This window comes from Burkholderia sp. MSMB617WGS (assembly GCF_001532025.2).
GTDB classification, from domain to species: Bacteria; Pseudomonadota; Gammaproteobacteria; order Burkholderiales; family Burkholderiaceae; genus Burkholderia; species Burkholderia savannae.
The window spans coordinates 1-57,671 of the sequence record NZ_CP013458.1; the positions used below are offsets into that span (position 1 = coordinate 1).

The 57,671-nt window shown below is 65.1% G+C and carries 47 protein-coding genes (1 of these 47 running past the window's edge); 24 read left to right on the plus strand and 23 right to left on the minus strand.

What is annotated here, in order from left to right; all coding sequences use genetic code 11:
* Window positions 1-1,383 (minus strand): replication initiation protein, encoded by a 1,383-nt coding sequence (locus WT60_RS20045; protein WP_060355734.1) that lies wholly within the window; start codon window positions 1,381-1,383, stop codon window positions 1-3.
* 3,057 nt (window positions 1,384-4,440) lie between these two features.
* Between WT60_RS20045 and WT60_RS20050 the strand changes: the two genes are divergently transcribed.
* Window positions 4,441-5,628: a DNA-binding protein gene (locus WT60_RS20050; RefSeq protein WP_059642873.1), complete on the plus strand. Its 1,188-nt coding sequence runs from the start codon at window positions 4,441-4,443 to the stop codon at window positions 5,626-5,628.
* Between the two features lie 82 nt (window positions 5,629-5,710).
* On the opposite strand, the gene WT60_RS20055 is transcribed toward WT60_RS20050, so the two are convergent.
* From WT60_RS20055 to WT60_RS20065, 3 genes are all read right to left on the minus strand, one after another.
* On the minus strand, window positions 5,711-6,754 hold the full coding sequence (locus tag WT60_RS20055; RefSeq protein WP_059642876.1) for a tyrosine-type recombinase/integrase: 1,044 nt from the start codon (window positions 6,752-6,754) through the stop codon (window positions 5,711-5,713).
* 165 nt (window positions 6,755-6,919) lie between these two features.
* Entirely contained in the window at window positions 6,920-7,300 is a 381-nt protein-coding gene (locus tag WT60_RS20060) for a DUF2471 family protein (protein WP_038755445.1), read from the minus strand.
* Between the two features lie 67 nt (window positions 7,301-7,367).
* Window positions 7,368-7,982 carry an XRE family transcriptional regulator gene (locus WT60_RS20065; RefSeq protein WP_038755443.1) on the minus strand — a complete coding sequence of 205 codons (615 nt, stop codon included), beginning with the start codon at window positions 7,980-7,982 and terminating at the stop codon, window positions 7,368-7,370.
* A gap of 166 nt (window positions 7,983-8,148) precedes the next feature.
* On the opposite strand from WT60_RS20065, the gene WT60_RS20070 reads away from it, so the two are divergent.
* Both WT60_RS20070 and tdh read left to right on the plus strand, forming a co-directional pair.
* Window positions 8,149-9,348, plus strand: coding sequence for a glycine C-acetyltransferase (locus tag WT60_RS20070; RefSeq protein ID WP_060355735.1), 1,200 nt, complete (start codon window positions 8,149-8,151; stop codon window positions 9,346-9,348).
* A 13-nt stretch (window positions 9,349-9,361) separates the two neighbouring features.
* Window positions 9,362-10,390 (plus strand): L-threonine 3-dehydrogenase, encoded by a 1,029-nt coding sequence (gene tdh, locus WT60_RS20075; RefSeq protein WP_038755439.1) that lies wholly within the window; start codon window positions 9,362-9,364, stop codon window positions 10,388-10,390.
* 316 nt (window positions 10,391-10,706) lie between these two features.
* Here tdh and kdpA read toward each other — a convergent pair whose 3' ends face one another.
* The 4 genes from kdpA to WT60_RS20095 all read right to left on the minus strand — a co-directional run bounded on the left by kdpA (window position 10,707) and on the right by WT60_RS20095 (window position 14,563).
* Complete coding sequence (kdpA, locus tag WT60_RS20080) at window positions 10,707-12,515, minus strand: potassium-transporting ATPase subunit KdpA (protein WP_059642881.1); 1,809 nt, start codon at window positions 12,513-12,515, stop codon at window positions 10,707-10,709.
* Window positions 12,516-12,671: 156 nt separating this feature from the next.
* Window positions 12,672-13,100, minus strand: a complete 429-nt coding sequence (locus WT60_RS20085; protein ID WP_060355736.1) for a hypothetical protein — start codon at window positions 13,098-13,100, stop codon at window positions 12,672-12,674.
* A complete protein-coding gene (locus WT60_RS20090) occupies window positions 13,097-13,744 on the minus strand; it encodes a GNAT family N-acetyltransferase (RefSeq protein ID WP_081990080.1) in 648 nt (215 codons plus the stop codon). The genes WT60_RS20085 and WT60_RS20090 overlap by 4 nt, the downstream gene beginning before the upstream one ends.
* Window positions 13,745-13,912: 168 nt before the next feature.
* Window positions 13,913-14,563 (minus strand): YceI family protein, encoded by a 651-nt coding sequence (locus tag WT60_RS20095; RefSeq protein WP_038754617.1) that lies wholly within the window; start codon window positions 14,561-14,563, stop codon window positions 13,913-13,915.
* An 87-nt stretch (window positions 14,564-14,650) separates the two neighbouring features.
* On the opposite strand from WT60_RS20095, the gene WT60_RS20100 reads away from it, so the two are divergent.
* Both WT60_RS20100 and WT60_RS20105 read left to right on the plus strand, forming a co-directional pair.
* A complete protein-coding gene (locus WT60_RS20100) occupies window positions 14,651-15,271 on the plus strand; it encodes a TetR/AcrR family transcriptional regulator (protein ID WP_038754614.1) in 621 nt (206 codons plus the stop codon).
* Between the two features lie 101 nt (window positions 15,272-15,372).
* Window positions 15,373-15,852: a nuclear transport factor 2 family protein gene (locus WT60_RS20105; protein WP_038754611.1), complete on the plus strand. Its 480-nt coding sequence runs from the start codon at window positions 15,373-15,375 to the stop codon at window positions 15,850-15,852.
* A 444-nt stretch (window positions 15,853-16,296) separates the two neighbouring features.
* Here the strand turns inward: WT60_RS20105 and WT60_RS20115 are convergent, their stop codons facing one another.
* From WT60_RS20115 to WT60_RS20125, 3 genes are all read right to left on the minus strand, one after another.
* Complete coding sequence (locus tag WT60_RS20115; RefSeq protein WP_060355737.1) at window positions 16,297-17,289, minus strand: M14 family metallopeptidase; 993 nt, start codon at window positions 17,287-17,289, stop codon at window positions 16,297-16,299.
* A gap of 141 nt (window positions 17,290-17,430) precedes the next feature.
* Window positions 17,431-18,903: an NAD-dependent succinate-semialdehyde dehydrogenase gene (locus WT60_RS20120; protein ID WP_038754606.1), complete on the minus strand. Its 1,473-nt coding sequence runs from the start codon at window positions 18,901-18,903 to the stop codon at window positions 17,431-17,433.
* A gap of 56 nt (window positions 18,904-18,959) precedes the next feature.
* Window positions 18,960-20,105, minus strand: coding sequence for a tartrate dehydrogenase (locus WT60_RS20125; protein WP_269434505.1), 1,146 nt, complete (start codon window positions 20,103-20,105; stop codon window positions 18,960-18,962).
* A gap of 114 nt (window positions 20,106-20,219) precedes the next feature.
* On the opposite strand from WT60_RS20125, the gene WT60_RS20130 reads away from it, so the two are divergent.
* The 4 genes from WT60_RS20130 (at window position 20,220) to WT60_RS20145 (ending at window position 24,090) form a co-directional block, all read left to right on the plus strand.
* Window positions 20,220-21,137, plus strand: coding sequence for a LysR substrate-binding domain-containing protein (locus tag WT60_RS20130; protein ID WP_038754599.1), 918 nt, complete (start codon window positions 20,220-20,222; stop codon window positions 21,135-21,137).
* Window positions 21,138-21,733: 596 nt separating this feature from the next.
* Window positions 21,734-22,411: an isoprenylcysteine carboxylmethyltransferase family protein gene (locus WT60_RS20135; protein WP_059645641.1), complete on the plus strand. Its 678-nt coding sequence runs from the start codon at window positions 21,734-21,736 to the stop codon at window positions 22,409-22,411.
* Window positions 22,412-22,550: 139 nt separating this feature from the next.
* Entirely contained in the window at window positions 22,551-23,177 is a 627-nt protein-coding gene (locus WT60_RS20140) for a glutathione S-transferase family protein (protein WP_060355738.1), read from the plus strand.
* A 64-nt stretch (window positions 23,178-23,241) separates the two neighbouring features.
* Window positions 23,242-24,090 carry a PhzF family phenazine biosynthesis protein gene (locus WT60_RS20145; protein WP_082745150.1) on the plus strand — a complete coding sequence of 283 codons (849 nt, stop codon included), beginning with the start codon at window positions 23,242-23,244 and terminating at the stop codon, window positions 24,088-24,090.
* A gap of 219 nt (window positions 24,091-24,309) precedes the next feature.
* Here the strand turns inward: WT60_RS20145 and WT60_RS20150 are convergent, their stop codons facing one another.
* From WT60_RS20150 to WT60_RS20185, 8 genes are all read right to left on the minus strand, one after another.
* Entirely contained in the window at window positions 24,310-24,801 is a 492-nt protein-coding gene (locus WT60_RS20150) for a winged helix-turn-helix transcriptional regulator (protein ID WP_038754627.1), read from the minus strand.
* 140 nt (window positions 24,802-24,941) lie between these two features.
* On the minus strand, window positions 24,942-26,342 hold the full coding sequence (locus WT60_RS20155; protein WP_038754590.1) for an aminotransferase class III-fold pyridoxal phosphate-dependent enzyme: 1,401 nt from the start codon (window positions 26,340-26,342) through the stop codon (window positions 24,942-24,944).
* 518 nt (window positions 26,343-26,860) lie between these two features.
* Window positions 26,861-27,787: a glyoxylate/hydroxypyruvate reductase A gene (locus WT60_RS20160; protein ID WP_059645635.1), complete on the minus strand. Its 927-nt coding sequence runs from the start codon at window positions 27,785-27,787 to the stop codon at window positions 26,861-26,863.
* 32 nt (window positions 27,788-27,819) lie between these two features.
* Complete coding sequence (locus WT60_RS20165) at window positions 27,820-28,680, minus strand: GNAT family N-acetyltransferase (RefSeq protein ID WP_060355739.1); 861 nt, start codon at window positions 28,678-28,680, stop codon at window positions 27,820-27,822.
* A 190-nt stretch (window positions 28,681-28,870) separates the two neighbouring features.
* Window positions 28,871-29,335 (minus strand): hypothetical protein, encoded by a 465-nt coding sequence (locus WT60_RS20170; RefSeq protein ID WP_059578409.1) that lies wholly within the window; start codon window positions 29,333-29,335, stop codon window positions 28,871-28,873.
* Window positions 29,336-29,399: 64 nt separating this feature from the next.
* Window positions 29,400-30,650 carry a patatin-like phospholipase family protein gene (locus tag WT60_RS20175; protein ID WP_060355740.1) on the minus strand — a complete coding sequence of 417 codons (1,251 nt, stop codon included), beginning with the start codon at window positions 30,648-30,650 and terminating at the stop codon, window positions 29,400-29,402.
* The gene (locus WT60_RS20180; RefSeq protein ID WP_060820302.1) at window positions 30,647-31,432 is read right to left on the minus strand and encodes a 3-hydroxybutyrate dehydrogenase; all 786 of its coding nucleotides are present in this window, start codon (window positions 31,430-31,432) and stop codon (window positions 30,647-30,649) included. Before WT60_RS20180 ends, WT60_RS20175 begins: the two co-directional genes overlap by 4 nt.
* A gap of 46 nt (window positions 31,433-31,478) precedes the next feature.
* Window positions 31,479-32,219: an acetoacetate decarboxylase gene (locus WT60_RS20185; protein WP_038754918.1), complete on the minus strand. Its 741-nt coding sequence runs from the start codon at window positions 32,217-32,219 to the stop codon at window positions 31,479-31,481.
* Window positions 32,220-32,694: 475 nt separating this feature from the next.
* Here WT60_RS20185 and WT60_RS20190 point away from each other — a divergent pair, with 475 nt between their 5' ends.
* A complete protein-coding gene (locus WT60_RS20190; RefSeq protein ID WP_038754915.1) occupies window positions 32,695-33,291 on the plus strand; it encodes an undecaprenyl-diphosphatase in 597 nt (198 codons plus the stop codon).
* A gap of 22 nt (window positions 33,292-33,313) precedes the next feature.
* On the opposite strand, the gene WT60_RS20195 is transcribed toward WT60_RS20190, so the two are convergent.
* Entirely contained in the window at window positions 33,314-33,550 is a 237-nt protein-coding gene (locus WT60_RS20195) for a hypothetical protein (protein ID WP_038754914.1), read from the minus strand.
* A gap of 362 nt (window positions 33,551-33,912) precedes the next feature.
* Between WT60_RS20195 and WT60_RS33825 the strand changes: the two genes are divergently transcribed.
* Window positions 33,913-34,146, plus strand: coding sequence for a hypothetical protein (locus WT60_RS33825; RefSeq protein ID WP_145986832.1), 234 nt, complete (start codon window positions 33,913-33,915; stop codon window positions 34,144-34,146).
* Window positions 34,147-34,375: 229 nt separating this feature from the next.
* Here WT60_RS33825 and WT60_RS20205 read toward each other — a convergent pair whose 3' ends face one another.
* Together WT60_RS20205 and WT60_RS20210 are read right to left on the minus strand one after the other, a co-directional pair.
* Entirely contained in the window at window positions 34,376-35,203 is an 828-nt protein-coding gene (locus tag WT60_RS20205) for a siderophore-interacting protein (protein ID WP_038754911.1), read from the minus strand.
* 38 nt (window positions 35,204-35,241) lie between these two features.
* Window positions 35,242-35,946, minus strand: a complete 705-nt coding sequence (locus WT60_RS20210) for a PadR family transcriptional regulator (protein WP_038754909.1) — start codon at window positions 35,944-35,946, stop codon at window positions 35,242-35,244.
* A 211-nt stretch (window positions 35,947-36,157) separates the two neighbouring features.
* On the opposite strand from WT60_RS20210, the gene WT60_RS20215 reads away from it, so the two are divergent.
* Window positions 36,158-36,553, plus strand: a complete 396-nt coding sequence (locus WT60_RS20215; protein ID WP_145986833.1) for a hypothetical protein — start codon at window positions 36,158-36,160, stop codon at window positions 36,551-36,553.
* 406 nt (window positions 36,554-36,959) lie between these two features.
* On the opposite strand, the gene WT60_RS20225 is transcribed toward WT60_RS20215, so the two are convergent.
* Entirely contained in the window at window positions 36,960-38,885 is a 1,926-nt protein-coding gene (locus tag WT60_RS20225) for a kelch repeat-containing protein (protein ID WP_145986834.1), read from the minus strand.
* A 695-nt stretch (window positions 38,886-39,580) separates the two neighbouring features.
* Between WT60_RS20225 and WT60_RS20230 the strand changes: the two genes are divergently transcribed.
* From WT60_RS20230 to WT60_RS20290, 12 genes are all read left to right on the plus strand, one after another.
* The gene (locus WT60_RS20230) at window positions 39,581-40,111 is read left to right on the plus strand and encodes a fimbrial protein (protein ID WP_060355422.1); all 531 of its coding nucleotides are present in this window, start codon (window positions 39,581-39,583) and stop codon (window positions 40,109-40,111) included.
* Window positions 40,112-40,212: 101 nt separating this feature from the next.
* Window positions 40,213-40,983, plus strand: a complete 771-nt coding sequence (locus WT60_RS20240) for a molecular chaperone (protein ID WP_038754903.1) — start codon at window positions 40,213-40,215, stop codon at window positions 40,981-40,983.
* 57 nt (window positions 40,984-41,040) lie between these two features.
* Window positions 41,041-43,527, plus strand: coding sequence for a fimbria/pilus outer membrane usher protein (locus tag WT60_RS20245; RefSeq protein ID WP_060355427.1), 2,487 nt, complete (start codon window positions 41,041-41,043; stop codon window positions 43,525-43,527).
* A complete protein-coding gene (locus tag WT60_RS20250) occupies window positions 43,518-44,498 on the plus strand; it encodes a fimbrial protein (protein ID WP_038754897.1) in 981 nt (326 codons plus the stop codon). The genes WT60_RS20245 and WT60_RS20250 overlap by 10 nt, the downstream gene beginning before the upstream one ends.
* A gap of 444 nt (window positions 44,499-44,942) precedes the next feature.
* Entirely contained in the window at window positions 44,943-45,203 is a 261-nt protein-coding gene (locus WT60_RS20255; protein WP_038754894.1) for a hypothetical protein, read from the plus strand.
* 49 nt (window positions 45,204-45,252) lie between these two features.
* Window positions 45,253-45,939: an OmpA family protein gene (locus WT60_RS20260; RefSeq protein ID WP_063889433.1), complete on the plus strand. Its 687-nt coding sequence runs from the start codon at window positions 45,253-45,255 to the stop codon at window positions 45,937-45,939.
* 557 nt (window positions 45,940-46,496) lie between these two features.
* Entirely contained in the window at window positions 46,497-49,967 is a 3,471-nt protein-coding gene (locus WT60_RS20270) for a YadA-like family protein (RefSeq protein WP_100185353.1), read from the plus strand.
* A gap of 185 nt (window positions 49,968-50,152) precedes the next feature.
* A complete protein-coding gene (locus WT60_RS33830) occupies window positions 50,153-51,190 on the plus strand; it encodes a hypothetical protein (protein ID WP_145986835.1) in 1,038 nt (345 codons plus the stop codon).
* 885 nt (window positions 51,191-52,075) lie between these two features.
* Window positions 52,076-52,489, plus strand: a complete 414-nt coding sequence (locus WT60_RS20275; RefSeq protein ID WP_038747557.1) for a hypothetical protein — start codon at window positions 52,076-52,078, stop codon at window positions 52,487-52,489.
* Between the two features lie 198 nt (window positions 52,490-52,687).
* The gene (locus WT60_RS20280; protein ID WP_038747402.1) at window positions 52,688-53,353 is read left to right on the plus strand and encodes a response regulator transcription factor; all 666 of its coding nucleotides are present in this window, start codon (window positions 52,688-52,690) and stop codon (window positions 53,351-53,353) included.
* Window positions 53,353-56,601: a hybrid sensor histidine kinase/response regulator gene (locus tag WT60_RS20285; protein WP_059576968.1), complete on the plus strand. Its 3,249-nt coding sequence runs from the start codon at window positions 53,353-53,355 to the stop codon at window positions 56,599-56,601. Before WT60_RS20280 ends, WT60_RS20285 begins: the two co-directional genes overlap by 1 nt.
* A gap of 374 nt (window positions 56,602-56,975) precedes the next feature.
* Window positions 56,976-57,671, plus strand: partial view of an EAL domain-containing protein gene (locus WT60_RS20290; protein ID WP_052145062.1) — the 5' portion only. 51 nt of this gene lie beyond the right edge of the window; only the first 696 of its 747 coding nucleotides appear in the window; its start codon is at window positions 56,976-56,978; its stop codon lies off the right edge, out of view.

Below are 57,671 nucleotides of genomic sequence, written 5' to 3' on the forward strand. Positions count from 1 at the left end.
TCAAGCCGCGCGAGATTGGCTGAGCGTAAAGGCAAGCAGATCGCCGTCGGTCGGTTCGCCCCAAGTCTTTTGAGCGAGCCAGTCGAAGAAGGCCGTTTCGACGAGCTTCGACTCGAGCCCGCGCCGGCGCCAATCGTCGCGCAGATGCGAGCCCAGCGCGAGCAACACGTCGGATTCGAACGACTCGCGCGCAACCTCCCGCTCCGCGTCGCCTTGCTCCTCGTACAGCTGTTTCGCTTCCTTGCGCCGGTACGCGTCGTACTCGCTGCGCAGACGCGCCTTCGGATCGTCCGCTTGCCCGGCGTTGGCCGCCGCCGCAGCAGCGGCCAGTTTGCCGCTGCCTCCGAGCGGAGGCGTTTCGACCGTATCGACGGGCGGCGCATATCCCTTCTTCAGCGCGTCCTTGAAGAGGGCGGGCGCGCTGCGAATAGGCGGCAACGTCGTGCTGCGCACCCGCTGCTCGGTCAGTTGGAGCGCCGCGCGAATCCGGTTTTCCTCGTTGTCCGCGTAAAGCGTTTGCGCTTCCTTCAGTGGAATGCCGATCTTCACCATGCGGTCGACGAGCGTGCTGTCGAACACGTTCGGATGCTCGTCGAGGGCGAGCATCGGCTGCTTTCGCTCCGACACGCGGAACTGGATCTCGGCGACCCGGCGCCCTTCGCGATGCTCGACCAGTTCGACGAAGATGTTCGTCACGGCGTTCACCTCGGCGATCGCCGGACGCAGGTAGTCCCGCTTGAAATACTTGTATTCGCGCTTCGCCTCGTCGCCCGCTTCGGTATCCGGCGTGCCCGACAGAATCGGCCGCCACCATTCCCAAGGCTCGCGCATCGTCAGATGGCTCGGGTTCGTCAGATAGCGCACGCAGATTTCGTACAACGCAAGCCCCGCGCTGCTGCGCAGTTGGCTCTGGAATTGCAGGCTCAGGCGCGCGTACTGCACCGGGTCGAGCAGCTTTTTCTTGATCTTCGGCGCGAACGAGAATTCAACCCACACGCGCCGCGTCGCCGGATCTTCGAGAATTTCGGCGTCGGCGATCAGCGTGGAGATCCCCCATTTCCGGCCGGGCTTCTGGCTCGATGTGCCGGTACTCCATTCGACCTGCACCGACACCATGCGTCGCAAGTGCTCCTTGACGAGCGCCGTGTCGTTGGAGTCGAACGCGGAGTTGGCGACGATGTCCGACAGCAGCGCGCGATAAGTGTCGCCGGAATCGTCGGCTTGCTGGGCGACCGCAAGCAGCACGTTGAACAGCTTGCGAGTCAGCAGGGTGATCTTGCCGTTCTTCGGCTGAATTGCGATTGCCTCGACGGCCTTACGCAATTCGGCGGAACTAGCACTCACCACATCCACATCGGTTTTCTTGGCGCGCTTGGTGGCCATGCGTCGGGTCGGAGGAGAAGTTTCCGGAAGGATAGCGTCTGTGGTGATGTGCGTCCAGAACGGCTTGCTCACCATATGCGGTGAAGCTCGGCGATTTGCGCTCGCTCACCCGAGCGAGCTCCCGTATAGGCTCACCGGTCCAAAATTCGATCATCCCCGACTCACCTTTGCGCACCGCGGCAGGCACCGAGAATGCCGACTTTTTCTCGCGCACGTTTCGCGGCGCGGCTGTTCCCGTATCGTCTCACCTCAAATCCTGTCGCGAAATTGCTACGACGAATTTTCTGTGCGCGCGCGTTTCCGCGGCCGGCGCGCGGTGCCGAATCGGAAAGCAGCGCACAGGCGGCCGGCTTCGATGTCGGCCGAGTCACCGCCCGGGATGGCGCCGGACCATCCGTCGGGCAAACGGCTACCGAAGAGTTCAGGCGTCATGTATGTGCATATGCGGACTCGCAGGACGTCAGCCTCGGATCTTTGGGCGTTGAGGTCCGACTGACGCCGGCAGACGACGCGGAGCCCGCCCAAGCGACGCGCTTGAGCGGTTTTGCCGAGCCCGCCCGTGCGGAACGGGCATCGGCGCCAGCCCTCGACGTAAATGACTGACGCGTGAGCAGCTGAAGACGATTTGACTCACCGCAATCACGCGAGCGCCCGTGCGATCGGACAAGTGACCGCAGCCGATCGCGCGTGACCTCGAGCATGGCACGTCACCACGCTCAGCCACCGCCGATGCAAACGACGTCCGTCAACGCATGGCGCACATTAGGACGTCGCAGGTCGACAACGTGAGCGTGCACGTCTTCGCTCGCCTCACCCCTCGCAATGCGACATGCACGAAAAAGCGCCATCCAAGAGATATACGAGCCGCCGCCGGCGTCACGAACGCAAGCCTCTTCGTCCGCGCTGCAATCAGCCCGAAGCCGTGAGCGTGAGCGCCTCCAGACCGAATCGACTCACCCGAAATCCCGGCAAACGTGAGCGGATCGGACGTTTCGAACTAACCGAATAGCCCTACGAGGACCAAACGTGAGCCGCAACGGGTTGCTTCGACTAACCGACAGATCAGCAGGACGCAGCCGCCGGCGAATGGGGCGGCGTCCACCGGCAGACGTCGAGACCGGCAATTACCATCCAAGACGCGCGACGTGAGCGACCAGCAACCGATGCGCCTCACCCCAAGCCGGTCTCGGAGCACGTCGATCGATATCCGAATAATCCCGCAGCCGGACTGCCACTGCCCAAGCTGGGCAACGCGAACGGTCAATTCCATCGTTCGTTGGCGCCCGCCAGGCGACGTGAGTTCGCCTTGCCGCAGTGGCTCACCATCGGCACCGGCGGTGCTCTTCCACGCAGCATCGAACCAAACGATACCGATCCACATCAGCCGCAGACGTACGACACCGAAATGCGGCATGAACTGCCGGCGCCCATTCGTCCTCACCCGAATCGACTCCCCCGAACCAACCCGCGGCAACGTCCTGCTCGCAGCGCTCCCGCCAAAGAAATAGCTCGAGCAGGCACGCTCCGACTCGCCCAAACCCAAACACCGCCTCGCAGCGACCGACTCACTGTGCGCCGCAGGCAGCCAAAGCGAACGTCCGCATTTGACTCGCCTCACCGCCCCAAACGTCGTCGTTTTCTACCGCCCGCCGCCCTTCGGCAGGCCCGTCGAACGGATCTGAAAGAGATATTTCCCTCGTCGCCGGTCCCGCCATTCAGGCCTATTCCCGAAAAAGCTCACCGTTCAAATCCATCGAGCTCATCGTCGATCGTTGCCACAGGACCAGCACATGGGCGATCGACGGCATTCAGCCCCCGTAAAGTCTCACCTCAAGCCGACTTTCGTCCGACTAGATAACGCACCGGATACTCCCGAAAAGCCTCACCATCGCATTCGAATGGCAAAAAACATAACTACATCAAGTAGTTACGAAACATGGCTGAGACGCCAGTCGAAATCTTCTTCTCCCGAATTCCCTCACCTTTACCAAAGCGGGCTGATGCCGCTCGCGCGACGCCATTTCCCGAAAATCCTCACCTTTGATGAAAAGCGGGCACGTGAACAGCGCTCGCCCGCCAATATCCACGGGCGTTCGCGACCAAGTAGGCGTCAACTTCTCCCGAAAAAGCTCACCTTTACCAAATCTCGGGAGCATTCCTGGTCCTGAAAAAGCTCACCTCGAGTTCAATCGACGCCATCGCATCAAACGCCCGAATACCCTCACCTTTGGCGGCAACCCTGGTTCCTGGGCCGACGAAGGTTTCCCGAAAAACCTCACCTTTGGCACATTTCAGGCTCGGAAGCCCCGCCGGACGGGCCTTTACAGGCGCTCCTTCCCGGAAACGCTCACATCAAAACAGGCTGGAATCCCGAGAAATCTCACCTATGCCCCAACTTTGCTTAAAAGAAGGGCAGAATCGCTACCTCGCACCCATCCCGAAAAGCCTCACCTGTGGCCACCCAACTGTGGACAGATCGAATCAGGCTCCACGCGGCTTCACCATCGCAGAGCCCCTGAAAAACCTCACCTTCGGAAATTTCTTCTGTGGGAAACTGTCCTGAACCCGCTCACGATCTTTCCTGCATCGGCTCACGCTGATCCCCGAACCCCATCACGTCGGCTCCCGAAAATTTTCACCTCATATCCCGTAAAACTTCACCTTATCGGCCGCAATCCCTTGCTGGGCAAGGCTTCCCCGTGGCGTTAACGTTTTTAACGAAGGTTCAAGGGTGTTTACTTCTAATACTCTCAAGACGCCCCCGACGAGTTTTCCACAGAACCCCCTTGAGCCTCCAGAAAAGCCTCGAGAACCGCAGCGCCCAGCACGTGAAACAATTGCCGTTATTCGGGCCCTATCCGGTAACCTTTTAAAAACATGGGCTTAATGACGATTCTTCGCTTTGTTTCACGGATGTAGGACATCAACGTGAGCAAAAGGACTCGAGATTTCCCAACCCCGCTTCAGCAGTAGCAAAAGTACAACAAGCAGATCAAAAACGTATTGGAACAAACGTGTTTCGTTATGATTGATACGTTTTGATTTAGCACAACGACCATGACGCTCGATGAGATCCGGCAAACCATTCGCGAAGAACTCGATGCGTTGCGCGCATCCGGCGCCCGTCGGCAAGAACTGTCGCTACACGCATGCAAGCGGTTGTTCTTCGATCTCGGCATCCGCCCGTCCGCCGCGAACGTCCGTGATCTGACCCAGACCGGCAGCGCGAGCGACATCCCGAAGGACATCGACTACTTTTGGGAACGCATTCGTGCGGCGTCCAAAGTCAGGCTCGAGGGCGCTGCTTTGCCGAAGGCCCTCGAAGAAAAGGCCGGCGCACTGCTCGGCACGCTATATGAAGAGGCATTGAAGCAGGCGCGGGAGAGTCTCGATGTCGAGCGGCAGCAGGCTAGCGAGGACGTAGCCGCCGCTGAACAGAAATATCGCGACGCGCTGATTCGCCAGGAAGCGCTTGAAAACGCGCTTGGCCGGAGCGACGCGCGCGCCGAGCAATTACAGAATCGGTTGACCGAAGTCGAGGTGCAGCTGGCGTCCGCGTCGACGCAAGGCCTAGTCCATCAGGATTCGCTGCAGGGCCTGATCCATCGAATGGAAAACGAAAACGCGCTGCTGAATCAGCGCCTCGAAACCGAGCAAGGCCAAAACGCCGCGCTGCGCGAGCGCATCGACGCGCTGCACGCGGAGCTGCGCGAGAACACCGAGCACTACGCACAGCAGATCAAGGACGCGATCGCGGAAGCCGAGCGGCGCGTGAAGCCGATGCTCGTCGAGCTCGATTCCTTGCGCAGCATGGCGTCGACTTACCAGCAGGGGTTGCGTGACGTCAACCGCAAGGAATTCGATTTCCTGCAGCAATTGAGTACCGCCAAGGCGCGCGCGGACCGGCTCGACGCGCAGTTGAAAGAGCAAGGCGACGAATTGGCCGACGCGGTCAAGGAAGTCGAGGTATTGCGGGCCAGTCAGGGCATGACGCCCGAGATTGCCGCTCTGATTCGGCGTCTGGCTGACGCCGGGAGTCTGGATGCAGCGGCGTTCGACGCGATCGGCACATCACTGGATCAGCACGTGTCGCTGCCGGCGCGCTGTCCGAATTGCGGCGACGGCGAACCCGAGCTGTCACACGACGCACGTGGCTACGAATTGCTCTGCCCAGAATGTGAGCACACGTCGGGAGCGCGGTCGTCGCGCTTTGCGGCGGCCGCGTATTTCGCCCGGAAGCGGTGACGGCATGCGTCCGGATTTCTCAAACGTGAGGAAATTCGGGAGTCGAAAGGTGAGCGTTTTCGGGGGGTGAAAAATCCCGGCTTCAAGCCTGGCTTGACGCGGCAGGCGCATCATCGGTGAGCGGCTCGGCGTCGGGCAGCGCACTTGCGAGGTTCTCCCGCCAGTTTCTCCATGCGCGGTGCAGCCGGTTCGACGATATCGGCTGCGCGAATCCCAGCCACTGCCCGACTTTCTCCGGATCGACGCCGTTTTCGAACAACTCGGCCGCGAACGTGTTGCGCAGCGTTTGCGGACTGGCGCGCGCGGTGCGGGATTGCGCGATGTCCGCCGCGTCGATGATCGCGTCGACCGCACGCAGCATCGTTGCCTTGTGCATTGGCCGGCCGGATTGGGATGCGGGAAAGACGAGTTCGCCCGGAATGCCGCAGCGTTGGCGTTCGGCGAGCCACGCGTCGAACAGCGCGATCGCGAACGATGCAAGATGTGTTTCGCGTGTGAATTCCGGCTGGGTCGCCGGGATCGTCAGCATCGTCGTTCCAAGTTTCACGCAACTAATCGTGAGCGTGCGCGCCTCGCCGGTTTTCAATCCGCCGCCGAGGAACGCGGCGATGAGCGCGCGATCGCGGCGCTCCTTCCAGAGCGCCGCGCCCATCGCCGGCAGCGGGGAAAACAGATACGCGAGCAGCGCCGCGCGTTCGGCCGGCGCAAGGAAACTGGTTGGTTCATTGTCTCGCGCGCTACGCCAAGTTGCTTCGCCATCCTGAGCGATGAAGCGAGCAGGATTCGTCGAGCCCAGCTCGCTCTTGCGCACGTGGTCGAGCACGCGCTCGATCAGCCTCAAATAGCGGACTCTTTGCGTCTTCTTGATCGGGAGTTCGCCGACGAAGTGGGCGATCGTCTCGGTGTCGACCGTCGCGAGGTTTTTCTGTCGTTTTGCGAGCCAGCCGAGAAACGCGCCCCACTGCGCGCGATAGACGTCGGCCGACGAACGGCGAAATTCCTGGGCGGCCAGCCATGCGTCGAACGCGGTGTCCGGACGGTTGAGCCAATCCGACGTGTCGCGATCGAACAGATCGCTCGGGATGTCGGGCGGCGATGTGGGGCTCGTCAAGGTGGGCAGCGACATGTCTATTGTCCCGTTAGTTGCAATTCATCATAGCGTGTCGCATTCGCTCGATAAAGTGTTTCGAGTCAGCGGCCGAACAAATTCGGCAGCCATCGTGCCGCCGGAAGCCAGCTGTCTGCGTGCGAGGCGCGAGCCGCTCGACGGCTTGGGTTGGGCGCGGTGGCGTCAGTCGCCCCACGCGCGCGACACGCGCATGGGGCGCGCCGGCGCTTCCGTCGCGTCGTTCCGCGCGTTCGCGGCCCGCTCGTACGCGGCGACCGCGAACGAAAACACCGCAGGCAGCGCGTTCGACCGCCCGAAGTCGACGAGATCGTCGGTTTCGGGAAAGCACAGTTCGGCCGGGCGGTCGAACAGGCAGCGCACCATCGAATCGTGCCGGCTCGCGAAGCCGAGATCGGCGAGCGCTTCGGCCTCGACCGCGTGCAGGAGCCGCCACGTCAGCGGCACGCCTTGCCGGATATAGCGCTCGGCAATGTGGCGGACAATCGTTTCCATATCGTGCGCCGCAGCCTTGAAGCTGAGCGCGGCCAGATCCTGTTCGGTCATCGCGGGCTCCTGTTTTGCGTATACTGTACGAATATACAGTATTTTGCGCAACTGGCTGACGAGCCGGCTAGACGCCGTGCTGCCGATGGATCACGACGAGGAGCGCCTTCGCTTCGCTCTTGCCCGCGTTGCGGATCGCGTGCGGCCCGTCGGCCGCGTAGCGCGCGGTGTCGCCCGCCTTCAGGCGCCGCGCGATGCCCGCCGCTTCGATTTCGATCGTGCCGTTCAGCACGGTCAGATGCTCGCGCGTGCCCGGCTCGTGCGGATTCGACACGAGCGCGCCGTGCGCCGGCAGCGTCAACTCATACCACTCGAACTTGCCCGCGAGCTCGATCGGCCCCCAGACGCGCAACTGGTATTGCGCGTCGTGCCCGGCGAGCGTCGGGATGTCGTGCGGGCCGTCGACGCGGATCGTCTCCGGCGCCTTCGGCTGCGCGAACAACTCGTCGAGGCTGATGCCAAGCGCGTTCGTGAGCCGCCACGCAACCGCGATCGTCGGATTCGCCTTGTCGCGCTCGATTTCCGACAGCATCGATTTCGATACGCCCGCCGCGCGCGACAGATCGTCGAGCGTCAGCTTGCGCTCGTTGCGCAGGCGCTGAATTTGCTCGCCGACCCGCGGCGGCGCGACGCCGGCGGAAGCGGGCGCGGCTGTGCGCCGCGCGCCGGAAGAGCTTGCCATTTGAATTCCGTTCGCTTAGAGTTGTTCGGTATTTCGAATTTTAGTTCGAAATACAGGAAAAATACGCTGAACCCGACGGCCGACTATAACAGTAGCAAGCTGCTTTGCCGCCGCCACGAGCGCGGCCGAGCGCCGAGGCTTGCAGCCCATATCAGGAGCTTATGCGATGCGTGATGCCTATCTCGCCCATCTACGCGGCACCCTCGAGCAGATTCGCGCGGACGGTTTCTACAAGACCGAGCGTGAGATCGCGAGCCCGCAGGCGGCCGACATCCGGCTTGCCGGCGGCGCGCACGTGCTGAATTTCTGCGCGAACAACTATCTGGGGCTCGCGGACGATCCGCGCCTCATCGCCGCCGCGCAGGCGGCGCTCGAGCGGGACGGGTTCGGGATGGCGTCGGTGCGCTTCATCTGCGGCACGCAGACCGTGCACAAGCAACTGGAGGCGGCGCTTTCCGCGTTCCTGAAAACGGACGACTGCATTCTGTATTCGAGCTGCTTCGACGCGAACGGCGGCCTGTTCGAGACGCTGCTCGACGAAAACGACGCGATCATCAGCGACGAGCTGAACCACGCGAGCATCATCGACGGCGTTCGCCTGTCGAAGGCGAAGCGCTTTCGCTACAAGAACAACGATCTCGCCGATCTCGAAGCGAAGCTGCGCGAGGCCGACGCCGCGGGCGCGCGCTTCAAGCTGATCGCGACCGACGGCGTGTTCTCGATGGACGGCATCATCGCGAACCTGAAAGGCGTCTGCGATCTCGCCGATCGCTACGGCGCGCTCGTGATGGTCGACGATTCGCATGCGGTCGGCTTCATCGGCGAGCACGGGCGCGGCACGCCCGAGCATTGCGGCGTCGAGGGCCGCGTCGACATCATCACGGGCACGCTCGGCAAGGCGCTGGGCGGCGCGTCGGGCGGCTATGTCGCCGCGCGGCGCGAAATCGTTGAACTGCTGCGGCAGCGCTCGCGCCCGTATCTGTTCTCGAACACGCTGACGCCGAGCATCGCGGCCGCGTCGCTGAAGGTGCTCGAGCTGCTCGCGAGCGACGAGGGCGCGCGGCTGCGCGAGCGCGTGCGCGCGAACGGCGCGCACTTCCGCGAGAAGATGAGCGCGGCGGGCTTCACGCTCGTGCCGGGCGAGCACCCGATCATTCCGGTGATGCTCGGCGACGCGCAGGTCGCATCCAGGATGGCCGACGCGCTCCTCGCCGAAGGCGTGTACGTGATCGGTTTCTCGTATCCCGTCGTGCCGCGCGGCCGTGCACGCATTCGCACGCAGATGAGCGCCGCGCATACGCCCGAGCAGATCGATCGCGCGGTCGACGCGTTCGTGCGCGTCGGCAAGACGCTCGGCGTCATTTAGACGGAGGCTCGCGATGAAAGCGCTTGCCAAGCTCGAACGCGGCCCGGGCCTTACGCTCACCCGCGTGAAGAAGCCCGAGGTCGGTCACAACGACGTGCTGATCAAGATTCGCCGCACCGCGATCTGCGGCACCGACATCCACATCTGGAAGTGGGACGACTGGGCGCAGAAGACGATTCCGGTGCCGATGCACGTCGGCCACGAGTATGTCGGCGAGATCGTCGAGATGGGCCAGGAAGTGCGCGGCTTCTCGATCGGCGATCGCGTATCCGGCGAAGGCCACATCACGTGCGGCTTCTGCCGCAACTGCCGCGCGGGGCGGCGCCATCTGTGCCGCAACACGGTGGGCGTCGGCGTGAATCGCGAAGGCGCGTTCGCCGAGTATCTCGCGATTCCCGCGTTCAACGCGTTCAAGATTCCGCCCGAGATCTCCGACGATCTCGCCGCGATCTTCGATCCGTTCGGCAACGCGACGCACACCGCGCTGTCGTTCAACCTCGTCGGCGAGGATGTGCTGATCACGGGCGCGGGGCCGATCGGCGTGATGGCGGCGGCGATCGCGAAGCACGTCGGCGCGCGCAACGTCGTCATCACCGACATCAACGACTATCGCCTCGATCTCGCACGCAAGATGGGCGCGACGCGCGCGGTGAACGTGTCGCGCGAATCGCTGCGCGACGTGATGGCCGATCTGCACATGACCGAAGGCTTCGATGTCGGGCTCGAGATGTCGGGCGTGCCGAGCGCGTTCACGTCGCTGCTCGAATCGATGAATCACGGCGGCAAGGTTGCGCTGCTCGGCATTCCGCCCGCGCAGACCGCGATCGACTGGAATCAGGTGATCTTCAAGGGCCTCGAGATCAAGGGCATCTACGGGCGCGAAATGTTCGAGACCTGGTACAAGATGGTCGCGATGTTGCAGAGCGGGCTCGACTTGTCACCGATCCTCACGCATCGCTTTCCGGTCGACGAGTTCGAGAAGGGCTTCGCGGCGATGCTGTCGGGCGAGAGCGGCAAGGTGATTCTCGACTGGACCGTGTGACGCCGGGCCGGGAGTCACGAGTCACGAGTCACGAGTCACGAGTCACGAGTCACGAGTCACGAGTCACGAGTCACGAGTCACGAGTCACGAGTCACGAGTCACGAGTCACGAGTCACGAGTCACGAGTCACGTCACGAGTCACGAGTCACGAGTCACGAGTCACGAGTCACGAGTCACGAGTCACGAGTCACGAGTCACGAGTCACGAGTCACGAGTCACGAGTCACGAGTCACGAGTCACGAGTCACGCCGCGCTACGGACTGCGAACGATGATCCGAAAACCGCGCGAGGCGGCATGTCGAGCCTCGCGCGGCATTCAATGCGCGGCGCCCATCGTCACCTGCTCGACGATCGGCCCGAGCGCAAGCGCCGGCAGATACGTGAGCAACGTCATCAGCAAGACCGTTCCGATCAGCAGGACGACGAAGAGCGGGCCATGCGTCGGCAGCGTGCCGGGGCCGGCCGCGCGCCGCACCTTCGGCGCGAGCGAGCCCGCGAGCGCGAGCACCGGCACGATCGTCGCGAAGCGGCCGAGCCACATCGCCGCCGCGAGCGCCGTGTTGTAGTACGGCGTGTTCGCGGCGAGGCCGGCGAACGCGCTGCCGTTGTTGTTCGCGGCCGACGTGAACGCGTAGAGGATCTCGCTGAAGCCGTGCGCGCCGGGGTTCGCGATGCCGGCGACGCCGTCCGGCAGCAGCACCGATACGGCCGTGCCGACGAGCACGACGATCGGTGTCGCGAGGATCGCGATCGAGACGAGCTTCATGTCGTGCGGATCGATCTTCTTGCCGAGATATTCGGGCGCGCGGCCGATCATCAATCCCGCGATGAACACGGCGAGCATCGCATGCACCAGCATGCCGAAGAGTCCCGAGCCGGGGCCGCCGAACACCACTTCGCCCGTCTGCATCAACGCCATCGGCACGAGTCCGCCGATCGGCGTCAGCGAATCGTGCATCGCGTCGACGGCGCCGTCGCCGCTCGCCGTCGCGATCGCCGCGTAGAGCGCGGACGACGCGATCCCGAAGCGCGTCTCCTTGCCTTCCATGTTGCCGCCCGGCATCGCTACGGATGCGCGCGAGTCGATGCCGGGCGCCGTGAGCGTCGCGCTGCCCGCCTGCTCCGCGCGCATCGTTGCCGCGGCGCAGGCGACGAACATCGCGAGCATCGCCGCATAGATCGCCCAGCCCTGCCGCGTGTCGCCGACCATCGCGCCGAACGTGTAGCAAAGCGCGGCCGGAAGCAGCAGCAGCGCGAGCATTTGCAGGAAGTTGCTGAAGGGCGTGGGATTCTCGAACGGATGCGCGGAGTTCGCGTTGAAGAAGCCGCCGCCGTCGCCGCTCAACAGCTTGATCGATTCCTGCGACGCGACGGGCCCCATCGGCAGAAGTTGCTCGCGGCTCGTGATCGTGCGCACGACCGGTTGGCCGGCGGCGTTGCGCAACGGCGTGCCGCTGGCGTCGAGCGCGGGCTGCTGCCAGGTGACGCTTTGCGCGATGTGAACGGCGCGATAGGCGGAGAAGTTCTGGATCGTGCCTTGCGCGATGAACGCGGCGGCGAACAGCACGGACAACGGAATCAGGATGTACAGCGTCGCGCGCGTGAGGTCGGCCCATAGATTGCCGACGGAGCCGGTGCCGCGCGTCGCGAGCGCGCGGATCAGCGCGAACAGGACGGCGATGCCCGCGGCGGCCGACAGGAAACTCTGCACGGCGATGCCGCCCATCTGGCTCAGATAGCTGAGCGTCGTTTCGCCTGCGTAGCCCTGCCAGCTTGTGTTGGTGACGAAGCTGACGGCCGTGTTGAATGCCGAATCCGCACCGACGGCCGGCAGGGCCTGCGGATTGAGCGGCAGCCTGTGCTGGAGACGCTGCAACGCGTAGAGCGCGATCGTGCCGAGCACGCTGAACGACAACAACGCGACCGCGTAAGTTTTCCAGCTCATCCCCTGTTCGGGATCGACGCCCGCCGCGCGATACGTCCATCGCTCGACGGGCCGCAGCATTCGCATCGGCCAAGGCGGATCGCCGTTTGCGACGCGGGCGATGTAGCGCCCGAGCGGCTTGACGAGCAGCGTCAGCACGATGACGAAAAGGCTGATTTGCAGATACGCGTGCTTGTCCATCGATTCTCCCGCTTCGGCAGTCGGTTCGGCCGCGCTTCATGTCTCCATTACAGCGCGGCACGTGTCAAATCGATCGAAAGACTCGGGTGGCGGGAGTAAACATCGCATCAATATTTCCAAGCGACGCTCCGCGATTTCACGCCATGCGCACGTGCTCTATTTCGCTTCGTCGAGCAAATGCGGATTCAATTCAATGTTCAGGATGACTAGCCAACGTTTCGGGCAACCGGTCGGAACGTCGGGCAGCGTATCGACGGTCGGGGCCTTGCGCAGGCGCCCGCTTGCTCGTGCATCGAGATAGGCGCGCTGCGCATCGGATTGCAGCCAGAAACCGACGAGCGCGCACGTGACGAAATTGAAGAGCAGCAGCGGGCCGGGTTCGACGTCGTGGCCGAATGCGTGAGCGAGGCCGGCGAATGCCGTCGTCAACACCTGGCTCACCGCGATCGTGATGCACACGACCTTGGCGAGCCCGCGCGCGCGCATCGCGGCTCGCACGTTGGCCGGCTTGCGCGCGTTCGGATCGCCAGAATCGCCCGAATCGTGCGTGCGGTCGCGCCGGTGCGTTTCGTCGTCGGCGCTCATGCGACGCGACCGAGCGGTGTCGGCGTTGGCGTCGGTATCAGCGGCAGTTCGCGCATTTTCCATCCATACGAAGGCGATGCGTCCGTCGACTTGCTGAGGATCGCGCTGTCGTAGCCTTTGCCGGAAAAATGCATGACGTCGACGATTCGGAATCCTTGACGCGTATAGAACTCGACGAGATGCGCGGCGGGTTGCGGCGTATCGAGCGCGAGGCGCCGATAGCCGCGCGCGGCCGCCCAATGCGCGGCGAACGCGAGCATCGAGCAGCCGATGCCGCGCCCTTGCCACACCGGATCGACGCCGAACTGGCGCAGCGTCGCGACGTTGGCGCGGCGATAGAGCTCGCACGGCGACGACAAATCGCGCGTATGAAGCGTCATCGTCGCGACCAGGTGGCCGTTGCAGACGGCGACGAAGCACTCGCCCGCGAGCGCGCGCTGCCGCGTGACGGCGGCCGGCTGATCGACGCAAGGGCAATTGAGTCCCATTTGGCCGAGCCGCGCGAATGCGCGATGCAGCAGCGCGGTCAGCTCTTCGTACGAGTCGTGCGCCGGATCGAAACGCCTCAGCACGACACGGCCTTCCACGCGCTTCGCGCATGCGAAATGCATTGCTCGTTCGTTCTTCGCTCGTTGCTGTTGCATGACACCTCCCAAACCTCGACGGTTGCCCGAAGTGTAGGGAGGCGCGAGCGCGCCTTTCAAGAAAAAATGTCGTAAAAAATTTTCGTGACGGCGACGTGAGTCGCGGTGCATGAGGATCGAGTATCGTCGCGGATCGCGAGCGCCGTGAGAGGGTACGTCATCGGCGCGTCATTGCGCCGGCGCTACGCCTTCCTTGACGAATTCCGCCTCGATGCGCACGCGCACGTCGTCGCCGACGGCCGGAAACCAACTCGTCACGCCGAATTGCGCGCGGCTGAACGTGCCGCTCGCGGAAAAGCCGAGCGTGTCCTGCTTCGTCAACGGATTGCGGCCGTAGCCATTGAACGTGACGGCGAGCGTGACGGGGCGCGTCGCGCCGCGGATCGTCAGGTTGCCGGCCAACGTGCCTTGCGTCGCGCTCGTGCGCGTGAAGTGCGCGCCGTCGAAACGGATCTGCGGATAGCGGGCGGCGTCGAGCGCGTCGGCGCCCGCGACGAGCTTGTCGAGCAGCGGCACGTTGGTGTCGATGCTTGCCGCGTCGATCGACGCCGTCACGCCGCTGTCGGCAAGCCCGCCCGCGCGCCAGTCGAGCTGCGCGCTCGCGCGATCGAAACGCATCGTGAAGCGCGAATACTTGAAATGGTCGACGTCGAACACGATGCTCCAGTGGTGCGGATCGAGCGTGTAGCGGCCGGCCGGAACGGCGGCTTCCGCCGTCGACACGCTGTGCGTGACGACCCGCAGCGGCGTGCAGCTCGCTGTCGCGCCCGCGAGCGCAACCGCGCATGCGATCCATCCCGCCCATCTCGCCGGTTTCATCCGAACCTCGTTTGTCGAACGCGTCGAAAGACGATAGCGCATCGATTCGAGGTTGACAAAGGAGAATGATCGTTCTACCGTAAACGCATGAACACGAAACCTGACCTTTCCCCCGCCGCAGCCGGCGCGCGCGAGCGCTTGCTCGACGCGGCCGAGACGCTGATCTACGCGGGCGGCATTCATGCGACGGGCGTCGACGCGATCGTCAAGCTGTCGGGCGCCGCGCGCAAGAGCTTCTATACGCACTTCGAATCGAAGGAGGCGCTCGTCGCCGCCGCGCTCGAACGTCGTGACGAACGCTGGATGACGTGGTTCGTCGACGCGACGGAAAAACGCGGCAAGACGCCGCGCGCGCGGCTCGTCGGCATGTTCGACGTGCTGCGCGAATGGTTCGAGCAGGCGGATTTTCATGGCTGCGCGTTCCTGAACGCGGCGGGCGAGATCGAGCATCCGGACGATCCGGTGCGTGTCGTCGCGCGCGAGCACAAGGAACGCCTGCGCGCGTTCGTGCGCGAGCAGCTCGACGCGCATGCGGCCGAGGCCGGCGCGGATCGCCGGCACGTCGCGCGGCTCGCGCGCCAGTGGCTCGTGCTGATCGACGGCGCGATCGGCGTCGCGCTCGTGAGCGGCGATGCATCGGCGGCGCGCGACGCGCGCGCGGCGGCGGAGCTGCTGCTCGACGCGACGTTGCCGAGCCGGTCCGGCTGACGCTCCCCCTTTTCCTTCACTCGAATAGCCGTACCTCGACCTGCCCGCCGTCCGTCGGCGAGCCGGGCAGGCCCTTTCACGTCCTCAATCTGGAGAACACGATGTCCGATTCAACCGAAATCCGCCCGCCCGTTCCGCCGTTCACGCGCGAAACCGCGATTCAAAAAGTTCGGGCTGCTGAAGATGGCTGGAACACGCGCGACCCCGAGCGCGTGTCGCTCGCCTATACGCCGCAGAGCAAGTGGCGCAACCGCGCGGAGTTCGCCACGGGCCGCGCGGAGATCGTCGCGCTGCTGCGCCGCAAGTGGACGCGCGAGCTCGACTATCGGCTGATCAAGGAATTGTGGGCGTTCACGGGCAACCGGATCGCGGTGCGCTTCGCGTACGAATGGCGCGACGACGCGGGCAACTGGTTCCGCTCGTACGGCAACGAAAACTGGGAATTCGACGAGAACGGGCTGATGGCGCATCGCCACGCTTGCATCAACGACATGCCGATTCGCGAATCGGATCGCCTGTTCCATTGGCCGCTCGGCCGCCGGCCCGACGATCATCCGGGCTTGTCGGACCTCGTGCTTTGAGCGACGGCGCGCGGCGCGCGACGTCGCGCCGCCATCGAGCGGCGTGCGTTGCCGAAGCGTCGCGCGATTCGTCATGGGTAGCGCGGGTGGTTGCGATGCGTCGAGGCGTTGCGTCGTGCGATGTTTGGACGCCGCGCGTAGAGCGCTGAACGCCGAACGCTGAACGCCGAACGCCGAACGCTGAACGCCGAACGCTGAACGCCGAACGCTGAACGCTGAACGCTGAACGCCGAACGCCGAACGCCAAACGCCAAACGCCAAACGCCAAACGCCAAACGCCAAACGCCAAACGCCAAACGCCAAACGCCAAACGCCAAACGCCAAACGCCAAACGCCAAACGCCAAACGCTAAGCATAGCGCGACGACCGCCTGTCGCGAGCGTCGAATGCGATCGGGCGCCGCTTCGGCGGCGCCCCGAACGGCGGCGCCCGGTGCCGTTCGCATCATCCTCGCTGCGGCACCTCGCGCTCCAGATGGCCGAGCCGAACGACCGTCACGCCCGGGCGCAACTGGCGCAGCGACGGCATCACGAGCACGCAGTCCGGATACGGCGTCGTGACGGGCTCGCGGTTCGACCAGCCGATCACTTCGCCCGCTTTCGCGAAATGCTCGAGGCCGGTGTATGCATCGGCGAAACGAAAGTCGTGGCTCGTCGCGACGACGGGTTCCGTCACCTGCACGACTCGCATCGTCTTTGCCAGCGGCAGGAACCAGTCGACGGGCAGATCCTGTCCGTCGACGATGCCCGAGGCGACCAGAAAGCGCGCGGTGCTGTCGCGCGCGACGGCCGCCGCTCGCGCCTCCCAGTGCTGACCGCATTCGATGAGGAGCGCATTTTTCGCGCTCGCCGGATCGCCGAAGCCGCCGTAATCGCGCATCCGCTTGCCTTCCGGATGGCCTTCGTCGCGAATCACCGTTGCCGGCGCGCCGATCCGCAGCGCGAGCGCGGTGCCCTTGTCGAGCGGCCCGGCGACGATCAGCGGCGCGCTGCGCTCGTGCATCGAATGCAGGTCGAGCAGCCAGTCGGCTTCGTCGACGAACGGCCGCATTGCGCGCGCGCGATCGAGCTCGACCGCGCGCTTCGACGGATCGTCCAGCACCGCGGGCGTCCATACGCGATTGAAATCCTGATCGACGAAGCGCGCAGCGTCGGGCTTGTCCGCATCGAAGCGCTCGTACGCGGCGACGTTCGCGAACGACAGCGTCAGCACGCCGCGGCGCGGCCGCAACCTCATCTTCAACAACGCATCCACGACGATCGCGCCGCACACTTCGTTGCCGTGCGTGAGCGCATTGATCATCACGTGCGGGCCGGGCGCGCCCGAATCGAAGCGATGCACGTAGTCGACGCCGGCGTTGCCGGCACGATGCGCATCGAGGTTCGGAAAGTCGACCTCGATCGAATAGTGAGGAAATACGGGGGCCGATTCGGTCATGGTGAGCTTTTTCGGGAGTCGATGAAAATGTCGCGGCGGATCACGTGCGCGCGCGATCGCGAACCTGGCCGGCGCCGCGCATACGACGCCGTTCGGTGAGCGATTTCATGCGTGCGCGCGCACGTTTCATCGTGAAAGGCGTCAATCGAGATTGCCTTCGCACAGATACTTGATCGCGAGATAGTCGTCGAGCCCGTAGCGCGATCCTTCGCGGCCGTAGCCCGATTCCTTGACGCCGCCGAACGGCGCGGCCTCGCTCGCGAGCGCACCTTCGTTGACACCGACGACGCCGGCCTCGAGCCGCGACGACACGCGCGCGATCCGCCGCACGTTCTGCGTGTAGAAGTAGGCGGCGAGGCCGTACGGCGTGTCGTTCGCCGCGGCGATGGCTTCGTCTTCGGTCGAGAATCGGAACAACGCAACTACCGGTCCGAACGTCTCCTCGCCGCAAAGCTGCATGCCGGGCGCGGCGTCGGCGAGCACGGTCGGCGCATAGAAGTGCGGGCCGATCTCGGCGAGACGCCGGCCGCCCGTCAGCACGCGCGCGCCGCGCGTCACCGCGTCGTCGACGTGGCGCGCGATCTTGTCGACCGCGCGCGCGTTGATCATCGGGCCGATCTGCGCGGCGGAATCGGTCGCCGGCGCGACGCGCAGCGCGCCCACCCGCTCGGCGACGCGCGCCGCGAACGCGTCGTACACGCCTTCCTGCACGTACACGCGATTCGGACACACGCAGGTCTGCCCGCCGTTGCGGAATTTCGCGGCCATCAGGCCGCCGACGGCCGCGTCGAGATCGGCGTCGTCGAACACGATGAACGGCGCGTTGCCGCCGAGTTCGAGCGACAGCTTCTTCAGCGTCGCCGCCGATTCGCGCGCGAGGAACTTGCCGACGGGCGTCGAGCCGGTGAACGTGATCTTGCGCACGCGCGAATCGGCGAGCCAGTCGCCGACCGCTTCGACGCCGCGCTCGCGCGACGCCGAGATCATGTTCAGCACGCCGGGCGGCACGCCGGCTTCCATCGCGAGGAACGCGAGCGCGAGCGCGGTGAGCGGCGTGTCCTCCGCCGGCTTCGCGACGACCGTGCAGCCCGCCGCGAGCGCCGGCGCGATCTTGCGCGCGATCATCGCGAGCGGAAAGTTCCACGGCGTGATCGCCGCGACGATGCCGATCGGCTCCTTCACCACGCTCATCCGCTTGCCGTGGTGCTGCTGCGGGATGACGTCGCCGTACGCTCGCGTCGCTTCCTCGGCGAACCACTGCACGTACGACGCGCCGTACGCGACTTCGCCGAGCGCCTCGGCGAGCGGCTTGCCTTGCTCGCGCGACATCAGGCGCGCGAGGTCTTCGGTGTGCCAGACGATCGCCGCGTGCCACGCGCGCAGGATCGCGGCGCGTTCGCGCGCGGGCGTCGCGCGCCACGCGGGCAGCGCGCGGGCGGCGGCGTCGGTGGCGGCCCGCGCGTCGTCGGCGCCGCTGTCGGCGGCTTCGGAGATCACGTCGAGCGCGGCCGGATCGGACACGGCATAGCGGCTGCCCGACGCGGCGGGGCGCCATTCGCCGTCGATCAGGTTGCCGGTGCGGAGGAGTTCGGTGCGGGACAGCGTGAGCGGCATGGTGCGAATCCTGACGAAACGATGCGGTTGAAACGGCGCGCGGCGATCGAAGGCGATCAGCCGAGCAGGTGCGCGACGATCGCGTCGCCGACTTCGCTCGTCGACGCCTGGCCGCCCAGGTCGCGCGTGCGCGGGCCGTGCTTCAGCACGTGCTCGATCGCGGCGACGATCGCGTCGTGCGCTTCGCGGGCGCGGCCGGCGCCTTCGCCGAGGAAGTCGATCATCATCGCGGCCGACCAGATCATCGCGATCGGATTCGCGACGTGCTTGCCCGCGATGTCCGGCGCGGAGCCGTGCACCGGCTCGAACAGCGACGGAAAGTTGCGCTCCGGGTTCAGGTTCGCAGACGGCGCGATGCCGATCGTGCCGGTGCACGCGGGGCCGAGGTCGGACAGGATGTCGCCGAACAGATTCGACGCGACGACGACGTCGAAGCGGTCCGGCTGCATCACGAAGCGGGCGCACAGGATGTCGATGTGCTGCTTGTCCCACGCGATGTCCGGATAGTGCGCGGCCATCTCGGCGGCGCGCGCGTCCCACCACGGCATGCTGATCGCGATGCCGTTGCTCTTCGTCGCGACGGTGAGCCGCTTCGCGCGGCGCCGCGCGAGCTCGAACGCGAACTTCATCACGCGCTCGGTGCCGAGCCGCGTGAACACCGCCTGCTGGACGGCGAATTCGCGGTCGGTGCCCTCGAACATCACGCCGCCGACGGCCGAATACTCGCCTTCCGTGTTCTCGCGGACGATCATGAAATCGATGTCGCCCGCCTTGCGGCCGGCGAGCGGGCACGGCACGCCGTCGAACAGGCGCGCGGGGCGCAGGTTCACGTACTGGTCGAATTCGCGGCGGAATTTCAGCAGCGACCCCCACAGCGAGACGTGATCGGGCACAGTGTCGGGCCATCCGACCGCGCCGAACAGCAGCGCGTCCATGCTGGAAAGTTGCGTTTTCCAGTCGTCCGGCATCATCTGGCCGTGCTTCGCGTAGTACTCGCAGCTCGCCCATTCGATCGGCTGGTATTCGAAGCGCAAGCCGAAGCGGCGGCTCACCGCGTCGAGCGCGCGCAGCCCTTCGGGCATCACTTCCACGCCGATTCCGTCGCCGGGGATGACGGCGATCTTGTACGCCTTGTCGTTCATGCTGGATTCCTCGTCTCGTGTCGAGCCGCGCGCGTCGGCTGGGCCGGGCGCGGGCGGCATGGGCGGTGTGACGGGCGCGGTCGCTCGGGACGCGCGCCGTCGTCGATTTACGCATTCTATTTATTTCTGGAAGGATTAAAATCGGCCATCCGGTTAATCGACTTTCCACGCATCGTGAATAATTCGCCGAATCTCGACGACCTGCGCGTGTTCAGCATCGTCGTGCGGCTCGCGAGCTTCAGCGCGGCCGCCGAGCAGCTCGCGGTGTCGCCGGCGTATGTCAGCAAGCGCGTCGCGCTGCTCGAAAAGCAGCTCGGCACGCGGCTTTTGCACCGCTCGACGCGCCGCGTCGGGGTGACGGAGGCGGGCGAGCGCGTCTACGCATGGACCGAGAAGATCCTCGACGACGTCGACCATCTCGTCGAGGACGTCTCGACGACCCGCAGCGTCCCGCGCGGCACGCTGCGGATTTCGAGCAGCTTCGGCTTTGGCCGGCACGTGCTCGCGCCCGCACTGCTCGAGTTCAACGAGCGCTATCCGCAGCTCAACGTGCGGCTCGATCTGTTCGACCGGCTCATCGACGTCGTGGGCGAAGGCTTCGATCTCGACATCCGGATCGGCGACGAGATCGCCGATCACCTGATCGCGAAGCGGCTCGCGACGAATTACCGGGTGCTGTGCGCTTCGCCTGCGTATCTCGCGCGATACGGCATGCCGCGCCAGCTCGCGGATCTCGCCGCGCATCAATGCCTCGCGATCAAGGAGCGCGATCATCCGTTCGGCGTATGGCGGCTCACGGTGCGAGGCGAGACATCGACGGTGAAGGTGGGCGGCGCGCTGTCGACGAATCACGGCGAGGTTGCCGTGCAGTGGGCGCTCGCCGGCCGCGGGATCGTGCTGCGCTCGATCTGGGAAGCGGGGCCGCTGCTCGCGAGCGGCGCGCTCAAGCGCGTGCTGCCCGACGCGATCCAGCCGGCGAACGTGTGGGCGGTCTATCCGGCGCGGCTTGCGGCGTCGGCGAAGGTGCGCGTGTGCGTGGATTTTCTCGCGGACGCGTTCGCGCACCTGAACGAGCGCGCGAACGGCGGATAATCGTCCGGCGAACGGCGAACGGCGAACGGCGAACGGCGAACGGCGAACCGCGAACCGCGAACCGCGAACCGCGAACCGCCAACCGCGAACCGCGAACCGCGAACCGCCAACCGCGAACCGCCAACCGCCAACCGCCAACCGCCAACCGCCAACCGCCAACCGCCAACCGTGCATGGAATGCGGCGAGAGCCGAGCGTCGTCGGCCGGCGCGCAGTGATCGGCGGACAACGAACCCCGATTTTTGATCGACAGTCGGGGCTCGGTTTGAAATCACTGACAGTTCCGCAACTAACGGGCCATTTCGTCCGTACGCGACATCGACGCGCAAATCAAAGCGCGTTGTACGATGTATGCGCACGACGCACGACGCACGACGCACGACGCACGACGCACGACGCACGACGCACGACGCACGACGCACGACGCACGACGCACGACGCATGGTGCATGCTTGCGCGCATGGCGGACGCAGGCGTACGGCTGGACGGCTGGACGACGGATGCGCATGATCGACGACGCAAACCGCAAACCGCAAACCATACGAAACACACCGACCCGCCCATCGACATCCCCCGCCCCAAAAGGAGGCCCCCGCAATGGACTCGCTGTCGAAGCGCGCGCTCGGCGCGCAGGCGCGTTTCGTCGCGATGCTCGCCGTGCTGATCTTCGCGCCGGCGGGCTCGCTGCGCTACTGGCAGGGCTGGATCTACTGGCTCGTGTTCTCCGGCTCGACGACCGTGCTCACCCTCTATTTCCTCAAGCGCGATCCGGCGCTCGTCGAGAGCCGGATGCGCGTCGGCGTGCGCGCCGAGCGCGAGCTCAGCCAGAAGATCATTCTCGGCGTCGTCAGCGTCGCGAGCGTCGGGCTCGTCGTCGCGATGGGCGCTGAATGGCGCGTCGCGCGCACGCCCGTCGATTGGGGCGCGGTCGCGCTCGGCAACGCGCTCGTGATCGCGGGCTTCGCGATCTGCTTCGCCGTGCTGCGCGAGAACCGCTTCGCGTCGAGCATCGTCGAGGTGAAGCAGGAGCAGACGGTGATCTCGTCCGGCCCGTATCGCTTCGTCCGGCACCCGATGTATACCGGCGCAATGGTGATATTTTTCGGGAGCCCGATCGCCGCCCAGTCGGCCTGGGCCTGGCCGTTCGCCGCAGTGCTCGCGGCGGGCGTCGTCGCGCGGCTCGTCGACGAGGAACGCTACCTGAGCGTGCACCTCGACGGCTATCGCGCGTATTGCGAACGCGTGCGCTGGCGGCTTTTGCCGCGCGTCTGGTGACGGGTGGCGCGGCGTCGCCGCGAGAGCGCCGGCACGCGGCGGGCAGGCGCATCGGTCGATACGCAGCGAACCGTACCTGTCGGCGTCGCGCTCGCACTTCTACAATCGTCCGAATCATCGTCGAACGAGGTGGTCCGTGATGCTGAAAGTGCTCGGCAAGGCGCCGTCGATCAACGTCCGCAAGGTGATGTGGACGTGCGCCGAATTGCAGCTCGGGTTCGAACGCGAAGACTGGGGTGCGGGATTCCGGTCGACGCAGACGCCCGAATTCCTCGCGCTGAACCCGAACGGCCTCGTGCCGGTGCTCGTGGACGGCGATTTCGTGCTCTGGGAATCGAACGCGATCATCCGCTATCTGGCGAACCGGTACGGCGGCGCGCATTTGTATCCGGCCGAGCCGCACGCGCGGGCGCGCGTCGATCAATGGCTCGACTGGCAGACGACCGCGCTGAACCGCGCGTGGAGCTACGCGTTCTTCGCGATCGTGCGCAACGAGCCGAGCCATCGGGATCAGGGCCAGATCCGCGCGTCGTGCGAGAGCTGGACGCGGCACATGGCGATCCTGAACGCGCGGCTCGACGCGACGGGCGCGTACGTCGCCGGCTCCGACTACACGCTCGCCGACGTCGCGATCGGCTTGTCGGTCAACCGGTGGCTGCGCACGCCGTTCGACGACAAGCCCGATTTCGCGGTGGTGTCCGCGTATTTCGCGCGGCTCGCCGCGCGAGCGGGCTTCGCCGAGCATTGCGCCAACGGTTTGCCGTGAGCGTCGGCGCCGCCGTGAGCTCACCTTCGATCCACCGATCGCCAAGACCCGAACGAAGAACGCGATGAACGCAGCGAACACGGCAAGCGCGCATGCCGATCGCGCGGCCGACCGGCCGATCTCGGCGCCCATCTATCAAGTCGACGCGTTCGCGAATCGCCGTTTCGCGGGCAATCCCGCGGCCGTCGTGCTGCTCGATCGCTTTCCCGACGACGCGACGATGCAGGCGATCGCGGCGGAGAACAATCTGGCGGAAACGGCGTTCGCCGTGCCGCACGCGTCCGGCTATCGACTGCGCTGGTTCACGCCGCGCATCGAGGTGCCGCTTTGCGGGCACGCGACGCTCGCGAGCGCCGCCGTCGTGATGGAGCGGGTCGAGCCCGCGCGCGAGCGCGTCGTGTTCGACACGGCGAGCGGGCCGTTGACCGTCGAACGCACGCCGGACGGCTACCGGATGGATTTCCCCGCCCGCCCGACCGCGCCGAGCGACGCGCGTGCGCATGCACGGCTCGCCGACGCGCTCGGCGCAGGCGCGCTCGAAGACGTGCATGCGAACGCGCACGTGTATCTGGCGCGGCTCGCGAGCGCGCAGGCGGTGCGCGCGCTGAATCCGGACATGGCCGCGCTTGCGGCGCTGGATCGCAGCGGCGTGATCGTGACGGCCGCGGACGGCGGCGACTACGATTTCGTCAGCCGCTATTTCGCGCCGGCGAAGGGCGTGCCGGAAGATCCGGTGACGGGCAGCGCGCATTGCGCGCTCGCGCCGTACTGGGCGGCGCGGCTCGGCAAGACCGCGTTTCGCGCGCATCAGGCGTCGCCGCGCGGCGGCGACGTGCGCTGCCGGCTGAACGGCGAGCGCGTCGAGCTCGAAGGATCGTGCGTGTTCTATCTCGAGGGGCGCGTGACGTTCTGACGAACGGCGGCGGCGCGGATGCGAATGCCGCTGCCGTTCGGTCCGACGGCTTGAGACAACCACCGCCGCCGCGCGTCCGGCGAGCGCGCCGACGGCTGCTTCAGCCCGCTTCGGCGCGCTTTCTGCCCAAAGGTGAGATTTTTCGGGAGCCGCCGCGAAGGCGTCCGAAACCGGCCGCCCGCTCTCCCATGTCGCCCGCGAAACGGGCGTTCCGCCGCGTCAATGCCGATCGGCGAACAGCGCTTCGAGCGGATAGTGCCGCTTCACGAACGGCGATTTGATGATCACGTAGCTGAAGTACTTTTCGATGCCGATGTTCCGTTCGAGCAGCCCTTCGATGATCGTCTGATAGTGGCTCACGCTGCGCGTGACGAATTTCAGCAGATAGTCGTACCCGCCGCTCGCGAGGTGGCATTCGACGATCTCGTCGACGTTGCGGATCGCCGCGACGAAGCGGTCGAAGTCCTCGCGGCGGTGGTCGGCGAGCGTGACTTCGGTGAACACGATCTGCACGTCGCCGAGCTTTTCGAGCTGAATGTCCGCGCCGTAGCCGGCGATGTAACCCGCTTTCTCCAGGCGCTTGACCCGTATCAGGCACGGGCTCGGCGACAGGCCGACCGCATCCGCCAACTCCACGTTGGTGATGCGGCCGCGCTTTTGCAGCTGCGCGAGTATCCGCAGATCGATCTTGTCCAGCTTGCAGTCGCCCATCATCACGGCGTCGGAAGAATGAAGAGTAAACGTACGGTTACTTTACGGTCACAAAATTGCGGCCACAAGGCAGCGTTTTCCCACGTGTCCGCCGGGCTCCGGATTCCCGGCGTGGCTTCCCGGCTTGACGTGGGAGCGCGTCACGCGGCTCGCGCGTGCGCTGCGTCGAGCGCGCGCCGCACGTCGGTTTGCGCGGACACTTCGTCGAGCGTCGCGCGCAGCCGCGCGAACAGCAAGTCGAAATCGTCCGCCGTGTAGCTGAGCGCGGGCGCGAAGCCGAGGATGCCGTCGCCGAACGCGCGGAACACGACGCGGTTGCGGTACGCCGCCGCCGCGATCCGCTCGGGCAGATTGAGCGACGGATCGAAGCGCGCCTTGCTCGCCTTGTCGGCGACGAGCTCGAGCGCGCCGAGCAGCCCGCGCGAACGCGCGTCGCCGACGAGCGGATGCGCGCGCAGCGCGTCGAGCTCGCGCGCGAAGCGCGGCGCATGCGCGATGCCGTTTTCGAGCAGCCCGCCTTCGTGATAGAGGCGCAGCACTTCGAGCGCGATCGCCGCGCTCACCGGGTGCGCGGAATACGTGTGGCCGTGGCCGATCGCGGCGTCGGCGGCGCCGCCGTCGGCGATTCCCCGATAGATCTCGTCGGACATCAGCACCGCGCCCATCGGCGCGTAGCCCGCCGTCAGCCCCTTCGCGACGGTCATCAGATCGGGCTCGACGCCCTCGGCCTCGCACGCGAAGAGCGGGCCGGTGCGGCCGAAGCCGGTGATGACTTCGTCGGCGACGAACAGGATGCCGAGCCGCGAGCACGCGTCGCGCATCGCCTTGAGCCAGCCGAAGGGCGGCACGATCACGCCGCCCGAGCCTTGCACCGGCTCGCAGAAGAACGCGGCGACGCGCTCGGCCCCCAGCTCGGCGACTTTCGCCTCGAGCGCCGCGACCGACGCGGCGATCAGCGCCGCATCGTCGTGGCCTGCCGGATGGCGGTATGCGTACGGCGATTCGATGTGATGCTGGGTCGGCTGCGGCACGTCGAAGTGGCGATGGAACGTCGCGAGCGCGGTGAGCCCGGCTCCGATCGACGACGAGCCGTGATAGCCGCGCTCGAGCGCGATCACGTGCTTCTTCTGCGGACGGCCCGTCGCGTTGAAGTAATGCGTGATGAAGCGCAGCGCCGAATCGACGGCGTCCGAGCCGCCGAGCGTGAAGTAGACGCGTGCGAGCGACTTCGGCGCGAGCGCGGTCAGCTTCTCGGCGAGCTCGATCGCGGGCGCGGAGCCGAAGTGGAAATACGCGGTCGCATACGGCAGGCGCGCCATCTGCTCGGCCGCGGCCTTGACGATGCTGTCGCGGCCATAGCCGACGTTCACGCACCAGAGGCCGGAGAACGCGTCGAGGAGTTCGTTGCCTTCGGCGTCGCGCAGGAACACGCCGTCGGCGGAATCGAGCACGGTGACGCCGCGCGCCTCGTGCGCGCGGTAGCTGACGACGGGATGGATCAGATGCCGACGATCGGCTTCGATCAGCGATGGAATGATCATGGCGGTGCAGGCTCTCGTTCGAACAGGACGTGTGAGGCCATGCTACCGATCGGACGATTTACGCGCGCGTCCAATTGCGGCGCGCAAGCGTACGGATGCGGCGTTTCGACGGGGCGGGACGGCATTTTCTGCTGCGTCGGGCGCGGCGGATTCCGTGCGTTCGGGAACGGCGCGCCGCGTGCGGGCGCGGGCTGTTTCGGCCGCATGGCGTGTCGCCGTGGATCGTGCGCGCCGGCGTGCGCGTTTGGGGCGCGTGAATGTCGGATTGGCTGATGATGCGTGGTGCCGAATTCGAACGCGGTGTTTCCAGTCACGCACGCGCGCGTTGCTTCGCACGCGATGGGGAAGGTACGGTGTCTTTGTCTTTGTCTTTGTCTTTGCTTCTGCGCATGCAAGTGCAAGCGCAAGTGCAAGTGCAAGCGCGCACGAACACGCGCCGAGCCCCATCGCCGCGCATCGCGCCCGGCAAGCGCTCATCGGCCCCGCCCGATATCCGCCGACAACCGCCCGACAACCGCCTAATAGCCGCGCGCGCGATCGACGACGCCCACCATCGGCTCCCCCGCGCGATGCCGCGCGAGATTCGCGAGCACCGCGTCGACCGCCGTGTCGGGCCGCGTCGCGCTCGCGATGTGCGGCGTGATCCGGATGCGCGGATGCGTCCAGAAAGGGTGTCCCGCCGGCAGCGGCTCCGGGTCCGTCACGTCGACGATCGCGCTGTCGAGCTTGCCCGATGAGAGCGAGTCGAGGAGCGCCGCTTCGACGAGCTGCGGGCCGCGGCCGACGTGGATCAGCGACGCGCCGTCCGGCAGCGCGTCGAACAACGGCATGTCGAGCAGCCCGCGCGTTTCGGGCGTGAGCGGCAGCAGGCACACGAGGATGTCCGAGCGCGCGAGCAGCGCGGCGAGCCCCGTTTCGCCCGCGTAGCAGTCGACGCCCTCCAGCGTGCGCGGCGAGCGGCTCCAGCCCGCGCACGGAAAGCCGAAGCGGCGCAGCGCGTCGAGCACCGCCTGCCCGAGCATGCCGAGGCCGAGCACGCCGACGCGCCGCGACGCGGCGGCGCGCACCGGCTTCGCTCGCCACACCTGCATGCGCTGCAGCGCCGCGTAGTCGAACATGTCGCGATGAATCGTCAGCACGGCCTGCATCACGTATTCGACCATCCCCTCGACGATCCCCGGCTCGATCATCCTCACGACCGGGACGTGCGCGGGCACGCAGGACAGATCGAACTGATCGACGCCCGCGCCGACCGAGAACACGACTTCGAGATTCGGCATCAGCCGCAGCGGAGCGTCGGGCGGCTGCCACGCGGCCAGATAGCGGACGGCGGACGGATCGCCGATGTCGGGCCACAGACGGAACGGGACATCAGGCGCTTTTTCCGCGAAAAGGCGCGCCCACTGCGCGCCGCGCGCCGGATCGGCCTTGTAGACGAAGGTCATCGCATGAAGTGGGCGATCGCGGCCGAGCGCAATCAGCCGAGCGCCTGATTGACGATCGCGAACTGCCGCAGCGCAGGATCGCGCTCGGGCACCGCGCCGCGCACCATCGCGACGACCGAGTCGACGCGCCGCAGCCCGAGCTCTTCGAGCCAGCCGGACAGGCCGCTGTCGCCGGGCACGTCGATCCGCACGAACATGCCGGCGTGCAGCGCGAGCCAGTGGCTGATCAGCGCCTGCGCGCGCAGCGTGTCCGGCGCGATCACCGGCCCGATCGCGTGGCCGCGGCCGAAGCGGCGGAACAGCGCGAAGCCGAGCAGCTCGCCGTCGCGATCGAGCGCGATGCCGCTCGCGACATCGAGCAACGCGTCGATCACGGCGCTGCGGTCGTAGCCGCACGCGCGCGATGCGAGCGCGCCGAGGCGCGCCGTGTCGTTGACGCCGATCGGACGCAGGCGCTCGCCGGGCGGCAGCGAAATCAGCGGCGGATGAAACGCGGCGCCCTGGTGCTGCTCGGTGATGCCGGTCGGCTTGAAGCCGAACTTCGCGTAGAGCGGCTTGCCGGCGGGCGTCGCGTGCAGGAACAGCGTGCGCTCGCCGAGATCGTCGACGATCCGCGCGAGCAGCTCGCGGCCGATGCCGCGGCCCTGCTGGTCCGGCGCGACGATCACCATGCCGAGCGACGCGTGCTCGCGGCCGTAGCGCCAGCCGAGCGCGGTGCCGATCACGCCGCTGCCGTCTTGCGCGACGAAGCCGCTGCCGAGCTTCGCGACGAAGCGCCAGTCGTCGACGCGATGCGGCCACTGAAAGCAACTGGACAGGCGCTGGGCAGTGTCGATGTCGTCCTGGGTAAACGGGCGAAAGGCGAGCGTGCGGGAGGCGTTGGTTTCGGCCACGCTGAACTCCGGTTCGAAAGTCTGACGCCGCTACTGTGGCAGGCGCGCCGGCGGGCGGATAGGACGATCCGCTTGTTTTCGGCGGCGCGGGCGCGTTCGCTCCGCGGATTGCCGATACGGCGATTTCGACCCCGATTGCGCGCTCCGTGCGGCGACGATCGACCGCCGGCCGTCGCGCGCGGCCGGCCCGTTACAGACGCTGCCGCTTCGCGAGCGTCAGCACGCGCGCCCAGCGCTGCGCGTCGCGCTTGTCGTCCATCGGCAGCTTCCACTCGGCGCGCCGCTCGTCGCGCACGGCGACGACGAGATACCAGCGGCCGTCGAGCGTCTGCGCGCGGCAGCCGCTCAGATCGGTGAGCGTGTAGCGGCCGGCGTCGCCGTCCTGCGACAGCCACAGCAGCCCCTTCGTCGCCGATATGCGCAGATCGCCCCATGCGCGCTGCAGCACGTGGGTCCAGCCGTCTTCTCGCGCGTTCGGCGCGACGTCGCGCCGCCGCCGGGCCCAGTGCGCGACCGCCGCCGCGATCGCGGCGGTCGCGACGACGGCGGCGCCGATCGCCATGGCGTCGCCGAAGCGCGCGGCGATCGCATGAAACGTGTAGACCGCGCCCCAGATCAAGGCGGCGAGCGCGAACAGGACGATGAAAATCGGCATGGCGAAGCGGCGAGCGAGAAAACGAAAGACGCGGCCGGCGCGCGCCGGCCGCGAGCGGGGAGCCTCACCGAATCCGGTGAATGTCGTGCGTGACGAAGCCTGCGTCGTTGTCCGGCAGCGCAAGGCCGTTCTTCACGGCGAGCGTCTTGCGGATGTCCGCGAGGCCCGCGGACCAGTGGTCGCGCATCGTCGACGCGCCGAACTGATAGTCCTTGTAGTGCTGCTCGTACGCCTTCTGCTGATAGATCAGATGCTGGACGTTGTAGCGCTTGCCGCACGACAGCGTCTCGGCCTGCTGGCACCACGGATCGTTCTTGCGCATTTCCTCGGGCACCTGATCGAGCACGCGGCGCAGTACGTTGCGAAAGCGCTGCTCGCGCTGCAGCGTGTCGGTGATGAGGCGCGTGCGGCTCGAATACTGAACGTCCTTCGTGCGCTCGGTCACGTCGTTCATCGATTCGGGCAGCGGCCCGCGCGCGCTCCACAGGTCGACCTGGAACGCGAGCGTGTCGCGTCGCGGCGACGCGCGCAGCACTTCCATCAGCGGCGTGTTCGACACGATGCCGCCGTCCCAGTAGAACTCGCCGTCGATCTCGACGGGCGGAAACGCGGGCGGCAGCGCGCCCGACGCCATGAAATGCTCGGGGCGCAGCGTCGTCTTCGCGTTGTCGAAGTAGATGAAGTTGCCCGTACCGACGTTCACCGCGCCGACCGACACGCGCGTCTCGCCCGAATTGATCCGCTCGAAGTCGCACAGCTTCAGGAGCGTCGAGCGCAGCGCGGACGTGTCGTAATAGCTGACCTTTTCCGGCGGATGCGTCGAGCCCGGCAGCGGCGGCGGGAAGCGCGGCACGAAGAAGCCGCGCTGTCCCTGCACGACCGCGCTCGCCGCCTGGCTCGCGGTGAAGAACGTGCGCACGTATTCGTGGCTGTTGAAGAGCGCGGATTCGAACATGGCCGGCAGCGCGGGGAAGAACGCGGGCTGGCAGATCGTGTTCCAGAACTCGCGCAGCCGCTCGACGCGCCGTTCGGGCGGATTGCCCGCGATCAGCGCCGTGTTCAGCGCGCCGATCGAGATGCCGGCGATCCAGTTGAGCGGAATGCCCGCTTCGTGCAGCCCTTCGAACACGCCCGCTTGATACGCGCCGAGCGCGCCGCCGCCTTGCAGCACGAGCGCGATCGTTTCGTACGGCAAATCATGGAACGGCGTGTGCGTGTGCGCGTGCTCTTGCTCGAGCGCATTCGGCACGCTTGCTTCGTTGTGCAGATCCGCCGGATCGACGGCCTGCTTTTCGGTGCGGGCGCGCGGCTTCATTGCATGAACCAGCCGTGGCTGACGACAAACGACTGGCCGGTGAGCGCCGCGCTCGGGAACGCCGACAGAAACAGCACCGTCTTCGCGACGTCCTCGACGGTCGTGAACACCCCGTCGACCGTCTGCCCGAGCATCACCTTCTTCACCACTTCCTCCTCGCTGATCCCGAGCTCTTTCGCCTGCTCCGGAATCTGCTTGTCGACGAGCGGCGTGCGCACGAAGCCCGGACACACCACGTGCGAGCGCACGTTGTGCTTCGCGCCTTCCTTCGCCAGCACGCGCGCAAGCCCCAGCAGCCCGTGCTTCGCCGTCACGTACGCCGACTTCAGCGGCGACGCCTCGTGCGAATGCACCGAGCCCATATAGATCACGACGCCGCCGCGATCGTCCCGGTACATGTGCTTGAGCGCGGCCTTCGTCGTGAGGAACGCGCCGTCGACGTGAATCGCCTGCATTTTCTTCCAGTCGGCGAACGCGTAGTTCTCGATCGGATTGACGATCTGGATGCCCGCGTTCGACACCAGAATGTCGACCGAGCCGAACGTCTCGGCAACCTTGTCGATGCCGGCGTTGACCGCGTCCTCGTTGGTCACGTCCATCGCGACGCCGATCGCCTTGCCGCCCGCCTGCTTGATCTGCTCGGCCACCGCGTTCGCGCCGTCCTGATTCAGATCGGCGATCGCGACCGCCGCGCCCGCACGCGCGAGCTCCAGCGCGATTTCCTTGCCGATGCCGCTTGCCGCGCCCGTCACGACTGCAGTTTTGCCATTCAGATTGCTCATGATCGAATTCCTGTCGAGAAAGAAGTAGGGAAGGATGCGGCTCGCGTCACTGCGCGAGGTAATCGTAGACGACTTCGCCGAGGCCGAGCGTCAAATCGGCGAGCAGGTGCCGCGCCTCGACGATCTCGAGCACCGGCAGATCGGCGACGGGCGCGAGCGCGTGCGGCGCGAGCTGCAGCGACGCGGGGCCCGTCCATGCGCCTTTCATCTTGATGTCCTGCAGGTAGTAGCGCACGAGCTCGCACACGCGCGCCGAGCCGTCGACGTGCGGAATGATCTTCAGCAGGAAGTTCGCGCCCGCGAGGCGTTTCGCCTGCTCTTCGAGATCGAGCTCCCGATGCTTGTAGCCCATCGTGCCCGTCGCGACGCGCACGGGGCCGTAGTCGAGCGTGCCGAGCAGCGTGTCGATGTGCGTCTCGAGCGTCGGCTGCGCGAGTTTCTTCGGGAATCCCCACAATTCGCGGCCGCCCGCGATCGGCGGGTGATCGTTCAGATACATCGCGAGCGTGTAGCCGCCCGGCTGGCCGTTGTACTCGACGGGGATCACCTGGCCGCTCTCGGTGTAATCGCCGAAGCCCGTCGAATCCGGCATGCGGATGAATTCGTAATGGACGAGCGGCTCCTTCACTTCGAGCGGCTCGGGCACGATTTCGCGGAGGCGGTCGATATCGGTGCGGTAGGTAATGATCAGGAATTCCCGATTGACGAAACGGTAGGGGCCCATCGGAAACGCGGGGCTCGTGAGCGGCATCGCGAATGCATTCGATCGGACTTGGCTGGGCTTCATGCGGACTCCTTGTTGATCGCTTCGTGGTCGGGGTGCCGATATCGTATGCCTCTGCGAATCGATTGTGCGATGCCGCAAATGGAAAAGATTATTGCGGAAATCGCGGCAACGAAATGACAAATATTGACAGTGTTGCGGCGGCAGTAACGAACGCGTATCGGCGGGCGAGGAAGACGGTTCGCTCCCGGTTCCGCTCCGGCGAAAGGTGAGGCTTTTCGGGGGCAATGGTGAGCATTTACGGGGCCCGTGAAACGGGTGTGAACGTCGGCCCGATGCAGCGTGTCGCGACGCGCGGCGCGTTCGATTGAACTTTTGGGGAGCGACCGTTCTCGAAGAATTGCGTTGTAGAATTTTCGATTTTCCTTTCGATCTCGATCTTGCGGCGCTTCGGGTTAAGCCTTCCTTAAGCGTGCGCGTCCTAGCATCGTGCGGACCGGTGACCCGGCGTCGTTCGATTCGCTACCGTTTCAACCCCATGCAAAACTTCAATCTCGCTGTTTTTTCCGCGCTCAATGCGGGTTCTGCGCCGCATCTCGCCGCCGTTCGCTTCGGCGTGTTCGCCGCCGACTGGCTCGTCTACGCGGTGCCCGCGCTGCTGCTGCTGACCTGGGTGATGGGCGCGCGTGCGACGCGTCGCCAGGCGATCGAAGCGGGCGTCGGCGCATGCGTCGCGCTCGCGCTCGCGCAGGTGATCGGCCACTTCTGGTATTCGCCGCGGCCGTTCGCGCTCGGCATCGGCACGCAATTGATTCCGCATGCGCCCGACGGTTCGTTCCCGAGCGATCACGCGACCTTCGTCTGCAGCGTCGCGGCGGGCCTGCTCGTCGCCGGCGCGACGCGCGCGGCGGGCGTCGTGCTCGCCGTCATCGCGGCGGTGGTCGGCTGGGGGCGCATCTATGTCGGCGTGCACTGGCCGCTCGACATCGCGGGCGGCGCGCTCGTCGGAACCGCCGGTGCGCTCGCCGCGCATCTGTACGGCCGCCCGGTGACGGCGCTGCTCGAGCGCGTCGGCGAATCGGTGCACGCTGTCGCGTTCACGCGATTGCACGAGCGCTCGATCCGCGTCGATTGACGACAATCGACGGGAATCCGAACTAACCGGGCGCTCTCGTTTGGGCGGCGTCGTTCGCCGAGCCGGACTCGACATCGGCGCCGCCGTGCAGTTCGACGTTCTCGTTGTGCATCTGGCGCGCGGCTTCGCGATCGAGCGCGCTGTCCTTGAGGATCGCGCACATCGCGACGAACAGCGCGATCGCGATCGCGCCGAGCCCGCAATAGCCGACGATTCTGAGGGTTCTCGGGATGCTTGCGTGGGTGTGGCGGCGAGTCATGGTGGTCGCGTATCCGGGTGACGACGCGCGAATCGCGCGATCTTTTCCTTTTGTCATTCGACGCGCGCAGGCGCCGCGACGCGTCGTGCTTGTCTCGATATCCGGCCACGGCGGCGCGGGCCGCTCTGTGCCCCATGAAATACGCCGTTGTGTGCCGCGATGGCTTCGCCGCACGGGCCGCATGCCGTCGAGATAGGTATAGAACACCGGCGGCGCGGATGCAACTCCGTGCGTGTAGAGACGCGATTGCGCCGATGTCCGCGCACCGAAAGGCGATCGACGGAATGCAAACGCGTGCGCGCCGGCGGATGCCGGTGCGGCATTCATCTGCGGGAAATCGGCCGCGAAACGAACGAAATGGCTTGATCGACGCCAATCGGGCGCGCCGGGATGTGCGGCACGGTTTGGCGGCGCGATGCGGACGGGTTCGAACCGCGCGGTTGCATGATTCAGTTCGAACGAAAAGCGTGCGCCGCGATCGGCGCATGGCGAGCGCCGCCAAGCGCGGCTATTTCGGGATAGGCCGGCGCGGCGGCGGCGATGCGGATGCGATGCAGTTCATACGAAAACGCGACGCGATGACCTGCGCCGCGTGAGGGCGTTTTCCGCCGTCGGCGGTCGCATGCGTGCGCGCATGCCGTCGCGCCGATCGATGCGTGGCGCGATGATTCAGGCGTGACAAGAGAGGCGTGCGTGTCGGCAACGAACGCCGCGCGCTTCGAGCGCATGCGCTCGAAGCGGGTGTGGCGCTGGCATGCGATGCGCGTCGCTACACCGTTGTCGCGAGTCGAACGCGTGCGCCGCGTTTTAGGCTCGCTTGGCGCATCAGTCTTCGAGCGATTCGTGCACCGCAACCGCGCCGTGCTTCCAGTAAGCGGACGCGCGAATCCGCGATTTCGCGACGCCGCGCTCGCGGCACAGGTGCTCGCGCACGCCGCGCATCGCGGCCGCTTCGCCGGCCGCCCACACGTAGCCGTCGCCGGCCGGCAGCGGCAGTTCCCGCAACGCGTCGACCAACCGGCTCGCGCCTCGCTCGCCATTCGCCGCATCGTCGCGATGACGCCACATCACGTACAGGTTCGCCTCGGTCGCGAATTCGATCTGCGCCGACGGATCGGCCACTTCCAGCACCGCGGCGACGCGCGTCCCGGCCGGCAATTCCTCGAGTCGCCGTGCGACGGCGGGCAGCGCGGTGTCGTCGCCGATCAGCAGATGCCAGTCGAAATCCTTCGGGATCACGAATGAACCGCGCGGACCGCCGATGCCGAGCGTCTGTCCGACGCGCGCCTGCGCGGCCCATTGCGACGCGGGCCCCGGATGATGCAGCACGAAATCGAGATCGAGCTCGCGCGCGGCGCGATCGTATCGGCGCGGCGTGAAATCGCGCGCGACGGGGCGCGGCTTGTCTTCGGGAAACACGATGCCGTTCGGGCCGAATTCGGGGCGTGCGGGCGCGTCTTCGCCGGGCGGCGGGAAGAAGACCTTCACGTGATCGTCGAACGACGCCGATTCGAAATCGTCGAGTTCGTCGCCCGTCAGCGTCACGCGCATCAAATGCGGCGTCACCTTGGCAACGCGCTTGACCTGCAACAGGCGGAATTTCAGCGTATGGCGCACGCGAACGACGGCGCGCTCGGTAGTCGGTTGGGTCATATCGATTGGTTCTCCTTGATAAACCGGACGCGGCGCGATCAGCCCTCGGTCCGGCCTTCGATGTCGGCGACGGCGCGCCGCAGGATCGCCGCAATGCGGCGCTGCTCGTCGGCGTCGGCGCCGCTTTTGCGAAAGAGCGCTTGCTTGAGCGCCATCCGCGCGTCGACGAATTCCGGCAGCCAGCCGTGCGTGTCGTCTTCGGCGGCGGGCGTTTCGCCGGCGAATGCGCGGCGCATGAACTCCATTTTGCGGCCGAGATGCGCGAGCTTCGCGAACAGCAGGTCGACGCGCTCGCGCTGCGCGTCGAGATGCGCGCGGCCCGCATCGGCGAGCGCGTAGCGCTTGCGGTTGCCTTCGGCCTGCACGGTCACGTAGCCGAGCTCTTCGAGGTACGTGAGCGCCGGATACACCATGCCGGGGCTCGGCGCGTAGAAGCCGCTCGAGCGCGTGTCGAGCGCCTTGATCAGCTCGTAGCCGTGGCTCGGCTGTTCGGCGAGCAGCGCGAGCAGCAGCAACTGCAGGTCGTCGGCGCTGAATTGACGGCCGCGCGGCATCGCATCGTCCCCGCCGAAGCCGCTGAAACCGCCCGGGCCGCCGCCGAAGCCGCCGAATGGACCGAAGCCGTGCCGGCCGCCGCCGCGGCGATGGCCGCCGATCATGTGGCGGAACATCTCGAGCGGACCGGGGCCGGACGAGGCATGCATGCCGCAATCGCGGCGCGAAAACAGGTGAGCGTGGCGCATCGCCGTCTCCTTTACGTCTTTAGATGTATCGAAAGATATATATCGAAAGATATAAAGTCAACGGGATTTTATGGGGGCGGATGGTGAGGCCGATCAGAGGTTCTTTGGGGCCGGCGTGCAAAGGAAGGCGGCTTCTTCGTGGCATTCGACGAGAGCTGTCGAATTATTGAATCGATCGCCTTTCGCCTGGTTTGAGCGCGCGATCCTCAACATGGTGACCTACCAAGGCGTGGCGGACATTGCCGGGAAGTCGGCTTCCGCAACCAACATGCGCATCATCATCGCGATCTTGCCGCTGGTGCCGGCGTTGCTGAGCTTCGTGTTCGCGAGCGAGACGCTGACGGTCGGGGCGTCGGTGGGCGGCCTCCTGTCGATCATCGGGCCGGTTGTGCTGACCGGCCATGGTGATCCCGCGAGCTTGCTCCAAAGCGGGATTCGCACGGGGGATGCCTTGATGCTCGTGGCGAAGATTGCGCATGCCACGTGCGTCGTGCCGCCGAGACGCCGGGCCTGCCGCTGCCCATCTGGCAATCGCTCGCCGTGCAGGCCGGGTTTGCCGTCATGCCCCCTTTGCCGTGGTATCGGCTCGCGCCTTCGTCGCCAATGACCTTCGAGAAGCTGTCGCCGGTGCTGTATGCGGCGCTTGCGGTGTCGATCCTCGCGCCGTCTCCGTGGATGACGGGCGTGCGCCTGAGCGCTCCACGCCGAGCCAGCCGCTTCATGAATTTCCTGCCCGTATTCGTGACGCTTACGCCTTGCTGCTGCTCGGCGAGCCGCTGTAGCGCCGCCATCGTGTTGGAGGGGGCATGGCGCTGGCTGGCGTGTGGCTGCGGCAGGCGATAAAGCAGCCGCCGTATCGGGTGCGATCCAGATGCGTGCAATGAGAAAGTCGCCGGCATGGCGGGCTTGGCGCGTACCCGTGGCCTCACGCAAGAATGCCTCGCGCGCACGATGTGCCGTACGATCGCTGTCCTAATCAATGGCACGTCGTCCGCAGCGCTTGTTTCGTTGCGTCAGGGCATATATGCCTCTGTCGAAGAAAGGGCGCCGAGGAAGCCGGCGACGCTGCCGTGCCCGCCCTCGACAAGCACTCGGCCGTCAGACAACAGCGTTGCGGCGTAGACGGCGCGGCCCTGATTCATACTGGCAACCGCCGTCCACGTATCGTTGTTCGGGTCGTAAATCTCGGCAGAAGACAGGGCGTTGCCTCGCCCGCCCGCCACCAGCACTTTGCCGTTGGACAGCAGCGTCGCAGTGTGTGCGCTGCGCGCCTGATTCATGCTGGCGGCGCTCGTCCATCCGTTACTGACGGGATCGTATATTTTTGTCGTCGACAGTGCGCTGCCGCTGCCGTCCACGCCGCCGGCGATCAGCACCTTGCCGTTGGGCAACAGCGTTGCGGTATGTGCGCTGCGCACGTCTGTGGTGGTGACGGCAGCGACGGCGGGCGTCCACGTATCGCTGGCGGGATCGTACACTTCGCCGGAAAACAGGATGCCGGCTCCGCCCGCCACCAGCACCTTGCCGTTGGGCAGCAGCGTCGCGGTATGTGCGCGGCGCGCCTGATTCATGCTGGCGGCGCTCGTCCATCCGTTACTGACGGGATCGTATATTCTTGCCGAGGCCAGTGCGTTGCCGAAGTCGTCCACGCCGCCGGCGATCAGCACCTTGCCGTTGGGCAACAGCGTTGCGGTATGTGCGCTGCGCACGTCTGTGGTGGTGACGGCAGCGACGACGGGCGTCCACGTATCGCTGGCGGGATCGTACACTTCGCCGGAAAACAGGATGCCGGCTCCGCCCGCGGCCAGCACCTTGCCGTTGGGCAGCAGTGTCGCGGTGTGCGCGCTGCGCGCTTGAGTCATGCCTGCGCCGGCCGCCCACGTGTTGCTCGCCGGATCGTACAACTCCGTTGACGACAATGGGACGCCCAAGTTGTTGGCGCCGCCCGTAACGAGCACTTTGCCGTTGGGTAGCAGCGTTGCGGTGTGGGCGTAACGCGCCTGAGTCAGATCATCGACGGATAGCCACTGTCCGGTGGCGGTAACGGTGATTGCAACCTGCGCCGTCACGCTGCCCGCGCTGTTGCTGGCGGTGACGGCATAGGCTGTTTGGGGCTGCGCGTTTTGAGGGGTGCCGCTGATCACCCCGGTCTGTGCGTCGACGCTCAAGCCGGCCGGCAGGGCTGGCGACACCGAATACGCGGTCGCGGCGCCGCCCGCGAGTTCCGGGACGTCCTGCGCAATCACGCGCCCGGCCACGTACACCGGCGCCGGGTCCGAATACGTCAAACTCGTCGGCGGGGCAGTCTGAGCCTGTACTTGGATGTTGACCTGCGCTTGCGCGCTTCCCGCGCTATTGCTGCCGGTGATGGTGTAGTTCGCCGGCGCGGTCACGGCGGCCGGCGTGCCGCTGATGACGCCCGTCTGCGGGGCCAGCGTCAGACCCGCCGGCAGCGCGGGCTCGACGGCGTACTGCGTGATCTCGCCACCCGAAGTCGTCGGCGTATTCGGGCTGATCTGTACGCCGGTCATATAGATGACCGGATTGTCCGGATAGCTGAGGCTGTCCGGTGCCGCGATGCCGTCCTCCACTTCGATTTGCACACGCGCCGTCACGCTGCCGGCGCTGTTGCTGCCCGTGACGACGTAAATCGTCACGGGGGCGACGATGGACGGGGTGCCGGCGATCACGCCGGTTGCGGGATCGAGAGCAAGCCCGCTGGGCAGCGCGGGCGATACGCCGTACTTCGTGATGGAGCCGCCGCTGCTGTGCGGCGAATTGGGAATGATCGGCGTCCCCTTGTCGTAGACGACCACCGGAACGCTGTAATTCAGGCCGGCGGGCGGTCGGGCAGTTGAATCGAGATCGCTGCCGCTGCACGCAGCAAGAAATGCCATCAGCAGCAGAGCCAGCACATGAAGGGCGTTTCCACGGGTCATGATTGCCTCGCGCCAAAGGAATCGGCTACTGATTCGGGTTCCTGGACAACTCGTGAAAGATTATTAACAATGCCAAGAAACATCAATAAAATTGTTGACTGCAATGGTATGATCAATTGACGTCGTGACGCATGAATCGTCGTTGCACGATCGATCGTTATTGTCAAAATGTTTTCGAGCATCGCCTTTAATTGATCTTGTTTATCGCTGGGCGATGCGCACTCGTTTAATCAGCCTGGCCATGCGGTGAAAGGGATGTGCGCCGCGTCGGATCAAATGGTTCCGACGGCTCGGGATCGAGCATGAACCCGTGCTCCGGCCTTGCTCTGCGAGATTTTTGTTTGGATGGCGACGTCCTGCTGTTGGAGGGAAAGGGGAGTGCATCCGTCGATTTGAGAGTCGTCGGTGAATCGACGCGCACTCTTCAGGCGCTGTGCCGCGCTTTGCAGATTCGAATGCGTGGATCGCGTGTGCGCCATTTCGGTGCGAAAGAATTTATTTCGTAAGGATCATGTAATTAATTGGGAAAATAAATCCCAAATACTGGCATTCCGATAAATGCAAGTGAAATTTGCGCGATGCCTGCCGTTCGGATAAGGGCAACTCGCATTGAAGTATTTGTTCGTGAAAAATGGTGACGTAAAGAATTGTGTCTCTTAAGATAGTTTCACCTATCCCTTTCGGATGGAACCGAGATGAAAGCAAAACGAATGCAACGCGGGGTAGTGGCCGTTCTGCTGTCGATGTTCTCCGTCGGCGCGGCTTATTCGCAAACTGCCACGACCGGTACGATCAATTTCACCGGTAGCATCACCGATGTCCCGTGCGAAATCGATACGACCGCCACCAGCAGCGCCGTCACCATGGCGAAGGTCTTTGCGAACGACTTCAGCGGCGTGGGATCGACCACCGGCACCACGGCGTTCAAGATTGTCCTCAAGAATTGCGGTGCGTCGACGTCGGGGGCGACGGTGCTGTTCACGGGCACCACGGACACGGCCAATCCCGAGGCGCTGCAGACGACCGTCGGCGGGGCGGGCGGCGTCGCGCTCCAGCTCGTCGACGACACGGGCACGCCGATCAGCATCGGCACGAGCAGCAAGGAATACACGATCGCCGAGGGTGACAACACGTTCAACTTCGCAGCGCGCTATATCGCGACATCGGCAACCGTGACGGGCGGCGCGGCGAACGCCACCGCCGTGTTTGCGCTGACGTACAAGTAGCGGATGCCGCCTCCTTCCGTGCGCGCGCAATCGCGCGCATCGAGGGCGGATTTCACCGACGCGGCACCTAGGCCAGTTAATTTTTCGGGGAGAGACGAGATATGCGCCTGTCTATCATTTGTCACGCCGCTTTTGCTGCCGCCCTCGCGTTGGGCGGCGTCGAAGCGTATGCCGGCATTCAGGTCGGCGGTACGCGCGTGGTGTTCGATGCAAAAGCCGACGCGCGCGATACGTCGGTTGCGGTGCGCAATAAAGGCGAGACGCCGTATGTGATTCAGATCTTCGTCGATGACGGAAACGGGAACACCCGGCGCATGCCGTTTACGGTCACGCCGCCGCTCTTTCGTCTGGACGGCGGCAAGGAGCAGCGTGTGAGCGTGCGCTACGTGAAACGGGGTGCAGGTTTGCCGCAGGACGCCGAATCCGTCTACTGGCTCAACGTGAAGGAAATCCCGCCCACGCAGAAGCGCAAGGCGGACGTCAACACGCTGAAGATCGCGGTCCTCACGCGCATCAAGCTCTTTTACCGGCCTGCCGGTTTGCGCGGCAGCGCGGCCGATGCGCCGTCGCAACTCAAATGGTCGGTCGTGCCGAGCCCGATCGGGCAGGGCGCGGCGTTGAAGGTCAGCAATCCGACGCCGTATCACGTGACCTTCTCGACCATCGAAATCCAGGCCGCGCAGAACGCAAGCATCAACGCGGACATGGTGAACCCCAAGAGCGAGCTGATTGTCCCGATTCCTCTCAGGGCGATCTCGCATGTCGGTCCGGTCAAGTTCAGCTATACGACGATCAACGATTACGGCGCCGTCACCCAGGCGACGGAGGTGACCGCGCAACCAGCCGGAACGCCGGACGCGCCACCGCAATAAGCTGCGATGGCTCGGCATCGGGGTGCCGACGTCGGCTTCTTGCGCATACGAGCGATCGTGCTGGCCGCCGCGCTGACCGCGCTTTCGTCCGTCGTCCGTGGCGAGCAAGCGTTCGAGTTCGATCCCGCCTTTCTCGAACTGGGCGGCGGCAGGGGCGGGGCGGACCTTTCCGTGTACGCGACGTCGAATCGCGTACTGCCGGGCGTTTATCTGGTGTCGATCTTCGTCAACGACGAGGCAATCGACAGGCGTGACATCGAGTTCGTGCCCAAAAGCCGGGAGGACGCGGTTCCTTGCCTGACCGCCCGGATGTTCGACGAGTGGGGCGTCAACGTCGCCGCGCTTCCGAGGCTGGCGCAGGCTCGTGAGGACGCTTGCGTCGATATCGTCGACAGCGTTCCCGACGCGCGCGTCGCGTTCGACAGCCATCAACTGCGTCTAAACGTGACGGTGCCTCAAGCCGCATTGAAGCGACGTGCGCGCGGATCGGTAGATCCGGCTCGCTGGGATCAGGGCATCAACGCCGCGCTGCTCGACTACCAACTGAGTGCCGCGCAATATGCGGGCGGCAACTACGCGTCCGCCAATTCGCGAACGACGCTGTACGCGGGCCTTCGCGGCGGCATCAATCTGGGCGCCTGGCGGTTGTCGCATACGTCGTCGTTTCTGCGCGGGCTCGACGGACGAGACCGCTTTCAGATCATCAACACGTTCGTGCAGCGCGATATCCAAGGCTGGAACAGCCGGTTGATGGCCGGCGAAGGCACGACGCCGTCCAACATTTTCGACGGCTTCCAGTTTCGCGGCGTACAGATCAATACCGACGAAACCATGCTGCCCGATAGCCTGCGGGGTTATGCCCCGACTGTGCACGGCGTCGCACAGACCAATGCGCAGGTGACGATCAAGCAGAACGGCTTCGTCATCTACAGCACCTACGTGCCACCCGGGCCGTTCACGATCGACGATCTCTATCCGACATCGTCGTCGGGCAATCTGGACGTGACGATCACCGAGGCCGACGGGCATGTCACGACATTTACGCAACCCTACTCCGCGGTGCCCATGCTGTTGCGCGACGGCTCGTGGCGCTACAACGTCACGGCGGGCCAATATCGCGACGGCATTTCGGGCTCCCATCCGAATTTCGCGATGGCGACGCTCGCACGCGGCTTGCCGGGCGAATTCTCGTTGTATGGCGGTGTCATCGAGGCCGGCATGTATCAATCGGTGTTGGTCGGAATCGGCAAGAATCTCGGCACCGTCGGCGCTGTGTCGTTCGACGTGACGCACGCGCGAAGCGCGATCGATATGGCCGACAGCAGTACGGTATCCGGACAGGCGTTTCGCGTGCTTTACGCGAAGGCGGTGGGCGGTTGGGGTACGGATTTCCGATTGCTTGCGTATCGTTATTCCACTGCGGGTTATCGCAGCTTCGCCGATGCGGTGCAATTGCGCGACGGCAGCGAACCGGCCGCGCTCGGCGCGAAACGCCAACGCCTGGAAGGCAACGTGAATCAGCGTCTGGGCCGCTTAGGCTCGATGTACGCGAGCGTGGTCCTGCAGACATACTGGGGCAGTGCGGCGCGCAGCACGGTGTATCAACTCGGTTACAACGGCAATTGGGGCCGCGCCAGCTACGGACTTTATTCCACGTACAGTAAAGGAAACGGCGTGCCGTCGAGCTGGAACGTGTCGTTGTCGCTGTCGATGCCGCTGGAAGCGCTGTTCGGCGGCGCGAGAGCGCGTGCGACGAGCGGCGGCACGAATGTCACGTACTTCGCAAGCCGAAACAACGAGAATCACTTCAATCAACAGGTGACGGTTGGCGGCGGCAGCAGCGATCAGCAACTGAATTACAGCGTCGGCGTCGCGCATTCGAACCAGTCGGACGTAAGCGGAACGGCATCGGCGAGTTACCTTGCGCCGTTTGGCCGCTACGGCGCATCGGTCGGCAGCGGTCGCGGATATTCGCAGGCCGCGCTCACGGCGGCGGGCGGAATGCTGTGGCACGGGACGGGACTGCTATTCACGCAGCCGCTCGGCGATACCGTGGCGGTCGTGGGAGTTCCGAACGTGAGTGGAATCCACTTCGAAATGCATCCTGGCGTGAGCACGAATCGGGCCGGCGAAGCGGTGATTCCGCGTCTGAATCCATACCGCGTCAATCGCATCGTCATCGACCCGCGCCGCATGCCGCAGGATGTGGAAATCCGCAATCCGGTGAGCGAGGTGGTGCCGACTCGCGCCGCGGTCGTTCAAGCCCACTTCGATTCGGTCGTCGGCTTCCGGGCGATGTTCGCACTGACGCGCCCGGACGGCTCATCTCCTCCGCAGGGGGCGACGGCCGAAAACGACGAGGGGCAGGCGCTCGGCGTCGTAGGGATGGACGGCGAGACGTTCGTGGCCGGATTGCCGGATATCGAGGGGCGCTTTTTCGTTCGCTGGGGCGCGGAGCGGCAGAATCGATGCCACGTGAACTACACGCTGCCCGAGCAAGCGCCGGCCGGCGCGTATCCGGCCGTGGAGGCGACATGCAATTGAAACGGGAATCGCTCGTGCGGCCGCTTGGTTTCTTTCGCATGCGCAGGGTGGCGTGCTGCTTATGGATTGCCGCCGCCGCACTGCCGATGGGTGCGCGCGCGGCGACTTGCGAAGGCGACAAGACGCTCGTCACGCTTCCGGCCATCGCGGTCGCGTCCGATGCGCCGATCGGGACAGTGTTGTGGAGCCAGAGCAGTATCGGCTTCAGCACGTATTGCACGTTGGGTTGGATCGACACCAGCAATATTTATGTTTGGCGCACCGACTTGAGCTCGACGCTTCAGCAATACGGGCTGACCTTCTGGCTGACCTACGAGGGGCAGGGCGGAAACACTGCGGAGCAAATCAAGAGCCCGCTGGTCGTCGATCTCGGCGGCAAGGCCGGCTATGCGAGCGGAACTGTCGGCCTGGAATTGAGGAAGACGGGCGCGACGCCCGCGCAAGGCGTTGTCAGCGCGGCGGACATGCCGGCCTTCTATTTGGACAGTAATACGAACAACAAGAAAGGTTCGCATTACATTCGCGGTCTAGCCAGCATTTCGTTCGTTTCCTATACCTGCGACATCGATACGGGATCGCGCAGCATGACCGTTCCCCTCGGCGACGTGCGCGTCGACCGCTTCACGGGGATCGGCTCCTCCTTTGCGGACCGGAATTTCAGCATCGGCCTCACGTGCACTCAGCCGTCCGGCACGTACAACGTCGCGCTGACGTTTTCCGCGACGGCAGACAGTTCCGGCGCGCCCGGCGTTCTGGCGATCACGCAAAGCGAGGCGGCGGCGACCGGCGTCGGCATTCAACTGCTGATGAACGGCTCGCCGGTGACGTTCGGTTCCGAACTCGATGCCGGCAGCGCGACCGCAGGCACAACGCTGGCGATTCCGATGACGGCGCGCTATTACCAGACCGGCAGCGTCATCACGCCGGGCGCGGCGAACGGCATCGCGACGTTCACCATCAGCTACAAGTGATTCATGCCGCGGCGGCGGAAGATTCAGCGTGCGCGTCCGTTTGCGGGCACAACCGGCTGTCGCCCGATTCGTTGCCGATACTCCTGCTGAGGCGCGGGCGCACGCTCGCACGGTGAGGGCGATGGCGAGGCAAGCGTCGGCATCGCGCTTCGCCGGTAGCGCGGATAGGTGCGGTGAACCGACGGTCCGGATTTCCATTCGATTTCTCGTTCGCTCCGGAACGGAAGCGGCCTAAGCGGCGCCGGAAATGCCTCGCCATATTCGTAGAACTTCGATATCCGATCGAATTGCCCGCCGCTAATCTTACGGGCGAAACACGGTTGCGCAAGCCCGCGTCCCGCGGCCGGGACACATTTTGGCGCGTACATGTCTCCATCCGGTCAATGCGCGCGGGACGTGCGTCTCCGCTTTGACCGATCTCGTCCATCGAATTGCAGACTCGTCATGAAATTTATCGTGCTGTTGCTCGTTACAGCTCTTGCAGGTTGTTCATCCTTCTCCACGTCTCGAACCAATATCTACTCGATCAGGGCGGAAGACGGCATTCAGCGGTATCGGGTGACGTGTTCCGGGTTGTTCGGCGGAATGGAGGCCTGCAGGCAACGCGCGGCGGAAGTTTGCGAAGCGTCGCACGTCGTGAAGATCGGCCCTCAGGAGCCGGCTGCCGTCACCTTTATGTGCGAGGCGTCTCGGGCGGCGCGTTGACGCGCGACGTGACGCCATTGGATCGAACATAAAAATCATTTAGTAGAACATGAAAAATCTCATCATTGTTATTGCGCTGTCGGCGCTTGCGGGGTGTACCGTCTATTCCGGTCCGACGGTGAATGCGCGTCCGGTCGGTGATGCCGCAGGGAAGCAGTTTGAAGTCGAATGCACGGGCCTTTTTGTTGAAACCGGATCGTGCTTGAAGAAGGCTCGGGAGCTTTGTGAGATCCAGCCCGGATCGCCGTCCTTGCACGTTCTCGAGACGATCGGGCCGATTGGCCGTACGCCGGACCGGCTGGTGTTTCGTTGCGATGCGCCAGTCAAGCCCCGACCGCCGATCAAGCCTCAACCGCCGGCTGCGATTGTGCCGCCGCCTGTCCAGCCGCCGGAGAAGGTGCTGTTTCATGGCGACGCGCTATTCGATTTCGATCGCGCCGACCTCAAGCTGCTTGGCAAGCGTGCGTTGGACGATGTCATTCGCCAAGCGAAGGGCAAGCGGTTTCGCGTCGTGCTGGTGTCCGGCTACACCGATGCCATCGGTTCGGATGCGTACAACAATGCGCTTTCAGCTCGCCGCGCGCGCACCGTTGCCGACTATCTGCGCGAGCGTGGATTGCTGGCGGATCGCGTGGTCGTGAATGGATTCGGCAAGTCGAATCCGGTTGCGTCGAATGCGACCGACGACGGACGTGCACAAAACCGACGCGTCGAAATCATTCTGGAAAGGGAATAACGGCGAACGTCGACGCTTCGACGCTTCGGCGGTTTGCGCGGCGGCTTTCATGCGAATGCGAATTCGTCGGCGTCGTGCATCAGGCGTTCGTGCGGCGTACGGGCAGTGTTCGTGCGTGGCCCTTTATTTCACCGATGCGGACGTTCTCCAAATGCGCCGGCGCTGCATGTGCGGCCGTTCGTCGCGAAGAATGCCAAAACAGTGATCCGCACTCGTTGAGGGTCGCATTCCGATTCGATATTTCGTTATACGAATGGGAATTCGGTGTGACGACACGTCGCACATGAAGAACGGCGCTCGGCATCTTCACGTGCCCCGCCGTTTATTTCGAACTATTGAGATGTATCCGGAAGACTCGAATCTGTATCTTGATGATCAGAATCGGTAGTTCGGAAAAGACGTCGTTCGGATTAAAAAGACATCCGAAATTCACTCCGCAACTTCGGTTGGTTTTATCTGCGCCGTTAATTCAAGCGAGCAGTCGCATACCCAAGTCGGCGTTTTCTAATCAATTTATTCGTATAGCAGTACGAAATTAATATATTGGGGAATATCTCATGAACAAGATTTTCAAAACGGTATGGTGCGAAGAGACGCGTACGTGGGTTGCGGCGTCGGAGCACGCAGTGGGGCGCGGTGGTCGCGCTTCGAGCGTCGTGGAATCCGCCGGCGGACTGAAGAAGGTGCTCAAGCTGTCGCTGCTGGGCGCTGCATCGCTGGTTGCGATGGGCGTTGTCGGGCCGTTTGCCGGCGAGGCAATGGCTGCGAATAACACTGGTCTGTGCTTGACGTACAACGGCGGTAGCAACAACGTTGCCGGCAGCGGGGGCCTTATAACCGGGAACGGTTGTAATTCGGCCGGTTGGATCAATGGCATGGTCGCGGGTAGCTCGACGGACTGGATGGGGATGACCGCGGACGACACGCAGATCGTTCTCGACGGCAGTGCGGGCAGCATTTATTTCCGGACGGGCGGCGTGAACGGCAACGTGTTGACGATGTCGAATGCGACCGGCGGCGTATTGCTCAGTGGCCTTGCTGCCGGTGTGAATTCGACCGATGCAGTCAACATGTCCCAGTTGACCTCGTTGTCGACCTCGACGGCAACGAGCATCACTTCGATTTCGACGAGCCTTCTTTCGGTCGGCGTGGGCGTCGTGGCGCAAGATTCAGCGACTGGAGCGATCAGCGTCGGCGCCAATTCGCCGGGCCTGACGGTGAATTTCGCGGGAGGCCAGGGTGCGCGCACGCTGACGGGCGTTGCCGCCGGCGTCAACGATACGGATGCGGTGAACGTCAGCCAGCTGACGTCGCTGTCGACGAGCACGGCGACAGGGCTTTCCACCGCCGATAGCGGCATCGCGTCACTGTCGACGTCGCTGCTCGGCGCGGCGAGCGATCTGACGTCGCTGTCGACGAGCGCGTCGACGGGGCTTTCCACCGCTGATAGCGGCATCGCGTCGCTGTCGACTTCGCTGCTCGGCACTGCAGACGATGTGACGTCGCTGTCGACGAGCCTCGGCACGGTCAACGCGAATCTGGCCGGCTTGCAGACGTCGATGGAGAATGTCGTGTCCTACGATGATTCGTCGAAATCCACGATCACCTTCGGCGGCGTGGGCGCCACGACGCCGGTCCTCCTGACGAACGTGGCGGCGGGCGCGATTTCGGCAACCAGCACGGATGCGGTGAACGGTTCGCAGCTCTACACGCTCCAGCAGGATTTCTCGCAACAGTACAGTCTGCTGACGTCGCAAGTCTCGTCGCTCAGCACGTCGGTGTCGGATCTGCAAGGCAGCGTCGCGGCGAACACGGGAACCGCTTCGGGCGACAACAGCACCGCGAGCGGCGACAACGCGACCGCGTCGGGGACGAACAGCACGGCCAATGGTTCGAATTCGACCGCGTCGGGCGACAACAGCACGGCGAGCGGCACGAATGCGTCGGCGACGGGCGATAACAGCACGGCAACCGGCACGGATTCGACCGCGTCGGGCGACAACAGCACGGCGAATGGTGCGAACTCGACCGCGTCGGGTGACAACAGCACGGCCAACGGCACGAACGCATCGGCGACGGGCGATAACAGCACGGCGACCGGCACGGATTCGGCCGCGTCGGGTAGCAACAGCACGGCGAATGGTGCGAACTCGACCGCGTCGGGCGACAACAGCACGGCGAGCGGCACGAATGCGTCGGCGACGGGTGAAAACAGCACGGCAACGGGTACGGATTCGACCGCGTCGGGCGACAACAGCACGGCCAACGGCACGAACGCATCGGCGACGGGCGATAACAGCACGGCAACCGGCACGGATTCGACCGCGTCGGGTAGCAACAGCACGGCGAATGGTGCGAACTCGACTGCGTCGGGCGACAACAGCACGGCCAACGGTACGAACGCATCGGCGACGGGCGAGAACAGCACGGCAACGGGTACGGATTCGACCGCGTCGGGCAGCAACAGCACGGCCAACGGTACGAACGCATCGGCGACGGGTGAAAACAGCACGGCGACCGGCACGGATTCGACCGCGTCGGGTAGCAACAGCACGGCCAACGGTGCGAACTCGACCGCGTCGGGCGACAACAGCACGGCGAACGGCACGAACGCATCGGCGACGGGTGAAAACAGCACGGCGACCGGCACGGATTCGACCGCGTCGGGCAGCAACAGCACGGCCAACGGCACGAACGCGTCGGCGACGGGCGAGAACAGCACGGCAACGGGTACGGATTCGACCGCGTCGGGCAGCAACAGCACGGCGAATGGTGCGAACTCGACTGCGTCGGGCGACAACAGCACGGCCAACGGTACGAACGCATCGGCGACGGGCGAGAACAGCACGGCAACGGGTACGGATTCGACCGCGTCGGGCAGCAACAGCACGGCGAATGGTGCGAACTCGACCGCGTCGGGCGACAACAGCACGGCCAACGGTACGAACGCATCGGCGACGGGCGATAACAGCACGGCAACCGGCACGGATTCGACCGCGTCGGGCAGCAACAGCACGGCGAATGGTGCGAACTCGACCGCGTCGGGCGACAACAGCACGGCCAACGGCACGAACGCATCGGCGACGGGTGAAAACAGCACCGCCAACGGCGCGAACTCGACCGCATCCGGCGCGGGCGCGACGGCAACGGGCGAAAACGCCGCGGCTACCGGCGACAGCGCGACGGCGACGGGCAACAACGCGTCGGCGTCGGGCACGAGCAGCACGGCCAATGGCGCAAACGCAACCGCGTCGGGCGATAACAGCACCGCCAACGGCGCGAACTCGACCGCATCCGGCAACAGCAGCTCGGCGTTCGGTGAGAACGCGGCGGCAGCCGGCGACAGCAGCACGGCCCTCGGCGTCAACACGGTTGCTTCCGGTACGACGAGCACCGCTGCCGGCGCGAATGCTTCCGCCACCGGCGATTCGAGCACGGCGCTGGGCGGAAACGCGGTTGCGTCGGGCGACAACAGCGTCGCGACGGGCGCCGGTGCGACGGCGTCGGGCGCGAACAGCTCGGCGTACGGCACGAACTCGAGCGCGACGGGTACGGACAGTGTCGCCGTCGGTCAGGGCGCGATGGCGTCGGGATCGAATTCGGTCGCGCTTGGCACGGGTTCCGTTGCGTCGGAGGCCAATACGGTGTCGGTCGGTTCCGCGGGCAACGAGCGCAGGATCACCAACGTCGCGGCCGGCGTCAATGCGACGGACGCCGTCAACGTCGGCCAGTTGAACAGCGCCGTGTCGGGCATCCAGAATCAGATGACCGGCATGCAAAGCCAGATCGATACGCTCTCGCGCGACGCCTATTCCGGCATCGCGGCCGCCACCGCGTTGACGATGATTCCGGACGTCGACCCGGGCAAGACGCTGGCCGTGGGCGTAGGCACGGCCAACTTCAAGGGCTATCAGGCGTCCGCGCTCGGCGCGACCGCTCGTATCACCCAGAACATCAAGGTGAAGACGGGCGTGAGCTACAGCGGCAGCAACTACGTGTGGGGCGCCGGCATGTCGTATCAGTGGTAATCGCGTAGCGCTCCCCGCGCGCCGGCGCTCGACGCCCGGCCCGCGGGGCGTGGTTCGGGCCGTCGCATGCACGCATGCGGCGGCCCATTTTTTTACGACGTTCGTCGTTGCTCGCTTCGTGCGAAGCCGTGCGCGTAATCGGCTTCGTTCGGGCAGAGCAAGCCGCCCGAGCCGACACGTGTCGGATGGCGCTGCTCTTCGAATGTGCGGGCCTGCCGGGATGCGCCGCCGCCGTGCTTGCGGGTGCGTGGATCAATAAACGGCGCATGCATGCGAAATGCAGCAGCCGCGCTTCAGTATCTCGGTCGACACGGACATGCGGGTATCCGGCAGGATGGCCTGCGCCGGAACGCGGGCTTTCTCGCAGCGTCCGCCCGTGCCTTCCTTTCGTTGCGACGATCGATGCCGAAAGATGCGGTGCGCTCAACCGCGCGGCGCTCGGCCTGCTGTGCAGCGGCTATTCGCCGATTCGCAACGCCGAGCGGACAAGATCGGCCGATTACCGCTATCCCGACAGTGACATCAAGCAAGCCTGCCGGCTCGTCGGCCGAGCGATCGTGCGCCCCGTGCGATTCGCCGGCGACTCCGAACGCGCCGCCGCACGATCCTTGCCGCTGTCGATCCGTTTCGCCGGAACAACTCGGTTCATAGGGATCGGCGCGTCAACGCCGGCGTTGGTGCGCCGGCATCTTCGATGCACGGCATGGGCGCAGGCAAGGCGCGCTTCGCTTCGATGCGCGGCTGCGAGCGCGCACATCACGCGTATCCGAACATGCTGGAAGCGGTCAACGTCTGCAACGCGCTTCATCCTGAATTCGCGGACTTTCGCATGCTCGCTCGATGTCGCCAAGCCAAGCCACGGCCTCGCGTCGTTCGGAGGAACTCATCCGGCATGCCGTGCCGTCGCGTCCCGCGTCGATTCGATCGTCGCCCGCCAATGGGAAAGCGCACAGAGCGATGTCGATTTCGACGCGTTCCCCGGTGATTGCCTGCTGTCGCACGATCCGCACCTGATCTCGCACCTGATCGGGAACCGCGGATGCCGACGTCGCAACTTCGATTGCAAAGGCGGCGCTACGGCGCACTTGCGCGCTTCACGGCGCTCGGCTCGGACACGATCGTCGAATCGCGCGCCGTTTCCCGGGCAGCCCCTCGCATCGGGCCGCCAAGACAACGCGTGCGCGTATCCCGGCGCAATCGTTTCGTTATACGAAGGTCCGTGAACGGACGAGCCGAGCGGCGCGCGCTCTGTTTGCGCCGGTTTCGGCGGAATTGGCGGAATTGGCGGGGTCGTCGGCGAATTCCGCGGCATCGATCATGCGCGTCGCACGCGCGCGGCGAGACAACAGGGCGAACACGCGCAGCCGGAGCGGCCAGTTGACGGAACGTCAGGGATGCAAAGCATGGGATGTGCCGCCATGCCGTATACAAGTCGGCCGGTTCGCGCCTGGGTCGTCCGGGCAGAAATTCTAACTTTTTTGATGTTCGTCGAATGCTCGTTTGCATAAAAATGGATATCGGCCGCAGCAAGGCGGCCGCATGAGACGCATGCGACGCATCCGATCAAGAGAATAGCGATACGTTGATCCGGATGCGGCCGTCGAACGACAACGAGATGTCGGCGCCGGCACGACCGTTTTCGGGGCGGACGCCATTCTGTCGCACGCACGCTCATTCGAAAGTTCGATCGCGAATCGCGCGGCGTTCGGACTCCAGAATCGGCGCGCTCCGGGGAGCGCGTCTTCTTGCGATGCGCGAATCGGCCGCTTCCCGCGGAAGCGTTCGGCCCGGCGCGCATCGATCGCCGCTCGCGGCGCTTTTTTCGGAACGCTATTTTTTTTCGGCCCGGATGCGTGTCTATCTTCGCGAAATCCCGACGTGAAGATCCGTGAATTTTCAAATCATGTTAATTCCCGTTCGATTCAACGAGCGGATGCTTTTTTCTCTGGGTCAGGATCGTATTGGGCAATTGCGCCGCTCGGCTTTCGCGGCGAGGTCAATGGGAGATTTACTTGATGGAGCAGACGACGTCGATTGGATGGACGACTCGCTCGCATGCGCGATCCGAGGACTCGTGGGATCAGATTTCGCAATGGATTCTTTTTCTGGTGCCGGTCGTTTTCGTCGCGTTTTGCGTACTCCTGCTGTCGCTTTGGTACGTCGATATCTTGACCGGATGGTTGATCGTGGCTTTTGCGTTGCTCATTGAAGCCATGTTGATCGGCATCGGGTTTTTCGTTTTCGTGACGGTGCGGATATCGCGTTGGCAGCGGCACGAACACGATGCGAAGACGGCCCCGTGCTGCGCGGATCAGCAGGCGGACGAGGATTCGCCGATTCCGGTGGGATTCGACGGCGTGAAGACGGTTCATTGCATGTTTAAGTCAGGGCGGGTCGGCGCGTTTCGGGTAAGCTGTTACAACACGAATTGCCCGCTCATGCGCGAAGCGGACGAAGCCGAACGGCTGCCCCGGCGGACGGAACGAGCGTATTCGCACGAAGCGCTGCTGTATGAAAAATGAAAGGCGCAATGGAAACTCGAATACCGAACGGACGCGTTCGTGACTCGAAGTCGATGTGCGGCGTTCGGGCGAATCGTGCTCGCGAAGCATAGGCAGGAAAGCAGGCATTCGATATCGTGTTGCATGGAATGCGCATGACGGCGCGCCGGACATCATTCGTGCGCCGCTTCCGCGCTTTCCGCTTTTTTCGGAGCCGCCATGTCCAACGTTGCCCTGCATACAAGAAGTGTCGTCGTGGCTGACGATCATCCGATCGTTCTCCGCGCGGTGACGGACTACGTCAACTCGCTGCCGGGCTTTCGGGTGGTGGCGTCGGTCTCGTCGGGCGACGCGCTGCTGTCCGCGATGCGGGAGCAGGAGGTCAATCTCGTCGTCACCGATTTCGCGATGCATCAGGCGGATGACGACAAGGACGGCTTGCGCCTGATCTCTCACCTGATGAGGGCGTACGAGCGCACGCCCATCATCGTTTTCACGATGTTGACCAATAGCGGCGTGATCAGCCAGCTGTGCCGCATGGGCGTGGCGGGGCTCGTCGGCAAGGAGGAGGAGATCACCGAGCTCGGGCGCGTGTGCCTCAACGTCGCGCGCGGCGCCGGCCAGTCGTTGTCTCCCGGCATGGCGCACCGCCTCGCCGTCGCCGGCAGCATCAGGCCCGGCGAAGCGGCGTTCAATGCATTGACGCCGAAGGAGCTCGAGGTCGTGCGGCTGTTCACGGGCGGCATGTCGCTGACGGACATCGCCCGGACGCTGAATCGCTCGCTGGGGACGGTCTCGACGCAGAAGCGTTCGGCGATGCGCAAGCTCCATGTGGACACCAACGTCGATCTCATCAACTGCGCCCGAGAGCAAGGACTGCTCTGATGCAAAGACTCATGCAAGAACTCGAGGGATCGCCGCTGAGAAAGTTCCATTCGCTCGAGTCCAATTTGAAGCGCGAGCGCCGGGTCTTCGCGACCGTCATCGTGCTGCTCGTCTCGGCGGCCATCAGTATCGCGGCCATGACCGTCACCGGATTGTTTCAGACGGCTTTCCGGCAGGAGGAGCAATCCGCGCGCATCCACGAAAAGGAAGTGGTCGACGCTTTCCTGCAGCGCCGCATGATGTTGACGACGGCGAGCCTCGTGCTGCAGCTTCGAATGAACGGCGCGCCTTCGGCGCTGAGCGCGCCGGCGCCGAACGCGTGCACGCCGATGGCCCACAACGCCCGCGACGACACGATCCTGCGCGAGAGCTGCGATTACACGGTGCAGTTGCTGGCCAACTCGGGGCAGACGCCGAGCGTCGAAATGGTGACGGCCGACAGTTCGGTCGGCTACGGATATCTGTTTCCCGCGGGCGACTTGAGCGCACTTCGCGCCAGCACCCCGTCCGAGCTCGTTTCGGCCGTGCTCGAGCGGTACAGAAAGCGCGGCCTTGATCCGCTCGACGCCGCGCGCAAGAAGCAGATTCTCTGGTTCGCGATCGGAAGCGGGGCGAGCGGCGAGGAGTTGCACATGATCGGCGCGTCCGTCGTGTTAAAGGACGACAGGCTTTACGCGCTCGTCCTGACCAGCGTGGACCTGCACAGCCTCGCTTCTCCGATCGAGCGCGCCGGCCGCGTTCAGCAGCCGGTCATCGTGGACGCGGACGGCGTGCCGCTCGTGAACGCGGACGACTCGGAAATGGTCCGCAAGGTCGACGAGCGGCTCGCCGCAAGACAGGACGGCCTGTACCACTGGATTCCCGGCTTCGGATGGGCGCTTCGCCGCCCGGCGCCGTTCTCCGGTTTCGGGCACATGATGTATCTGCTTCCGCTCGATCTGCAACTGCAGTCGATGCAGTACGAACTGGGTCTCGTCGGCGGCGCGACGCTCGTTCTGATCGTGTTGCTGCTCGTCGCGTTCCGATACTGGAACTACCGGTTTCTGACGCGCATCTACGAGGAGGCGTCGCGAGCGCTCGAAAGCGAAATGCTCAACCATCTGCTGGTTCATGCGACACCGGTCGGGTTGTGCATCGTGCAGCGCACGACGCTGGAAATCGTCGTCGCCAATCCGATCGCGCGCACGATGCTCGGCTTGCGGCTCTCGGACCGGCATTTGCCGCAGGAGCTGCAGAACGCATTCGAATCGTCGCTGGCTACGCAGGACACCCAATCGGACGACGCGCGCATTTTCCAGTTCCCGTTCACGCTGTCGCGCGCCGGGCATTCCGCCGTCCACATCGAAATCACGTACGCACCCGCGACGCTGAACGCGCGGGAGGTGTTCTTTTGCGCGATCACGGACATGACGGCGCACCACCAGGCGGAAATCCTGCTGCGCGAGGCGAAGCTGACGAGCGACGCGGCGGCCAAGGCGAAGGTGGCGTTCTTCGCGTCGATGAGCCACGAAATCCGCACGCCCCTGTCGTCGCTCGTGGGCAACATCGAGCTGATCGCGCGCGGGCCGCTCGCGCCGGAGCAGCAGGCGCGCGTGAAGGCGATGGAGACGTCGGCTCGCGGTTTGATGCAGATCGTCAACGACGTCCTCGATTTCTCGAAGATCGACGTCGGCGAGCTGAGCCTCATGGAGGAGTGGTCGAACATCGCCGATCTGCTCGACCGGTTGGCGCTCTCGCATGCGCCGCTCGCGACGCAGCAGGGGTTGAAGTTCTACGTGGTGTTCGAGCGAAGCCTGCCCGCGCGGCTTTACTTCGATCCCGTCCGGGTATCGCAGATCGTGAACAATCTGCTGAGCAATGCGCTGAAGTTCACCCCGTCGGGCAAGATCGTGCTGCGCGCCGGCTGGCATGCCGGCGAGCTCGAAATCAGCGTGACGGACTCCGGCATCGGCATTCCGGATGACCTGAAGCACCGGCTCTTCCTGCCCTTTACGCAGGGAGACAGCAACCGGCTGAGGCAGGCGCGCGGCACCGGCCTCGGCTTGTCGATCTGCGCGCGCCTTTGCGAGCTGATGAAGGGGCGCATCGATCTGGAAAGCACGGTCGGCGTGGGAACCCGCATCGCGGTGTCCCTGCCGCTCGACGCATCGGAGGGCGATTCGAGCAACGCGTACTGGACGCTTCCGTATCGCCGCGTCGCCGTGCTCGGCCGTGCGCAGGAAAACCTCGAATGGCTGACCAATCTGTTCGACCCGGGCGTCACGGCCGTGACTGCCTTCGCGAATCCCGCCGATCCGATCGACGAGCATGCGCACGACTTCCTGATGGCCACCGACGAATTCGCGCCGGCCGAAGTGCGGGCGTGGTGGAAAAGGCCGGATTCGATCGTGTGGGTCGGGCAGACGGGGCCGCTCGTGCCGAGACGGCGCGACGGCGGCGGCGTGGAAATCAGCATATATAGCCTTGCGGGGGTGAAATCCGCGGCGCAGATGCTCGCCGCCGGCCGCACGGCGCTCGTCGATGCCGGGCAAGCGCCCCGAGGGGCGGAGGCGGGAATCACGGTGCTGATCGTCGAAGACAATCTTCTCAATCGCAGCCTTCTGTTCGATCAGCTCACGACGCTCGGCGTGCGGGTCATCGAGGCGAAGAACGGCGAGGAGGCGCTCGCGCTGCTGTCGAAGGAGCCGGTGGACGCCGTGATGACCGACATCGACATGCCGGTGATGGACGGCTTCCAGTTGCTCGCCGAGATGAGGAAGCTCGGCATGACGATGCCGGTGTACGCGGTGAGCGCGAGCGCGCGTCCTGAAGACGTCGCGGACGGCCGGGCGCGCGGCTTTACCGACTACCTCGCGAAGCCGGTTCCGCTGGAAGGGCTCGAGACGGTCGTTCGCGCGTGTTGCAGCGCGCAGACAGGCGAGCGCGCGCAAGACGACGCGCAGGACGATCTGCCCGACGTCCCCAACGTGCCGGCCGCGTATGCGCGGGTGTTCGTCGCGCAGACCGGCGGAGAAATCGCGGAATTCGACGCGATCCTGCACGAACGCGCGCTGCCGAAACTGAGACGATGGCTTCACGGCGTGTCGGGCGGCATCGCCGTTCTCGGGCCTTCCGCGCTGCATGAGCAATGCCAGGAGCTTCGGAGCTACGTGCGCGAAGCCGGCGAGTGGAATCGCGAGATCGAGCTGCAGGCGTTGGCCATTCGGGATGCGCTCGAGCGGATGGTCGCGGCGCTGACGAACGAATGATCGTCGAACGCCGGGGCCTGCCGGATCGGGGGGCGCTCCCCTGCGGGAAGGCTCCGCGCCGAGTTTCGCGCTTTGCTGCGGGTTCAGGCTCGGATTCGAAGATTTGTGATTCTCTTCACGCTCGACATGATTTAACGTTTCCTGAAGATTTGAGGGCGATCGGACCGGCGGGCGTCGGCGTCGTGCTGCGAGGCCGCCTTCCGGCGGGCGCGAAGCCGCGACGGACGCCGCCGCGACGGCGGCGTCTTTGGGAGAATGATATGGAAACGGGCATCACGCGTCGTAGGGGTGCATTCTTTGCCCGGGAACACGAAAAGGGACTTCCGTTGGATGAGGCCGATCTCGAGCGAGCGCTCGAGGCCGGAGAGCTCGTCATGGATTATCAGCCGATCGTTTCCGTCCGTTCGGGGGCCGTGACCGGCGCCGAAGCGACGATACGATGGGATCATCCGGATTGGGGGGCGCTGCCTCAGCGCGTCGTGTACGCCGTCGCGGACCGGCTGGGCGCAGCGCCCCGGATCGCCGGCCACGCCGTGGGCGAGGCCTGCCGGCAACTCGCGCGCTGGAAGCACGAGGGCGGCGGCGTGTCGGCGCTGTCGATGCGGTTCTCGGGCGCTCAGTTGTGCGCCGAAAGCGTGTTCGAGCGGCTCGCGCAATCGATTGCGGAATTCGACATCTCGAGCAGCCAGTTGACGCTCGAAGTGCCGGAAATGTCGGCGCCGGAGGAATCGCTGAGTCTTCTCGATCGTCTGAAGCGGTTGAGGCAGAAAGGATACGGCATCGTGCTCAGCGATTTCGGGGCGCATCACACGGCGATGTCGACGTTGATGGTGCTGCCCGTCACAGGCGTCAAGTTCGGCGCATCGTTCACCGAGCGTCTGCCTGGTTCGCCGACCGCGGAGGCGATATTGTCAAGCGTCTCGCGGCTCGCGCACGATCTGGGTTTCTCGTTGACGGTGTCCGGCGTCGCAAACGGGCGCCAGTTGGAGCTACTGCGTCGATATCGCGATATCGAGCTGCAGGGCGCCTATCTGTTCAAGCCGATGCGCGCGCAAGACTGGCACGAGCGC

Coding starts and splice junctions, on each gene's coding strand:
- WT60_RS20045 (WP_060355734.1), bottom strand. CDS start 1,383: ATGGCCACCAAGCGCGCCAAGAAAACCGATGTGGATGTGGTGAGTGCT.
- WT60_RS20050 (WP_059642873.1), top strand. CDS start 4,441: ATGACGCTCGATGAGATCCGGCAAACCATTCGCGAAGAACTCGATGCG.
- WT60_RS20055 (WP_059642876.1), bottom strand. CDS start 6,754: ATGTCGCTGCCCACCTTGACGAGCCCCACATCGCCGCCCGACATCCCG.
- WT60_RS20060 (WP_038755445.1), bottom strand. CDS start 7,300: ATGACCGAACAGGATCTGGCCGCGCTCAGCTTCAAGGCTGCGGCGCAC.
- WT60_RS20065 (WP_038755443.1), bottom strand. CDS start 7,982: ATGGCAAGCTCTTCCGGCGCGCGGCGCACAGCCGCGCCCGCTTCCGCC.
- WT60_RS20070 (WP_060355735.1), top strand. CDS start 8,149: ATGCGTGATGCCTATCTCGCCCATCTACGCGGCACCCTCGAGCAGATT.
- tdh (WP_038755439.1), top strand. CDS start 9,362: ATGAAAGCGCTTGCCAAGCTCGAACGCGGCCCGGGCCTTACGCTCACC.
- kdpA (WP_059642881.1), bottom strand. CDS start 12,515: ATGGACAAGCACGCGTATCTGCAAATCAGCCTTTTCGTCATCGTGCTG.
- WT60_RS20085 (WP_060355736.1), bottom strand. CDS start 13,100: ATGAGCGCCGACGACGAAACGCACCGGCGCGACCGCACGCACGATTCG.
- WT60_RS20090 (WP_081990080.1), bottom strand. CDS start 13,744: ATGCAACAGCAACGAGCGAAGAACGAACGAGCAATGCATTTCGCATGC.
- WT60_RS20095 (WP_038754617.1), bottom strand. CDS start 14,563: ATGAAACCGGCGAGATGGGCGGGATGGATCGCATGCGCGGTTGCGCTC.
- WT60_RS20100 (WP_038754614.1), top strand. CDS start 14,651: ATGAACACGAAACCTGACCTTTCCCCCGCCGCAGCCGGCGCGCGCGAG.
- WT60_RS20105 (WP_038754611.1), top strand. CDS start 15,373: ATGTCCGATTCAACCGAAATCCGCCCGCCCGTTCCGCCGTTCACGCGC.
- WT60_RS20115 (WP_060355737.1), bottom strand. CDS start 17,289: ATGACCGAATCGGCCCCCGTATTTCCTCACTATTCGATCGAGGTCGAC.
- WT60_RS20120 (WP_038754606.1), bottom strand. CDS start 18,903: ATGCCGCTCACGCTGTCCCGCACCGAACTCCTCCGCACCGGCAACCTG.
- WT60_RS20125 (WP_269434505.1), bottom strand. CDS start 20,105: ATGCCGCCCGCGCCCGGCCCAGCCGACGCGCGCGGCTCGACACGAGAC.
- WT60_RS20135 (WP_059645641.1), top strand. CDS start 21,734: ATGGACTCGCTGTCGAAGCGCGCGCTCGGCGCGCAGGCGCGTTTCGTC.
- WT60_RS20140 (WP_060355738.1), top strand. CDS start 22,551: ATGCTGAAAGTGCTCGGCAAGGCGCCGTCGATCAACGTCCGCAAGGTG.
- WT60_RS20145 (WP_082745150.1), top strand. CDS start 23,242: ATGAACGCAGCGAACACGGCAAGCGCGCATGCCGATCGCGCGGCCGAC.
- WT60_RS20150 (WP_038754627.1), bottom strand. CDS start 24,801: ATGGGCGACTGCAAGCTGGACAAGATCGATCTGCGGATACTCGCGCAG.
- WT60_RS20155 (WP_038754590.1), bottom strand. CDS start 26,342: ATGATCATTCCATCGCTGATCGAAGCCGATCGTCGGCATCTGATCCAT.
- WT60_RS20160 (WP_059645635.1), bottom strand. CDS start 27,787: ATGACCTTCGTCTACAAGGCCGATCCGGCGCGCGGCGCGCAGTGGGCG.
- WT60_RS20170 (WP_059578409.1), bottom strand. CDS start 29,335: ATGCCGATTTTCATCGTCCTGTTCGCGCTCGCCGCCTTGATCTGGGGC.
- WT60_RS20175 (WP_060355740.1), bottom strand. CDS start 30,650: ATGAAGCCGCGCGCCCGCACCGAAAAGCAGGCCGTCGATCCGGCGGAT.
- WT60_RS20180 (WP_060820302.1), bottom strand. CDS start 31,432: ATGAGCAATCTGAATGGCAAAACTGCAGTCGTGACGGGCGCGGCAAGC.
- WT60_RS20185 (WP_038754918.1), bottom strand. CDS start 32,219: ATGAAGCCCAGCCAAGTCCGATCGAATGCATTCGCGATGCCGCTCACG.
- WT60_RS20190 (WP_038754915.1), top strand. CDS start 32,695: ATGCAAAACTTCAATCTCGCTGTTTTTTCCGCGCTCAATGCGGGTTCT.
- WT60_RS20195 (WP_038754914.1), bottom strand. CDS start 33,550: ATGACTCGCCGCCACACCCACGCAAGCATCCCGAGAACCCTCAGAATC.
- WT60_RS20205 (WP_038754911.1), bottom strand. CDS start 35,203: ATGACCCAACCGACTACCGAGCGCGCCGTCGTTCGCGTGCGCCATACG.
- WT60_RS20210 (WP_038754909.1), bottom strand. CDS start 35,946: ATGCGCCACGCTCACCTGTTTTCGCGCCGCGATTGCGGCATGCATGCC.
- WT60_RS20215 (WP_145986833.1), top strand. CDS start 36,158: ATGGTGACCTACCAAGGCGTGGCGGACATTGCCGGGAAGTCGGCTTCC.
- WT60_RS20225 (WP_145986834.1), bottom strand. CDS start 38,885: ATGACCCGTGGAAACGCCCTTCATGTGCTGGCTCTGCTGCTGATGGCA.
- WT60_RS20230 (WP_060355422.1), top strand. CDS start 39,581: ATGAAAGCAAAACGAATGCAACGCGGGGTAGTGGCCGTTCTGCTGTCG.
- WT60_RS20240 (WP_038754903.1), top strand. CDS start 40,213: ATGCGCCTGTCTATCATTTGTCACGCCGCTTTTGCTGCCGCCCTCGCG.
- WT60_RS20250 (WP_038754897.1), top strand. CDS start 43,518: ATGCAATTGAAACGGGAATCGCTCGTGCGGCCGCTTGGTTTCTTTCGC.
- WT60_RS20255 (WP_038754894.1), top strand. CDS start 44,943: ATGAAATTTATCGTGCTGTTGCTCGTTACAGCTCTTGCAGGTTGTTCA.
- WT60_RS20260 (WP_063889433.1), top strand. CDS start 45,253: ATGAAAAATCTCATCATTGTTATTGCGCTGTCGGCGCTTGCGGGGTGT.
- WT60_RS20270 (WP_100185353.1), top strand. CDS start 46,497: ATGAACAAGATTTTCAAAACGGTATGGTGCGAAGAGACGCGTACGTGG.
- WT60_RS33830 (WP_145986835.1), top strand. CDS start 50,153: ATGGCGCTGCTCTTCGAATGTGCGGGCCTGCCGGGATGCGCCGCCGCC.
- WT60_RS20280 (WP_038747402.1), top strand. CDS start 52,688: ATGTCCAACGTTGCCCTGCATACAAGAAGTGTCGTCGTGGCTGACGAT.
- WT60_RS20285 (WP_059576968.1), top strand. CDS start 53,353: ATGCAAAGACTCATGCAAGAACTCGAGGGATCGCCGCTGAGAAAGTTC.